Below are 57,671 nucleotides of genomic sequence, written 5' to 3' on the forward strand. Positions count from 1 at the left end.
CCTACGACGTCCTCCGCCAGCACGTCGTCTCGCACCACTTCCGCTTCGACGAGAGCGAACAGGCCAGGCTGTACCGCAGCCCGCACCGCTACATCTGGCCGTCCGAACTCGACCTGATGGCCCAACTGGCGGGCTTCCGACTGGAGTCCAGGCACGCAGACTGGAACGACGCCCCCTTCACCGCCGATTCGCCCTCCCACGTCTCGGTCTACCGCCTGCCCCCGCCCGGTAGGAGCGCGGTCCGCTCCTCGTGAACGCCGCCGGCCCACAGGTTCAGCGTCCGGCGGCACGGGAGTCCGGTCGCGCCGTTCGACGGCGGTGGTCCCGGACAGCGGCGGTACACCGACGGCCGCCCGGCGCGGTGGCCCGTCACGGGCGGGGCGACGGAGGTCAGGAAGGCCCCCGACGTGAAGGCCGCCGAGGCGCCCGGGACCTGGCAGTCGTACGGCATCGAGACGACCCGGCCGTTCGCGACGTGCTCAGTGCTCCCCGGCCAGGTCCGCCTCCAGGGCGCGCGCCGCGGCGTCCAGGGTGGCCACCAGGGGCTGGAGGCGGTGCGGGTCGTACCGTACGCCGGGCATGGACACCGACAGGCCGGCGAGCGCCGTGCCGTCCTGGCCGCGGACCGGCACCCCGACGGCGACGAGGCCGCGCTCCGAACGTTCCTGATTGACGGCGAAGCCGTTGCGGCGCAGCCGCGCCAGCTCGCTCCGCAGCCGCGCCAGGTCGGGCCGGTCGCCCGGTCGGTCCCGGTAGCGTTCGGGGGCGTACACCTCGTCCAGTTCGTCCTCGGACAGCTCGGCGAGCAGCAGCAGCCCCGCCGTCGTGCGGTGGGCCGGGAAGACCATGCCCTCGCGGGAGCCCACCCGCAGGGCCTGGCGGGACTCGACGCTGGCGATGAAACGGGCCGTGTCCCCGGTGCGGACGATCAGGTTCGTGGTCTCGTCCAGCAGGTCGACGACCCGGCGCAGATGCGGCAGGGCCGCCGCGCGCAGCCGCGACACCAGGGACTGCGAGTGCGCGGCGAGCTCCAGCACCGGTCCCGCCCGGTAGACCCGGTCCTCGCCCTGCACCGCGAAATCCCGGTACACGAGCATCGCCAGGAGCCGGTGGGCGGTCGACCGGGCGACCCCGAGCCGCTCGGCCATCTCGGACACGGTCGCGCCGCCCTCCATCTGCAGGATGGTCGCCGCCCGCAGCGCGTGGTCCACGCTGGCGATGGGATAGGGCGGCGGTGTCTTGAGCGGTTTGTCCATGCCGGAAGCCTCCAGATTCTGCCCTCCAGAATCTACATGTTCTTCAGACAGACACGATGCAGGCTGAGCCCTGTGACTCAGTCCTCTTTCGCCCAAAACATCGCAACGGGTTCCCCGGTCCGTCTCCAGGCTGTCGCCGCGGAGGGGCAACCCGAGGTCACCCCGGCGCTCGAAGAGCTCTACCGGGGCTTCGAGCAGGAACTGCTCGTCCCGCTGTGGACCGAGATCGGCGACCTGATGCCGGCCCACCCGCGCTCCCGTGCCGTGCCGCACCTGTGGCGCTGGCAGAAGCTGCGGGAGCTGGCGGACCGGGCCGGCGGCCTGGTCCCGGTCGGCCGGGGCGGCGAGCGCCGCGCCATCGCGCTCGCCAACCCCTCCCTCGGCGGCCGTCCCTTCGCCACCCCGACCCTGTGGGCGGCCATCCAGTACCTCATGCCCGGCGAGGACGCCCCCGAGCACCGCCACACCCAGCACGCCTTCCGCTTCGTCGTCGAGGGCTCGGGCGTCTGGACGGTCGTCGGCGGCGACCCGGTGCCGATGAACCGCGGTGACTTCCTCCCGCAGGCGGGCTGGAACTGGCACGCCCACCACAACGCCACCTCCGAGCCGATGGCCTGGATCGACGGCCTGGACATCCCCTTCCAGTACGTCACCGAGGCGCAGTTCTTCGAGTTCGGCCGCGACGAGATCAGCGACGCCGAGCGGATCACCCCCGAGCGGTCGCGCTCCGAGCGCCTGTGGGGCCACCCGGGCCTGCGCCCGCTGTCGGCCGCGCCCGCCACGCCGGGCAGCCCGCTGCTGTCGTACAAGTGGGAGTACACCAACGCCGCCCTGCGCGACCAGCTGCTGCTGGAGAAGGAGGGCTGCGGCGGCACCGTCGAGCCCGGCCACGCCGCGGTGCGCTACTCCAACCCGCACGACGGCTCCGACGTGCTGCCGACCATCCGCGCCGAGTTCCACCGCGTCGCCCGCGGCGCCGAGACCGCCCCGGTGCGCGAGACCGGCTCGTCCGTCTACCAGGTGTTCGACGGATCCGGCGTCGTGACCGTCGGCGACACGTCCTGGACGGTGACCCGCGGCGACCTGTTCGTCGTCCCGGCCTGGGAGCCGTTCTCCGCCCGGTCCGAGGCCGGCTCCACCGACTCCGACGAGGGCGCCCTCGACCTGTTCCGCTTCTCCGACGCGCCCGTCTTCGAGGCGCTCAAGCTCAACCGCACCCAGAAGGAAGCCTGACATGAAGCTCGCCACCATCCGCACCGCCGACGGCACCCGCGCGGTCCGCCTCGACGGCGAGAGCCTGGTCGACCTCGGACACGCCGACCTGGGCGAGCTGTTCGCCGAGGAGGACTGGCAGGACAAGGCAGCCGCCGCCTCGGGCACCACCTACCCGGTCGACGGCGCGGACTTCGCCCCGGTCGTCCCCAACCCCTCCAAGGTCGTCTGCGTCGGCCACAACTACACCAACCACATCAAGGAGATGGGCCGGGACCTCCCCAGCTACCCGACCCTCTTCCCGAAGTTCGCCGAGACCCTGCTGGGCGCGAACGACGACATCGTCAAGCCGGCCGAGACCGAGGCGTTCGACTGGGAGGTCGAGCTGGCCGTCGTGATCGGCAAGCGGGTGCGCCGCGCCGACGAGCAGCAGGCCGCCGACGCCATCGCCGGCTTCACCGTCATGAACGACATCTCGGTGCGCGACTGGCAGTTCCGCACCATCGAGTGGACCCAGGGCAAGATCTGGGAGGCCACCACCCCCGTCGGCCCCTACGTCGTCACCCCCGACGAGGTCGGCGGCGTCCGCCCCGCGCTCGAGGTCAGGACCGTCGTCGACGGCGAGGTCATGCAGCAGGACGACACCGGCACGCTGCTGTTCGACCCGGTCTTCCTGGTGCGGTACATCTCCACCGTCATCACCCTGAAGCCGGGTGACATCATCGCCACCGGCACCCCGGCCGGCGTGGGCAACGCCCGCGACCCCAAGGTGTTCCTGCTCCCCGGCCAGAGCGTCGTCACCGAGATCTCCGGCCTGGGCGCCTGCACCAACAAGGTGGTCGAGGGATGACCGGCACGCGCACGGTCAGCGACGCGCGCGCGTGGGCCCGCACCGGCACCGAGCTGATGCTCGACGCCGTCGCGGACCTCGACGAGGCGGCCTTCTCCGCCCCGAGCGTGCTGCCGGAGTGGACCCGGAAGCACCTGGTGGCACACGTCGCCGCCAACGCGGACGCCCTGGGCAACCTGGTGCGCTGGGCCGCCACCGGCGAGGAGACGCCGATGTACGCCTCCGCCGAGGAGCGCGCCGCCGGCATCGCCAAGGGCCCCACCCTCTCCGCCGGCGAGCTCCGCTCCTGGCTGGCCGACTCCGCCCACAAGCTCGCGGCGGGACTCGACGGGCTCACCGACGAGCAGTGGCGCCATGAGGTCGTCACCGCCCAGGGCCGCACCGTCCCCGCCACCGAACTCCCCTGGATGCGCGCCCGCGAGGTGTGCGTCCACGCCGCCGACCTCGGTACCGGGGCCGTCACCTTCGCCGACCTTCCCAAGGGTTTCCTGATTGCCCTGATCGCCGAGATCAGCGCCAAGCGGGAGCTGACCGAACTCCCCGGCGGTCCGCTCCCCGAGGTCGCCGCCTGGCTGGCCGGCCGTCCCCACCCGCTCGCCGACGCTCCCGAGCTCGGCCCGTGGCTGTAGAGAAGTGAGTCCCATGTCCAACCCTGATGTGATCGTGGTCGGTGGCGGCATCGGCGGCCTCGGCGTGGCGTTCTCGCTGACCCGCCAGGGCCAGAGCGTCCGCCTGCTGGAGAGCGCCCCCGCCTTCGGCGAGGTCGGCGCCGGCATCCAGCTCGCCCCCAACTGCACCCGCATCCTCGACGACTACGGTCTGCTGGACGAGGCCAAGAGCCTCGGTGTCGTCCCGGACGCGATGGTCATGCGCGACGCCGTCGACGGCGACGAGCTGACCCGGCTCGACCTGCGCGACCTGGAGAAGCGCTACGGCTACCCGTACCTGGTCATCCACCGCAGCGACCTGCACGGCCTGCTGCTGCGCGCCTGCCGGCGCGCCGGCGTCGAGCTGGTCAACGACGCGCACGTCACCTCGTACGAGAACACCGACGGCGGCGCCCGCGTGACCACCGCCGCCGGCGAGACCCACGAGGCCGGCATGGTGATCGCCGCCGACGGCCTGCACTCGCCCGCCCGCAAGCTGTTCGTCGACGACCAGCCGGTCTCCTCCGCCTACGTCGCCTACCGCGGCACCGTCCCCGCCGACCAGCCGCGGGTGCGGTCCGTGGATCTCAGCGAGGTCGTCGTCCACATCGGCCCCGGCTGCCACTTCGTCCACTACGGTCTGCGCGGTGGCGCGATGCTCAACCAGGTCGCCGTCTTCGAGTCGCCCAAGGCACTGGCCGGACAGGACGACTGGGGCACTCCCGACGAGCTCGACGCCGCCTTCGCCCGGACGAGCGAGTTCGTCCGGGACGGCCTGCCCTTCATGTGGCGGGAGAAGTGGTGGCGGATGTTCGACCGCGAGCCGATCACGACATGGGTCCACGGCCGGATCGCGCTGCTCGGTGACTCCGCGCACCCGCCGCTGCAGTACATCGCCCAGGGCGCGATCATGGCCATCGAGGACGGCTGGGTGCTGGGCGAGCACGTCGCCCGCAACCGCGCCGAGGACGGCAGCGTCGACTGGAGCACCGCGCTCGCCGCCTACGAGGCCGTCCGCCCGGAGCACTGCCGCCGCGTGCTGACCACCTCCCGCAAGTGGGGCGAGCTGTGGCACCTCGATGGTGTCGCCCGCGAGCAGCGCAACGTGCTGCTGCGTGCCCGCGACACCTACGACTACTCCTTCACGGACTGGCTGTACGGCCCGACCGCGCTCACTCCCGACCAGGAGCCGGAGATGTTCACGCCGATCCCGCTGGACTCGGTGCCCGTCGGGGAACCCCTGCCCGCGGGTGAGGCGGAATGAGCGAGGCCTACCTCCACGCGGCGGCCCGCACCCCGTTCGGACGGTTCGACGGCGCGCTCGCGGGGTGCGCCCCGACGATCTCGCCGCCGCGCTGACCGGGCTGCCGGCCAAGGCGCCCGCCCTGGACCGCGCCGCGATCGGCGACGTGGTCCGGGCAACGCGAACGGCGCCGGTGAGGACAACCGCAACGTCGGCAGGTGGTGGGCCGCCCCGTCACCCACAAGATCTACCGTGACGCCGCCCACCCGTCCCGGCTCCTGCTGCCGTTCACGAAGAGCGGCGCGGGCGAGGAGCAGCCGTTTCCGCGACGCCCGGAGGGGTGACGCCGGAGGGCGGGTGTCAGTGCCCGGTGGCACGCTGAGGCCAAACGGACCCAGCGAAAGGACCACGCGGTGATCACCACTGACTTCGCCCCCGGCTCGCCCTGCATGCTCGACCTCGGGGTCCCCAACGTCCCGGCCGCGGCCGCCTTCTACGGCGCGGTCCTCGGCTGGGACTACGAGCCGATGGGCGACGGGGAGGACGTCGAGGGCGGGATGTTCAGCACGAACGGCAAGATGGTCGCCGGACTCGGCAAACTCACCGAGGAGGGCGCCCGCCCGGCGTGGATGATCTACTACACCGTCACCGACGCGGACGCGACGACCGCGGCCGTCGAGAGCGCCGGCGGTACCGTGCGGGTCCCCCCGATGGATCTCGAGCAGTGGGGGCGGATGGCGCAGTACAGCGACCCGCTGGGCGGCCAGTTCGCCGTCTGGCAGCCCGGGGAGAGCAAGGGCGTCGACCTCGTGGACGAGCCGGGCTCGCTGTGCTGGACCGAGCTGTACACGAGTGACGCGTCCGCCGCGAAGGAGTTCTACGGCCAGGTCCTCGGCTGGCAGTACAGCGACACCCAGATGCCGGGCGGCGAGGGTACCTACACCATGATCACCCCGTCCGGTCTGCCGGAGGAGCGGATGCACGGCGGCCTGATGGAGGTCGGCGGGGAGGACCTGTCCCTGGCGGGCGGGCGGCCCTACTGGCATCCGGTCTTCGCCGTCGCCGACTGCGACGCCGCGGTCGCCAAGGTGCGGGAACACGGCGGCAGCGTGCAGATGGGGCCGGAGAACGCGCAGGGAGTGGGTCGCATGGCCGTCTGCCTCGACCCCTTCGGTGCGGACTTCGTGGTGCTCGCCGAGCTCTGAGGGGGCCGGACCTCCGGACTCCGACGTCACCCGGCCGGGTGAGGCTGCCGCAGGGCGTCCCTGACGTCCTCGTCGGAGACCGGGCGGAAGTCGTCGTACCACTCGCCCACCGAGCCCAGTCGCTCCGGCCGGTGCAGGGCGATGACGTCGTCGGCCTCGCCCCGCAGTGCGGCGGCGGTCCGCGGCGGACACACCGGGACCGCCAGCGTCAGCCGCAGCGGTCCCCCGCGCCGGACGAACCGGAGTGCGGCACGGGCCGTGACCCCCGTGGTGAGACCGTCGTCCACCACGACGACACTGTGACCGCGCACCTCCGGGGCGGGACGTCCGCCGCGGTAGACCCACTCACGCCGGTACAGCTCGACACGCGCCCGGGTCACCTCGGAACTCAGCTCGTCCTCGGAGAGGCCCAGGGCACGCAGCCCCGTGCGGTCGAACACCGGCGGGTCGTCCCCGGCGATGGCCCCGATGCCCACCTCGGGCGCCCCGGGCACCCCGATCTTGCGCACCACCAGCACGTCCAGCGGGACGGCCATCACGCGGGCGATCTCCGCCCCGACCGGGACACCGCCACGTGGCAGGGCCAGCACGAACACACCGGCGAGATCGCCGCTGCTCGCCCACTCCAGCAGCCTGACGGCCAGCTCCTGGCCGGCTTCCCTGCGGTCTCGGAATCGCATGGCTCGCTCCCTTCCTCGCCCCGGGTGCCGGGTAACCGCCCGCGCCCCCGGCACTCACGCCCGCCGTGCGTCACAGTGGAAGGATGAGCGCACCCGACGAGCGGCTTCTGGCCGGTGCCCGTGTGGCGACGAGGCTCCCCGCGCGCGACCTCGACCGGGCGCGGCGCTTCTACGCCGAGCGGCTCGGCCTGGAGCCCGTCGACGAACGGCCCGGGGGACTGCTGTACCGCTGCTCGGGCGTGGAGTTCGCCCTCTACCGGTCGACCGGAGCCTCCCCGGGCACCTTCACCCAGATGGCCTTCGAGGTCGACGACATCGAGCGCGTCGTGTCGGAGCTGCGGCGGCGCGGCGTGGTGTTCGAGGAGGTCGACGTGCCCGGCCTGCGCACCACCGACGGCATCGCCCGGGTCGACGGCAACTACCCGACCAAGGGCTACCGCGCCGAGCGCGCGGCCTGGTTCCACGACAGCGAGGGGAACCTGCTGGGAGTGGGCGAGCCGGTCACCTGACCACCGCGGGCTGCACCGGCCGGGCGGCGGCGTCCGCGCCACAGCCCGGCCGGAGCCGGCTCGGCGGTCCTGCGACGGACGCAGGAGGCCGACGAAGGTGCCGCGCCGGCGTGGGTCAGGGCCGCGTAGGTGCCCCGCTCGGTGATGCGGCCGTGCTCCATGACGACGATGCGGTCGGCGATCCGGGTGTCCACCGGACGCGGTGTGAGGCGATGACGCCGACCCGCGGTCCTCGGAGACTGTGTGCTCACCCTGACGCCGTTGCGGCAGCGCGACCCAACCGCCCATCTGTCGTTGGCGGTTATCATTCAAGGCAGCGTCGCGTGCCGGTGGCGGTTGGATCGTCAGGCATGGAGGCGTCGTATCGAAAGGTGGCTCCGGCCATTCCCACCCCCATTTCACGAAAGATCACGCTTTACCCCGCCGAGGACCGGTTCCTCGGCCCCCGACCCGCCGTTCTCGTCCTGCCCGGCGGCGGCTTCCGGGAACTTCCACCGCACGAGGGCGAAGGCTACGCGCGCTGGCTGTCCGGCCTCGGCATCCACGCCTTCGTTCTGTCCTACCGGCTGCTGCCGGACCGGTTCCCGGCCCCGCTCGAAGACGCCCGGGCCGGATTGGACCACATCCGCAACGGCGACCACGGCCTCGACGTCGGCCGGGTCGGCGTCATCGGATCAAGCGCGGGCGGCCAACTCGCCGGCCTGCTCATGACGGGCCGGGTCCTGTCCATCGAGGAGGGCGTCGCCGACCCGCCCCGACCGGACTTCGCCATCCTGGCCTACGCGCTGGCCGACCTCGACCTGCTGCCGCCGCCGGTGGTCGAGAACCTGCTCGGCGACCTGCTGCCCATCAAGGACGAGCTGTCCCCGGCCAAGCATGTGGACGCGTCGGTGTGCCCGACCTTCGTATGGGCCACCGCCCAGGATCCGCCGGGCCTCCCCAACGCCCTGGAGTGGACTCGGGCGCTGGCGGCCGCCGCGGTACCGGTGGAGTTGCACGTCTACCCGGGCGGCAGCCACGGCATCGGCCTGGCGGACGGAGTGGAGTACGGCGGCGAGCCGCACAAGTTCATTGCGCGCGAGCCGCACACCGCGTCATGGACGACCGCGTGCGCGGCCTGGCTGCGACGGGAGGGCGTTCTTGCCGACTGACCGCGTCACCGCCTGGGGCGGGGAACTGCAGCGGGTGCACGGCAAGCTGCGCAAGGCGTTGGCACTGGCGCGGGCGGGACTGGACGGCGGCGACCCCGCTGACGCCGCCACCGACCTGCTGTTGTTCTGCCACGGGTTCTGTGCTGCCCTGTCCGGCCACCATCGCGCCGAGGACGGTTCGCTGTTCCCGGAACTGCTACGGGCGCGACCCGACCTGGCGCCGGTGGTCGCGAAGCTGACTCAGGACCACAACATGATCGAGCACCTCATCGGTGGACTGCGGAAGGCGGTGGCCGACTCGTCCGACCCGGAGGTGGCGCACCGTCACCTGGACGGGATCGAGGCGGTCATGGAGACGCACTTCAGGTACGAGGAGAAGCAACTGGGAGCGGTGCTCGACGGCATGGAAGCCGACTTCGACCGCACCGAGATCTTCGGCCCGATCAACTGAGCCGCGTCCCGGTCGCGCCGCCCGCCGACGGCGCGACCGGGAATCCCCGGGCCCGAGCTGAAGGCCACCGCCTCACCCGGGGCCATTCCCGGTGAACCGGCCTCAGTCGAAGCGCTCACACCGTGCCCCGAGGACGCGGGGGCCACGGGTCGAGACCTTTCTCGTCGACGGTCAGGACGCGACCCTGAGGGGACATCTGCCGGGGACGGTACGGGCCACGGGACGCTCCTTCGAGGGCCCGTTCGCCCTGCGCCTGACCGTCGAGGACGGCCGGATCACCCGGCACCACCTTCACGACAACAGCCTCTCCATCGCTGAGGTCTGCGCCGCCCCCTGACGGCCCGGCACGCACCGCGTCCCCGGCTCAGCCGAGCAATTCGCCGACCATGGCGGCGAACTCGTCCGGGGTGGCCAGCCGGACGCCGAGCTGCTCCGCCTTGGCACGCTTCGACCCGGCGCCCTCACCCGCCACCACCAGCGTGGTCCTCTTGGAGACGCTGGAGGAGGAGCGGCCGCCGGCCCGCTCAATCAGTTCGTTCATCTCGTTGCGGGAGAGCTTCTCCAGGATGCCGGTCATCGCGCCCGTGACCACCACCGCCATGCCCTGCAGCGGCCCTCCCGCCGGCGGCGCCGCAGCCGGGTCGTCGCCGTCGGAGGCGGCGTCGGCGGACGGCGGGGGCATCGCTCCCGGCTCGGTCATGTTGACGCCCGCGGCGGTGAGCTTGTCGATGAGCGGGGCCAGTTCGGCCAACTCCGCCACGATCGAGGGAGCCTTCTCCGACCCGATGCCGTCGACCCGCTGCATGGCGTCGGCGTCGGCGGCGCGTATGTGGTCCATGGTGGCGAAGTAGCGGGCGATCCGCCGTGACATGGACCGTCCGGTGCCCCGGACACCCAGTGCGCACAGCACCCGGGACAGCGGCTGCTCCTTGGCCCTGGCGATCGCGGCGAGGAGATTGTCGGTGCTGGTCTCGCCCATCCGCTCCAGGGCGAGCAGTTGCTCGCGCCGGAGCGTGAACAGGTCGGCGAGGTCGGTGACGAGTCCGGCCTCGACGAGCTGGACGACGCGGGTGGCGCCGAGGCCCTCGATGTCGAGCTGGTCACGGCCCGCCGCGTAGGCGAGGGAGGCGACCAGGTGGCAGTTGCGGCCCTGGGCGCACCGCCAGCGTTCCTCGCGGGTGTCGATGTCCGAGCCGCAGCGCGGACACTGCGCCGGGAACACGATCGGCTGTTCCTCGCCCGTCCGCAGATGGGCGACCGGGGCCTCGATCCGGGGGATGACGTCGCCCGCCCGGTGCACCATGACGTGGTCGCCCAGGCGCAGGTCACGCCGGGTGATGTCGGCCGGGTTGTGCAGGGTGGCGTAGGTGATCGTGGAGCCGTCGATGACGACCGGCTCGAGGACACCGCGCGGCGCGATGATGCCCGTACGGCCGACGTTCCACTCCACCTCCAGCAGCCGGGTGATCTTCTCCACCGCCGGCAGCTTGTAGGCGATCGCCCAGCGCGGGGCGCGGGAGCCCGACCCGGCGGCCTCCCGGTCGGCGGCCAGGTCCGCCTTGACGACGATCCCGTCGATGCCGAACGGCAGTTCGGCGCGGAGCGCGGCGATCTCCTCCACCCGGACCAGGACCTCCTCCGGCGTCTCGGCGACGGTGTCGGGGACGCTGGTCCGCGCGCTGGTGTGCACACCGAGGTCCGCGGCCATCGCCATCAGCTCGCTGTGCGCCATCCCCCGCATCCGCTCCGCCAGGGACCCGTCGGTGCCGGGCAGCGGCAGCAGCCCGTAGCCGAAGAACGTCATCGGCACCGTGTAGGCCCGCTCCTTCGCCCGCAGGGTACCCGCGGCCGCGTTGCGCGGATTGGCGAACGGCTGACCGCCGTGCCCCGTGCGCACCTCGTTGGCGTGCTCGAACTGGGCGGACGTCATCAGGACCTCTCCGCGCACCTCCAGGGTGACCGGCTCCTGAAGCCGCTCGGGCAGCCCTTCGACGGTGCCGATCGCGTGCGAGACGTCCTCCCCGGCCGTCCCGTCCCCGCGGGTGATCAAACGGCTCAGCCGGCCCTCGCTGTAGCGGGCGGCGATCGCCAGCCCGTCCAGCTTCGGCCCCACGCTGAAGCGCGTCGCCTCCCGCCCGGTCCGGCGCGCCAGCGACGCCGTCCAGGCGGTGAACTCCTCCGCCGAGAACACGTTGTCCAGGCTCAGCATCGGCACCGTGTGCGGTACGTCGCCCTCGACCGCGCCACCGGCGACCTTCCCGGTGGGGGAGTCGGGGAGTATCCCGTCGGGGTGCTCCGCCTCCCAGTCGGCGATCCCCCGTACCAGCCGGTCGTACGTGTCGTCGTCCAGTGGCGAGGTGCCGCCCTCGTAATAGGCGGCTGCCGCGCGCACGGCGTCCTCGACCGCCTGCGCGTACGCGGCGGCATCGACGATCACTGCTGCAGGAGTTGTCATGCGGTGCATCCTGCCGCCCACCACTGACAATCGATCAAGAGCACTAGTTATTTGCCTAAAGGTATTAGGCAGATGCACAATCGAATCAGCTGACGGGAAGGACGGGGTATGGCACGCGTGCGACTGAGCCCGGAGCGCCTGACCCGGGCGGGAGCGGAGCTGGCCGACGAGGTCGGCTTCGAGCAGGTGACCGTCTCGGAGGTCGCCCGGCGCTTCGACGTCAAGGTGGCGAGCCTCTACTCCCACCTGAAGAGCTCCCACGATCTCAAGACGCGGATCGCGCTCCTCGCCCTGGAAGAACTCGCCGACCGGGCCGCCGAGGCCGTGGCCGGGCGAGCCGGCAAGGACGCCCTGACCGCGCTGGCCAACGTGTACCGCGACTACGCGCGCGAGCACCCCGGCCGCTACGCGGCGGCCCAGTTCCGGCTCGGGCCGGAGGCGGCCGCGGGCAGCGCCGGAGTCCGTCACGCCCGGATGACCCGGGCCCTGCTGCGCGGCTACCACCTGCCGGAGCCGGACAGGACCCACGCCGTCCGGCTGCTCGGCAGCGTCTTCCACGGCTACGTCAGCCTCGAGATGGGCGGCGGCTTCAGCCACAGCGCCCCGGACACGCAGGAGACGTGGACCCGTGTCCTCGACGCGCTGGACGCGCTGCTGCGCAATTGGCCGCCGCCCCCTGAGGCGGCCCCGATCAGCCGTTCATCCACCCACCCCACCGCGGACGGACCACCACGATGACCTCACTTCCCTGGATCTCCACCCCCATCACCACCGCCCTGGTCCGTGGCGCGCTCGACCTGGAACGCACGCCGCGAGGACTCCTGCCGCACCGCCTGCCCGCCTGGGCCCGTGCCCGGAACACCGACGGGCAGCTCGCCATGGCCGAGTGCCAGCCCTCCGGCGTACGACTGGTCTTCCGTACCCGCGCGACCGCCGTCGAACTGGACACCCTGCCCACCAAGCGGGTCTACGCCGACACGCCGCAGCGGCCGGACGGACAGTACGACCTGCTCGTCGACGGACGCCCGGCCGGCCGGGCCGTCGCGCGCGGCGGCAACACCGTGACCATCGACATGGGCACCGGAAAGGCCGAACTCGGCAGCGGCCCCGTCGCCACCCTCCGCTTCACCGGGCTGCCAGGCGGTGACAAGACCGTCGAGATATGGCTGCCGCACAACGAGACGACCGAACTCGTCGCCCTGCGCACCGACGCCCCCGTCGAACCCGCGGCGGCTTCCGGCCGCAGGACCTGGCTGCACTACGGCAGCTCCATCAGCCACGGGTCCGACGCCGCGAGCCCCACCACCACCTGGCCCGCGCTCGCCGCGGCGCGCGGCGGCGTGGAGCTGGTCAACCTCGGGCTGGCCGGCAGCGCCCTGCTCGACCCGTTCGTCGCGCGGGTCATGCGCGATACTCCCGCCGACCTGATCAGCGTCAAGATCGGCATCAACCTGGTCAACACGGACCTGATGCGGCTGCGTGCCTTCGCTCCCGCCGTCCACGGCTTCCTCGACACCCTTCGGGACGGTCACCCCACCGCGCCGCTGCTGGTCGTCTCGCCGATCCTGTGCCCCATGCACGAGGACACACCGGGCCCGACCGCCTTCGACTTCAGCCGACTCGCTGAAGGGCGGCTCCTGTTCGCCGCCGCGGGCGATCCCGCGGAACGGGCCGAGGGCAAGCTGACGCTCGGCGTCATCCGCGAAGAACTCGAGCGCATCGTGTCCCAGCGGGCCGACGGCGACCCGAACCTGTACCACCTCGACGGCCGTGACCTCTACGGCGAGGCGGACCACGCCGAGCTGCCGCTGCCCGACGGGCTGCACCCCGACGCGGCCACCCACCGGCGCATCGGGGAACGCTTCGCCGCCCACGCCTTCGCGTCCGACGACGGACCGTTCGCGGAGGTCAGGGGCTGACCTGCCCGAAGAACCCGAGCCTCCTCATCCTCGCCCACGGACAACGCTCCTGACGGTGTGTCAGCCGTGCGCGAGACCTGGACAGTGGCCGGACGGCATGTTGTCATTCCGCTGCACGGCCGTTTTCCAACGTTGGAAGGAATCCCGGCCGAGCCGGTGGCCGTGCCTGCTTCGTCGTGACCCCATGCCCTCTGCGCGAGGAAAGGTTCGATGACAAGACAACACTCCCGCCCCCGAACCCGGTGCTGGGCTCTGCTGACCGTGACGGCTCTGGCTCTCTCCACCGGTGCCCTCGCCCCGGCGGCGACGGCAGCGGCGCCGGCATCGGCGACCGCCGCCCCCACGGCCGCCGACGCCGATGTGCGGGTGCACGGCCTGAAAGGCGAGTACTTCGCCATGTCGGCACCGGGAGCGCGGGACTTCGCCGAACTCGGCGGCACCCTCCTGGAGCCGCAGATCAACTTCTCCGGACTGACCAGCACCTTCGAGGAACTGACCGGGCGCACGGAGCACACCACCGCCCGCTGGACCGGACGGATCGCGGCGCCCGCGGACGGCGACTACACCTTCCACGCCGTCGGCGACAACGGCTTCCGGCTCTACATCGACGGCGAGCCGGTCATCGACCACTGGGAGCCGGACTGGGACCGGGAGCAGACCAGTGCCCCGGTCACGCTGAAGGCGGGGGAGAAGCACGACTTCCGCCTGGAGATGTTCCAGGACCTCGGCGGAGCGAACATGTTCCTGCGCTGGTCGACGCCGACGACGCCCAAACAGCTCGTCCCGGTCTCCGCGTTCACCCCGCCGCCCGGCTTCGAGGTCTTCCCGGTGGAACTGACCGTCGGCCAGGACGGACGCACGCTGCGGGCCCGGTTCGAGGACCGGGTGAGCGGACTCGCACAGGTGGCGGAGCACCTCAGGATCGAGGCCGACACGACCGCCATGCCGGTCAAGTCGGTCACCGCCGCCCGCGGCGACCGCAACGCTCTCGACATCACGCTCTCGGCACCCGTCCAGAAGAACCAGCAGGTCCGGGTCATCTATGACGGCGAGGGGGGCCTCAAGGCCGGGGACGAGACCGTGCCCCGGATCGTCCGCTACGCCTCCAACACCTCCACCCACCGGATCACCACCCCCTGGGGCGACAAGGTCGACCGGAAGAACCCGCTGCCGGAGTACCCCCGCCCGCAGCAGGTCCGCTCCCGATGGAAGAACCTCAACGGCCCCTGGCAGTTCAGCGGCGCCGAGGCCGGCGAGGAGCCGGTCTTCGGCAAGGACCTGGACGAGAGGATCGTCGTGCCCTTCCCGGTCGAGTCACAGCTCTCGGGGCTCGAACGGCACGAGGACCACATGTTCTACCGCAAGCTCGTGAACGTGCCGAACACCTGGAAGGTCGGCAAGGGCGCCGACGGCAACCGGCTGAAGCTGAACTTCGGCGCCGTGGACTACCAGGCCCGCGTCTGGGTCAACGGCAAGAAGGTCGCCGAACACACCGGCGGCTACGACGCCTTCAGCGCCGACATCACCGACGCCCTCAAGCGCGAGGGCCCGCAGGAGATCGTGGTGGCGGTCACCGACACCGGCGGCGCCAACCAGCCGACGGGAAAACAGTCCACCCACCCCGGCGGCATCTTCTACACCCAGTCCTCCGGCATCTGGCAGACCGTCTGGATGGAGCCGGTCGCCGAGACCTCCATCGACAACGTAGTCACCACCCCCGACATCGACAGCGGCACCCTGGCCGTCACCGTCGAGTCCGACAGCGCCTCGAAGCGCGCCCGGGTCGAGGCCGTGGCCCGCGACGCACGCGGCAAGGTCGTCGGCAGGGTCAGCGGGCCCGCCAACAGCGAACTGCGGCTGCCCGTCGCCGAGCGGCGTTTGTGGAGCCCCGAGGACCCCTACCTCTACGACCTCGACGTGGAGTTGAAGGACGGCAGGTCGACCGACGAGGTCGGCGGTTACTTCGGTATGCGCGAGATAGCCGTCGCGGAGGTCGGCGGCTACCGGAAACTGGTGCTCAACGGCAAGCCCGTCTTCTCCCTCGCCACCCTGGACCAGGGCTTCTGGCCCGACGGCCTGTACACCCCGCCCAGCGACAAGGCCCTCGCCTTCGACCTCGAGGCCCACAAGGAACTCGGCTTCAACGCCGTCCGCAAACACATCAAGGTGGAATCGCCCCGCTGGTTCTACCACGCCGACCGGCTCGGCCTGCTGGTCTGGCAGGACTTCGTCTCCGGCAACCTCACCGACGACACCGGACGGAAGGCCTTCGTCGACCAGGGCCGGGAGATGATGCGCCAGCACCACAACTCCCCCTCCGTCATCGGCTGGATCGTCTTCAACGAGGGCTGGGGCGAGTGGGACCGCGAGGAGAGCGGCCGCATCGCCGAAGCGGTGAAGGCCGCCGACCCCTCCCGCGTCGTCAACGCCCACAGTGGTGTCAACTGCTGCAACTCCAAGGGTGACTCCGGCAAGGGCGACATCATCGACCACCACGACTACAACAACGACGACCCGCCCTTCCCCGACCACCGCGCGGCCATGGACGGCGAACACGGCGGCTTCACCCTGCGCACCCCGGGCCACATGTGGCCGGGCACACCGACCGTCATCTACAGCGGTGTCGCCGACAAGGAGGCCCTGACCCGCAAGTACGTCGAGAACACCGAGAAGTTCTACCTCGACCAAGCCGGCGCCGAGCTCTCCGGATCCGTCTACACCCAGATCAGCGACCTGGAGAACGAACTCAACGGCCTGTACACCTACGACCGCCGGGAGATCAAGGTCGACCCCGTCCGGGTACGCGAGATCAACCGCAGGGTCGTCGCGGCCGGAGCAGCCGCCGGGGACCGGGAACAGCTCACCGGCGGCGGCTCCTGGGCCCTCGACGAGGCCACCGGCACCACCGCCAAGGACGACGGCCCGAACGGCAGACCGCTGAAGCTGACCGAGGGCACCACCTGGACGGACGGAGTCAGCGGCAGCGCGCTGAAGTTCGACGGCCGGGGACAGCACGCCGAGACCGACGGCCCGGTGCTCGACACCACCGGCAGCTACACGGTCTCCGCCTGGGTCACCCTCGACTCCCTGCCCGGCAACTACGCCACCGCCGTCAGCCAGGACGGCCGGCGCCAGGCGAGCCCGTTCTACCTCCAGTACGGCCAGGGCGCCTTCGCCTTCAGCACACCGGACGGGCAGCGCGCACGGCTCGAGACCTCACCCGAGACCGGCCGCTGGTACCACCTCGTCGGCGTCCGTGACGACACGACGGACCGGATCACTCTGTACGTCGACGGCGAGCGGGCGGCCACCGCCACCGCCGGCCCCGCCTACGTCGGTTCCGGACCCCTGTCCGTGGGCCGCGCCCAGTGGAACGGCCTGGACACCGACTTCTGGGACGGGGCGGTGGACGAGGTCCACGCCTACGACCGGGCACTCACCGCGGAGGAGGTGAGCGCCCTGTACACCGCGGAGAAGCCCTGACAGCCACGACGGCGGAGGTGCGGGCGCCGCTGGACGCCCGCACCTCCGCCTCACCGCTCCGTCACGAGGACGGCCGTACCGCCGTCACGGGGCCCGCGGGCCCTCCACGGTCCAGGTGGTGTCCGCAGTGAACCGGTCGGGGTTGTCCCAGGCGCGTGTCCCGCCCGGGACGGCCGGCCACAACCCGGCGTCGTAGTGACGCAGGTACTGCCCGGGGATGTTGTAGGCGGACAGCCGGACACCGCTGTTCGCGCCCCGGACCGGGCAGGAGATGGCGGTCGGTGTGCCCCGGGTGCGCACCGCCCCAGGGCCCCCGCCACCGGAGCCCTTCGGCGGCGGGCACACGCACCGTGGCGCCGGCGCGTGTGCCCCGCTGCGACCCGTATCACGGGTCAGGCGGTTCCCCGGTCGGTGCCGGCCGGGCGGCCGAGCGTGCTCTCCCGTTCCGCGAGCCGGTGGTCCGCCCGGATGCGACGTGGCTCCGGCGCCCGGTCGTTCAGCCGGGCCAGCACCGACTCCACCGCGAGGCGGCCGATGGCGGCCTTGTCCGGGGACACGGACGTCAGCGTGACCGCGCCGAAGCGACCCTCGATCACATCGTCGAAGCCCACGACGGCGATGTCCTCCGGCACCCGCAGGCCCCGCTCGTGCAGCACCCGCATCGCCCCGATCGCCATGGGGTCGTTGTAGGCGAACACCGCGTCGGGCCGCCGCCCGCTGTCCAGGATGTGGTTCATGGCGAGCGCCCCGTCGGCGTGCCCCCAGCCGTCGGTGGCCGCGACGAGCCCCTCGTCGGTCGCGAGTCCCGCGGCCGTCAGTTCCTCCCGCCAGCCCCGGACGCGCAGCTGGGCCGGATCGCTCCGCCCGCGCCGGGCCCCTATGAACGCCACCTCCCGCCGCCCCAGTGCGATCAGGTGCCGCACGGCGGAGCGGGCCGCGGCGACGTTGTCGATGGCGATGTGGTCGTACGGCAGGTCGTACTCCCGCTCCCCGAGCAGCACCAGCGGCACGTCCTCGGAGCGGTCGCGCAGGTCCTCCGTCTCCAGCTCGATGGGGCTGAGGATGAGCCCGTCGATGACCCGGGCCCGGAACCCCTGGCTCACCAGGAGTTCCTGCTTGCGCGACCCTCCGGTGTGGTCGAGCAGCACGATGTAGTCGTGCTGGGAGGCGGCGTCGATGACGGAGGCGGCCAGTTCGGCGAAGTAGGGGTTGCCGAGTTCGGGCAGCGCGAGCGCGATGATGCCCGTACGGCCCTTCCTCAGGTGCCGGGCGGCGAGGTTGGGCCGGTAGCCGAGCGCGTCGATGGACCGCTGGACACGCTCGCGCATGGCGGGGGTGACGTGCTGGTAGTTGTTCACCACGTTGGAGACGGTCTTGATGGAGACCCCCGCGTGCGCGGCGACGTCCTTGAGGCTGACCCGCACGGCGTTCCCTTCGTGAGCGACCCGACCCGGTGGGCGGGTGCGGAGGGGAGGCCGTCACCGTGAGGCGTGCGCCGAGCCGCTGGACTCAAGTTTTACAACGTTATACATGCCGTTCCGCGGCACTGACAAGGGCGGGAGGCCAGCACCCCCGTCACGCTCGCGGCCTGTAGGAGATGCTGTCCGCCGGTATGGGCGCGGTGGCCGTCGAACGACTGCGCCCGGCAGCTTCCGCCGCCCGCCGCCCGGCGCGTCGACGACGTCCCACCACCGTGTCTCACCGACACCTTCCCCGCACGCGTTCGCCCCGGGCCCGCGTGAGCGGATCCGGGGCGAACGGAGACACCCGGGACTCAGCCGCCGACAGCCGCCTTGTCGGTGACCGCGGAGCCGGACTCCTCGGCGAGGCGCTCCATGCCACTGGTCGTCTTCAGGGGCTTCTCCTTGAGGAACACGACCGTGATCAGCGCAAGCAGCGCGCAGGGGGTGGCGATGAGGAACAGGTCGGCGGTGGCGACGCCGTAGGCGTGCTCGACGATTGCCCGCACCGGCTCGGGCAGCGTACCCATGTCCGGGACGCCGGCCTCGCCGTCGCCCGCACCCGGGCCCGCGGGGATGCCCGCCGCGTCCAGGCCCTTGGTCATCTCGGAGGCGACCCGGTTGGCGAGGACCGCACCGAGGACGCTGGTGCCGATGGTGCCGCCCATGCTGCGGAAGAAGGACAGGACGGAGGTGGCGGCGCCCAGTTCACTGGCGGGCACGTCGTTCTGGGCGGCCAGCACCAGGTTCTGCATCAGCATGCCGACACCGACGCCGAGAGTGGCCATGTAGAGGCTGAGCAGGGTGAACGAGGTGTCCGCGCCGATGGTGGAGAGCAGGCCGAGGCCCACGGTCATGATGACCGCCCCGGCCACGAGGTAGCGCTTCCAGACACCGGTCTTGCTGATCAACTGCCCGGCCACGGTGGACGACACCAGCAGACCGAGGATCATGGGCAGGCTCATCAGACCCGCGACGGTCGGCGACTTGCCGAGGGAGATCTGGAAGTACTGCGAGAGGAAGACCGTTCCGCCGAACATGGCGACACCGACCAGCAGGCTGGCGACGGTGGTCAGGGTGACCGTGCGGTTGCGGAAGATGTCCAGCGGGATGACCGGCTCCTCCGTCCGCGCCTCGACGAACACCGCGGCGACCAGCAGCAGGAGCCCGGCGCCCGTGAGCGCGGCGGTCTGCCAGGAGGCCCAGTCGAACTCGTTGCCGGCCAGCGTCACCCAGATGAGCAGGGCGCAGACGCCCGCCACGATGAGGAAGGCGCCCAGGAAGTCGATCTTCGCCTTGCGGCGGACCATGGGCAGGGCCAGGGTGCGCTGGAGCAGCACGATGGCGAGCAGCGCGAACGGTACGCCGATGAAGAAGCACCAGCGCCAGCCCAGCCAGGAGGTGTCCACCAGCACACCGCCGATCAGCGGTCCGGCCACCGTGCCGACGGCGAACACCGCGCCGAAGATTCCGGCGTACTTGCCGAGCCGGCGGGGCGGGATGATCGCCGCCATGACGACCTGGGCGAGCGCGGTCAGTCCGCCCGCGCCGATGCCCTGCAGGACACGGCTGAAGATCAGCAGTTCGACGCCGCTCGAGAATCCCGCGAGCAGCGAGCCGACCACGAACATGCCCAGCGACAGCTGGAGCAGCAGCTTCTTGTCGAACAGGTCGGACAGCTTGCCCCACAGCGGCACGGTCGCCGTCATGGCCAGCAGCTCAGAGGTGACGACCCAGGTGTAGGAGGACTGGCTGGCTCCGAGGTCGGTGATGATCGTGGGCAGCGCGTTGGCCACCACGGTGCCCGCCAGGATCGCCACGAACATGCCGGCCATCAGCCCCGACATGGCCTGAAGTATCTGCCGGTTGGACATGGGAGCGGGCGGCGCGGTATCCAGCGCCTGTGTTGCGGTCACGGTCGTCTCTCTCAGCGGATCGATGGTGAAAGCGGGGCGCGCCCCGTCAGGAACAGGTGGTGGAAGGGCGGTGGCCGCCCCGGTTCGGTGCGCGGCGTCTACCGGGCCGGTGCCGGCAGCCCGGCGGCGAGGAGGGCGAACACCTCGCGGAACACGTCGGCGAAGGGGACGTCTTCGTCCTGCCGGTCGCACCAGTGCTGCACGCTCACCCGCACCGCCGTACCGGCCACCGCCGCGAGCAGGCGCGGATACAGGGCGACCGTACGGCCCTTGCCGCCGGGGGAGTGGGCGACCCCGCTCTCCGGCGTCCCGGGGGCGATCCGCCGCGCGATGACCTCGGCGAGGCCCGCCTCGTCGGCCATCTGCGCGCCGAGGCTGCGGACGAGCAGGCGCGGGGCCGCACGCAGCACCTCGGCGTGCAGAGTCCACAGCTCGTGCTGCCTCTCGGCCTCCGCGAGCTCGGCGGCGAGCGCTTCGCGCAGCGCCTCCAGGGGCGTCAGGTCCGCCGGAGCGTCGAGGAGCGCCCGGCGCACCCGGGCGCCCACGTCCGCGTCGACGACGACGAAGGCGTCGTCACGCGAGTCGAAGTAGTTGAAGAAGGTGCGTACGGAGACGCCGGCGGCCGCGCTGATCGCCTCGACGGTGACGTGGTCCGCCCCGTGCTCGGCGGCGAGGCGAAGCGCGGCCTCCGTGAGGGCAGCCCGCGTGGCCCGCTTCTTGCGCTCCCGCAGCCCGCCGCCCGCGGTGTCCTTCCCCGTCATGCCGTGCATGCTATGCAAAAATGCACGCTCTGCAAAATCCGCCGTCGCCGTGCCCCGGCCGTGGCGTGCCGGAAGGGCGGCCGGGTCCGGGGTTAGCGTCGGGCCATGGCCGGTGATCGCCGCGGGTGGCGGGTGTGTCTGCTCGGCGGCGCCGTGTTCGCGGTGTGCATGACCGGCACCACACTGCCGACCCCGCTCTACCCCCTGTACCAGGACAAGTTCGGTTTCTCCGAGCTGACGGTCACTGTCGTGTACGCCGTGTACGCCTTCGCGGTCATCGGCGTGCTGCTGCTCGCCGGCAACGCCTCGGACGCCGTCGGCAGACGTCCCGTGCTGCTGTGGGGCCTGGGCTGCGCGGCCGCGAGCGGGATCTGCTTCCTGAGTGCCACCGGGATCGGCTGGCTCTGTGCCGGACGGCTGCTGTCGGGGCTGTCCGCGGGCCTGTTCACCGGGGCCGCCACCGCGTACGTCATGGAATCGGCCCCGCCCGGCGGCGGCTCCCGGGCCACGTTCGTCGCCACGGCCGTCAACATGGGCGGGCTCGGCTGCGGTCCGCTGCTCGCCGGAGTGCTCGCGCAGTACGCGCCCTGGCCGCTGTATCTGCCGTTCGCCGTGCACCTGGCCCTGGTGGCCTGCTCGGGCGCGATCCTGCTGGGACTGCCCGAGACGGTGGGTGAACGACGGCCGCTGAGGACCGTACGGCCGCAGCGGCCCGGGGTGCCCGCGCGGGTGCGGCAGGTGTTCGGGCCGGCGGCGGCCGCCTCGTTCGTCGGCTTCTCCCTGTTCGGTGTGTTCACCTCCGTCAGCCCGTCGTTCCTCGCCCAGTCGCTCGGCGTCACCGGCCACGCGGTGAGCGGCGTGGTCGTGGCGCTGGCGTTCTTCGCCTCCACGGGTGGTCAGGTGGCCGTCGGCCGCGTCGGCGTGCGGCGGTCACTGCCGCTGGGCTGCGTCGGACTCCTTACCGGGCTGGCCCTGCTCGCGGCCGCTCTGTACCGGGACCTGCTGATCTTCGTGGTGCTGAGCGCGCTCGTCGGTGGTTTCGGCCAGGGCCTGGCGTTCCGCGGAGCGCTGTCCGCGGTGAGCGGGGCGTCTCCGGCGGACCGGCGCGCCGCGGTGATCTCGTCGCTGTTCGTGGTGGCGTACGCGGGGATCTCGGTGCCGGTCATCGGTGTGGGCCTGCTCTCGGAACCGTTGGGCCTGGAAGGCGCGGGACTGGTGTTCATCGCCTGTATGGCGGTCTTGGTGGTGGCGGCGGCCGGCTATCTGGTACGCCGTCCGGTGGCGGCGGGCGCGTGACCAGGCCTATAGTCGTCGCATAAATATTGAAAGTTGAACTTTCAGCGGAGGGCGGACGGCATGAGCAATACGGAGACACGGCCCCCGGAGCTGAAGTGCGGAGGCGACGCGGAGGCGGCCCGCCCGGCCGACGTCGAGGTGCTCACCGCGCGTGACGTGCCGCTCGGCGGGCCGCGCGCGATGCGAGTGCGGCGCACCCTGCCGCAGCGGGCCCGGACACTCATCGGCGCCTGGTGCTTCGCCGACCACTACGGCCCCGACGACGTCGGCGGCACCGGTGGCATGGACGTCGCTCCCCACCCGCACACCGGTCTGCAGACGGTGAGCTGGCTGTTCAGCGGGGAGATCGAGCACCGTGACAGCCTGGGCAGCCACGCCTACGTCCGTCCCGGGGAACTCAACCTGATGACCGGCGGCCACGGCATCAGCCACTCGGAGGTCTCCACCCCGGACACCACGATCCTGCACGGGGTGCAGCTGTGGGTGGCGCTGCCCGGCGAACACCGGGGCGCGGCCCGCGACTTCCAGCACTACGTACCGGATCCGCTGCCCCTGGAGGGCGGTGAGGCGCGCGTCTTCCTCGGCTCGCTCGCGGGCGCCACGTCCCCCGTACGGACCTTCACCCCCCTGCTGGGCGCCGAACTGGCCCTGGACCCGGGCGCCGAGACGACCCTTCGTGTCGACCGCGCCTTCGAGCACGGCGTCCTCGTCGACACCGGTGACGTCCTCGTCGGGGGAACCGCCGTACAGCCGGCCGAACTGGGATACGTGGCCCCCGGCCGCACGGCACTCACCCTGACCAACCGGGGGCCCGAGACGGCTCGCCTGATACTGCTGGGCGGGCCGCCCTTCGACGAGGAGATCGTCATGTGGTGGAACTTCATCGGCCGGTCACATGACGAGATCGTACGGGCCCGCGAGGACTGGATGAAGGGGGCACGTTTCGGTGAGGTGCAGGGGTACGACGGGGCTCCACTGCCTGCGCCGGAGCTGCCGAACGCACCCTTGAAGCCGCGGGGGAGGATGCGCTGACCTGCGGATACGGCACGCCGTAGGTCGACAGGACGGGATCGTTGCTGCGCCTGTCCGGCAACGCGCGAATCCCGCAGCGCCCGCGTCGGCTCCAGTCGCATACGTGCCTCTGAATCTGCCTGCGACTCCCGATGTATGGGCGTCTGTGGGCAGCTCTGGCCGAACACTTGCTGACCTTTGCTGACTTCACTGACGAGTCCAGGCCGCCTCCCAGCAAGCCAGGTCAGGTGTCACCCAGCCCTGCAGCAGTCCCGAACGATACTCCGAGGTCCTGCCCCGGTGTCCGGGCGGGCCGACCGGGTTTCGCGCCCAGTCGGCCCGCCCATTTACCGTCGCGGTCCCGCGACGGCGTAGGCCGTGGTGCCGGCGACCGTGAGGACCAGGGCCGTCCAGGTGCCCACCGCCGTGTCGGGTGGCAGCAGCATCCAGGACGCCACCTGCATCGGCCCACTCGCCGGAGGTGGGGGCGGGGCGAAGAACGCATACGAGAGCCAGGCGAACGGCAGCGTCCACGCGTACTGCCGCCCGCACATCGCCGCCCCGACGGCGGCGAGCCCCATCAGGCCCGCGCTGTCGCGGATGACGAACGCGGTGGTGGCCAGGTCTTCCCCCATCGTCTGCACCGCCGACAGCACCGCGGCGACGGCCCCGCCGGCGAGCAGTACGTGCACCGCCCTGCGGGGGACCCAACGGATCGCGGCCGTCCGGTCCAGCTCGAGGTCCTGCCCACCGAGTCCGGTGGAGGCCGCCATGACTCCCGCAGCAAGCAGGAGCGCGGGCAGCCGCGGATCACGCGGTTCTCCGCTTCCGCCCGGGGCGAGTGCCCACACCGACACCGCGCTGATCACCATCGCGGCGAGTGACGCGGGCACCTGTCGTGAACGCGCGTACAGCATCGCCCACCTCACCGGGACGCACCGCCGGTCAGCGCGTCGAGCGCGTCTCCCTCGCAGGAGAGCGCGGCGGCGCGCATCGCGTTGATCCGCGAGAGCTGCTCGGCCCGAGGCAGTTCCCTGAGGTCCTTCCAGACCTTGCGGGCCTCGGTGTCGATCTCCTGGCGCAGGCCGGCCGGCCCGTTGTCGGGCAGCGACTTGAGGTCTCCCAGGACCCAGCCCACCGCGACGCTCCGCGCGATGTCCTCTCCTCCGAAGCTGCTCCAGCCGACGGGTGTGCAGTCCGGCACCATGCCGTGGGCGATCAGGGCCCAGCTCAGCTCCTCGCCCTTCGCCGCGTCGATGAGGTCGTCGTCGAAGTCGATGAGTACGGTCGTGCGGGACCACTGCGGCATGGCGCCGTCCGGCAGTACGGCGGTGTTTTCCCGGATCGAGACCGGTGCCCGGCCGCCCAGGGCATCGCGCAGCAGGCGCAGCGCCTCTTTTCCGGGATCCGCGAGGACGGCGAGCCGTGGCTCGTGCGTCCTGGTCACGCACACCGGGCCGTCGCACACCGGTTCCGCGGCGGCCGTGTCGACGACGTACATCCGGCGCGGGTCGGAGGGGAGGACGAGCAGGGCGATCACCGCGCCCGCCAGGAGCGGCGTCAGGGCCAGCAACCGGGCGCGCGCGCTCGCGGCGACCAGCAGCGCGAAGCCGGTCGCGGCCAGGCCGAGCATCCAGATCGTCTGCCCGACATGCACGGAGGCGGAGAGTGTGACGAGCACGTGGCGCACCTCCTCCACCGCCGGTGACAGCAGCGAGATGCGGTTCGGCTCCGTGCTCGGGTACCCCTCCTGCGTGACCGTCTCCGTCCGGCCCGGTGACATCTGCAGGAGCGCTGTGAAAACGAAGGCGCTCACGGCCAGCAGTGGCGGGGTGAGCACGGACGGCAGGGCACGACCGGCCCCCATGCCCAGCACCGCTCCCGCGACGAGGGAGAGCGCCCCCACCAGCGAGATGGGCAGCCATCCGAGGTGTGTGTACGCGGTCCCTGCGAGCACCTGACGCGCGCCCGCGAGGACGAGCAGCGCGAAGGCCGAGGCCAGCGTGATCGCTGTCGTGCCCGCCATCGTGGCCGCGCGGTGCCAGGCGGGCCGCGGCGTGCTCGTCAGCAGCTCGGACGTCTTCGAGCGGTGGTCGCGCAGACCCTGCAGCGCGCCTAGCCCCACGGCCAGCGGCCACAGGTAGAACAGCAAGCCACGGGTCCACAGGGCCATGGATGTCCACTGGGCCGTCCATGCTGTGGTGCCTCTCCACCACGCGGCGTCCACCAGGTACAGGAACGCCAGCGCGCTCGTCAGGACCAGGGCGCCGGCCCAGGGGGCGACGGAGCGCTTCAGCTCAGTGCGCAGGACACGGATGTTCACCAGGTGCCTCTTCCCTGCTGGGGGGCCTGCAGCAGCGCCGAGTAGCCGCGCTCCAGCGGGCTGTCGCCCACGTGCTCGGGTCCGCCCGCCGCAGCCAGCTCGTCCGGGGACCCCTGGAAGACCAGCCGGCCCTCGGCGAGCAGCACGACATCGGTGCAGGCGGCGGCCACGTCCTCCACCAGGTGGGTCGAGACGACCACGCAGGTGTCCTTGCCCAGCTCCTGCAGCAGTTCGCGGAAGCGCAGCCGCTGGGTCGGGTCCAGGCCGACCGTGGGCTCGTCCAGCAGCAGGATCGACGGGTCGTTGACGATGGCCTGGGCGATGCCCACCCTCCGCACCATGCCGCCGGACAGGGTTTTCATCCGCTTGTCGGCACGGTCGGCCAGGCCGACCCGCTCCACGGCGCGCTGCACCGCCCCGGGGATGTCTGCCTTGGGCACCTCCTTCAGCCACGCCATGTACTCGACGAACTCGCGGACCGTGAAGCGCTTGTAGTAGCCGAACTCCTGCGGCAGGTAGCCGATCCGGCGGCGCAGCGCCCGGTGCTCGCCCCTGCCGTCCGCGGACTCGCCGAACAGCTCCAGGGTGCCCCCGGCGGGGCGCAGTACGGTGGCCAGCGCCCGGATGAGGGTGGTCTTGCCCGCCCCGTTGGGGCCGAGCAAGCCGTGCACACCGGTGCCCAGGGACAGATCGAGCCCGTCGACGGCCATCCGTCGTCTGCCGGCTCTGACCTTCAGTCCGCTGGTCCGGATCTCCCAGGCGTAGGGTGTCGGCGCGATGTCGGCCGCGCTCATCGCGGGCGTCATGGGGTGTTCCCTTCCGATGGTCAACGGTGGGCTCCCAGCACGGAGTACGCGCCGCCCCTGCGGGCGATCACGACACCGGTGCTGAGCGCGAGGATCAGCGCCCACACGGGCAGACCGTCCGTCCGCAGGGCGAAGCCCGTACGGCCGGCGGCCAGGGTCGGCGCCACGACCACGGCGGCCCATCCGGCCACCAGCCAGGCAGCGGCGCGGGGCACGCCGACGGCACCGCCGAGCGCCAGCGTCGTCGAGGTGAAGGCCAGAGAGGGCAGCAGCCATTGCGCGGCCGTCACCCCCGTCGCCCATCCGCTCAGCAGCAGCGCGGGGATGACCACGGCGAGCACGGACGCGGTACGCCGCAGCACCAGATGCAGTCCCGCTCTCGGCGCGGAGGCCGTCAGCTCGTACGCCGGGTCCAGACCGCGCGACCACGACGCCGCAACGCCGAGTACGGGCAGGACCGGGGCGAGCAGCAGCACCAGTGACACCTCGCCGGAGCCGAGGCCGATGCCGGTGGTGGCCGCCAGGTCGAGCAGCAACGCGAGCAGCGTCACGCCCACGGCCATGGCCAGCCACGGCACCGTCACGGGCGTCATCCACCGTGACAGCCGCGCCGGCCAGCCCTGCCGACGCGGCATCGGGGCGGTGCCGACGAGCCGGGGTTCGAGGTCGGACCACACGGTGTCGACCAGCGCCACCACGGCCGACGCCCGCGCCGCGACGGCGGCCGACAGCCGGTCCCGGCATACCCGGCACGTCTCCAGATGGGCCTCCAAGGCCCACACCTCGTCGGCAGCGATGTCCGTGTCGCCGCGCGCGTACCCCTCGATGATCCGCATCGACGCGTGTTCCACGCTCATGCCAACGCCTTCCGCATCGCGATCCGGGCCCGGCGGGCACGGGTCTTGACCGTGCCCTCGGGCACCCCGAGCAGGACCGAGGTCTCCCGGACGGACAACCCGTCGAGCACCATGGCCTGCAGTACCTGTCTGAGTTCCGGCGCGAGACGCCGCAGCGCGTCCCCGACCTCGCCGCCGACGGTCGACGCGAGCGCCTCCTCCTCGGCGGCGGGCGCCACGGGCCGCGAGGCGGCCGCGGGCGGCGGCTCCGCGTGGTGCCCCCTGCGCCGGAACGCGTCGACGAGTCGGCGTGCCGCGATCGTCCACAGCCAGCCCACGGCCGTCCCCCCGACCGCCGTCCCGGCGAACGCACCGGCCGCGCGCCACACCGCCAGATACGTCTCCTGCATGACCTCGGCGACAACCTGTTCGTCCGCACAGCGGCGCCGCAGCCGTACCGCCAGCCAGGGCGACGTACGCCGGTACAGCTCCTCGAACGCGGCACGGTCACCCTTGGCCACCAACCGGACGAGATGCTCCTCGTCCAGCTCGCCTGGTGCCTTTCTGACTGATCTCACACCCGCAAGACGCCGAGCACGGACCGCAGGTTTTCCTTCAGGCGTGATCCCCATCACATGTAGGACCCCGGAGCCCCGGCCCGGTGACACAGGGGCGCGCGGGTCATCGCGGTGCCGTCGAGCGCGCGTGAATCGTTCCTGCGCGAGCTCGACACCGACCGGTTCATCGACTGCACCAGTCGTTGTCCGGAGAGGCATTGTCATGTTGTCGGCGCTCGCGGATGTGTGACGACGCGCGAGTGGGTCAATTCCACGGCGCTGCCTCACATTCGGCGGTGACGTGCTGCTTCTCGTCTGCCTCACAACCACCTGCGGGCGCTCAATGGTGATCCGGCGATGTGCGGGTGGGTGTGACGGCAACACGGGGGGAGCCATGGACCGCACAGGAAATGTTGGCGCACCACCGTCCGAGCCGCCGCCCCAGGTTCCTCCGATACCGCTGGCTCCCTCCAAGGGAAGCCCTCTGGTCCTCCGGGTCAGCCGCCGGATGCTGTGGGTGGGGTCGGCGGCCATCCCGCTGCACAACATCGCCTGGGTCGATGCCTTCAGGCTCAAGCCCGACTGGGGCGCGGCCGCCGTCCGCTTGTCGAAGTGGTTGTTCGTCGCCGCCCTGGTCCACGTCGCGATCAACCAAGCCAACGGGGGCGAGGCCCGCGTCGGGGAGAACGGCAACCTGGCGCTCGTCATCGCCGTGATCGGCCTGTTCGCCGCTTTGAAGACGTGTTCGCGTCGACGAAGCCGGTGCTGGCCGTCGAGATGAACAGCGACTCCAGAGTGATCGTGACCCTGCCGAGCATGGACGAGCTGCGGCAGATCGCCGGACGGATCGTGTACGCGATCGACCACCCGGAAGCCGAGTTCACCGCCATCGTGCAGCAGTACAACAGCAAGCACACGAACAGTGAGGCGCTCTCGGCGCTACGGCGCTTCGCTGATGCCGGCTCCGGAGCCGACGGATTGTCCCGTGGCGGCCACCCGGGCGTGGCGATGCGTGCTGCTTGTGGGAAGCCCGCAAGCGGTGCACTCGGCGGGCAGGTACCCGATGGGGACTTTGCGCCAAGTAGCCTGCGCCTCGCCCCCTGGCCGCGGCCCCGTGAGGCTTAGCGGCGTGCGTCCCTGGAAACGACTACCTCCGAACGGCCGTCGCGACGGGAGCCGGCCGAGGCGGGGAGGGGTCTTTCGTGATGGTGCCCTTGTACCTGAGGCCGAGAGTGGATCCACCGCTCGCCTCGCTGCTGGGGGCCGCACCCTTCCTGCACTCGCTCGTCGACGCCCTCGGGTCCCCGCTCAACGTCCTCCTCCCCGAGGTCGTCGCCGAGAACGCCCACCGCTTCCGTTCCGTCTACCGCCGCCACCGTCTCACGGGCCGGGTGTACTTCGCGCACAAGGCGAACCGGTCCAGCGCCCTGGTACGGAGACTGGCGGCGGAGGACCCGGCCGCCGTCGGTGTCGACGTCGCCTCGCTGGAGGAACTGCGGCACGCCCTGAGCTGTGGTTTCACCGGAGACCGGCTCATGGCCACCGGCCCCAAGGATCCGGAGTTCCTGTGGCTGGCGGCCCGGGTGGGGGCCACGGTGAACCTGGACTCGGTCAACGAGCTGGAACACCTGGCCGGCCTGGTGCGCAGGCACGGACTCGGCCGTGTCGAGGCGTTGGTGCGTCTGTCCGGATTCGAGTCGGCCGTCGGCCGCGGGGGAGCGGGCATCCGGACGCTTTCGCGCCGCAGCCGCTTCGGTACTCCGGTACGGGAGGCGGAGGCGCTGATGTCGGCACTGGAGCGGCACGCGGACGCCGTCGAGCCGGCCGGCGTCGCCTACCACCTGGACACCACGGGCCTGGAGGAGAAGGTCCGGGCCCTGGAGCAGTGCGTGCTGTTCGTGGACGAGTGCCGGGCACGGGGTCTGGCACCGCGTGCCGTCGACATCGGCGGTGGCTTCGGGGTCGGCTACGTCGCCGACGCACAGGAGTGGGAGCGCTGGACCACCGCGTTGAGCGAGGCGGTGCTCGGTGGTCATCCGCCCCTGACCTGGCGCGGTCACGGTTACGGGCTGCGCAACGAGGGCGGCACGGTGCGGGGGACGGCCGCACTGTATCCCGGCCACCGTCCCACCGCCGGTCCCGGCTACCTCGAGGAGTTGCTCTCGCTGCCCGCACCGGTCCTGGGCCGGCCGTCGGCCACCCTCCTCCTGGAACACCTCCACGACCTGTACGTCGAACCCGGCCGTTCCCTGGTCGACCAGTGCGGGCTGTCGCTGGCGCGGGTGCTGGACGTGCGGCCCACGGGGGAAGGCCCCGACCAGTACCTGGTCCGTCTCGGAATGAACGCCGGGGACGTGAGCCTGGAGGAGCACGGTGTCCTCGTGGACCCCGTCCTGCTGCCGCGCGGCGGCCCCGAGGCGGACGAGGAGGGACCGGTCGGGGTCTTCCTCGTCGGCAACCTGTGCCTGGAGGCCGATCTGATCACGCGCCGCATGGTCTTCCTGCCCCGGCTGCCGGGCGTCGGCGACCTGCTGGCCTTCGTCAACACCGCCGGGTACGCGATGGACTTCCACGCCCACCACGCGCAACGGCAGCCGGTCGCGCGGACGGTCGCGGCGGAGGAGCGGGGCGGCTCCTGGCGCTGGTGCCTGGACGAGGACTACTGGCCGATCACACCCTCGGGGGGAACACCCGTATGAGGTACGACAGCATCACGGAAGCCATCGGCAACACACCGCTGGTGCGCATCGACCCCGTCGTGCACGGGCTGCGCCACATCGACCTCTACGCCAAACTGGAGATGCTCAACCCGTTCGGGTCCGTCAAGGACCGGCCCGCCTGGCACATGGCCCGCCCCCACCTGGAGGGCGCGGCCGGCGGCGACGGCACGGTCGTGGAGCTCTCCAGCGGCAACACGGCCAAGGCCCTCGCCCTGCTGGCCGGTATGCACGGGCTCGGGTTCAAGAGCGTCACCAACCGGATGCGGGTCCCCGAGATCAAGGAACTGCTCCTGCTCCTCGGCGCCGAGATCGAGGAGCTGCCGGGTCGGAGCGAGTGCCTCGACCCGACCGACACGGACGATCCGCTGACCCATTTCCACCGGGCGCTCTCGGACCCCGGGAGCACGTATCTGCACACCGACCAGTACTTCAACCCGCGCAACGTCGAGGCGCACGCGGCGGGCACCGGTCCCGAGATAGTGAAGGACCTGGACGGGCGCGCACCGGATTGGTTCATCGCCTGTGTGGGCACGGCCGGTTCGTCGACCGGAGTGGCCAGGGTCCTGCGCGAGCACGACCCGCAGGTGCGGGTCCTCGGCCTGGTCGCCCACAAGGCGGACTTCATCCCCGGCATCCGCACCATGGACGAGGTCCATCAGGTCGGCCTGTTCGATCCGGCGACGTACGACACCATCGAGTCGGTGACCTCCGGCGAGGCCATCGACGGGATGCTCACCCTGATCCGCCGCTGCGGACTGCTGTCGGGGCCGACCGGAGGCGCCGCCTACCAGGGAGCGGTGCGGCACCTGCGCACCGTCGACGCGGAGTTGGAGGGGTCGCGGCGTCGTGAGACCGCTGTCTTCATCGTGTGCGACCGGGCGGAGAGCTACCTGAGTTACGTGCGCCGGCGCCGTCCCGACCTTCTGGGCATGGCGAGCAGGGGGCACTCCGCCTCGGCCCTCACCGATGCCGAGGCGCGGGCAGAGGCCCGGTCCGTCGGCGTGGGTGACGCCCGGCACTGGATCGCGGAGGGTGATCCCCGTCCGCTCGTCGTCGACCTGCGCAGCCCGCACGCCTACGCCGCCCTGCACATCGAGGGGTCACTCAACATCGTCGACGAGTTGTTCGACGAACTGATCGGGGGAGGGCTCCCCTTCAGTAAGCGGACACCGGTGCTGCTGGCCTGCCCGGTCGGCGAGAAGTCGCTCCGCTACGCCGCGCTGCTCACCCGTATGGGGCACCCCGACGTCCGGAGCCTGGACGGCGGTATCGTCGGCTGGCGGGACGCCGGTGCGCCGCTGGTGCGCGAATGAGCGCGGCACATCCGCCTGCCGGCACCGAGCACGACGGGGAAGCGGTCTGGCAGCGGGAGCTGAGGGAACAGTTCCCCATCGTCACCGCCCATCCGGACCTGGCGTACCTCGACAGCGCGGCGACGTCGCAGAAGCCGCGGGCCGTACTGGAGGCCGTCCAGACCTACCTCACGACGTCGAACGCCAACGCGGGCCGCGGCACCTACCCCTGGGCCAACCGGACCACGGAACTGGTGGAGTCGACGCGGGAGCGGGTCAAGGAGTTCCTGAGCGATCCCGAACCGGACCGTTCCGCCGTCCACTTCACCAGCGGCACCACCGAAGGGCTGCGCGCCGTCGCCCGCGACTGGCTCGTCCCGTACCTCACCGACGGCGACGAGATCCTCGTGCCGCACGCCGACCACCGGGCCAATCTGGACCCCTGGCTCGAAGCCCGGCGGCTGCTGTCCGAGCGCGGCGTCGACGTACACCTACGGGCACTGCCGTACCAGGCGGTCTCGGGGGACTACGACCATCGCGCCCTCGCCGAGGTCGTCGGCCCGCGGACCCGCTTCGTGGCCGCTACGCACGTCCACCACGTCTACGGCGGTGATATGAACGTGCACCGCATCCGTGCGGCGGTGGGCCCGAAGGTGCCGATCTGCCTGGACGCGGCGCAGAGCGTCGGCCACCTGCCCGTCCGCCTCGACGATCCGGCGCTCGACGTCGACTTCGTGGTCTTCTCCGGACACAAGGCGATGGCACTGCCGGGAACGGGAGTGCTCTGGGCGCGCAACGTGCGGGGCCCGGTCTTCCGGCCGGCCGGCTGGCAGGGCACTCCCAACACGGTGGGCATCGTGTCGCTCCGGGCCGCCCTCGACTGGCTCGACGCGGCCGGACCGGAGCGGATCGCGCGCTGGACGGCCGCCCTCACCGTCCGGCTGACCGACCGGCTGCGGCACCTCGGTCCGTACGAGATCCTCGGCTGCCCCTCCAGTCTGGCCGCCGACTCGGCGCTCCCGGCTGCCCAGCGCAGGCGCGGCATCGTCACCTTCCGGCACCGCGACATCCCCTCCGACGACCTCGGGTTCATCCTCTTCAGCCACGGCTTCATGGTGCGGGCCGACAGCCTCTGCCAGGCAGGCTCCGACGGGCGGGAGGGGTCGGTACGGGTGAGCCTGCACGTGTACAACACGGCGGAGGAGATCGACCGTCTGCTGACCGTCCTCGCGTCCTTGACGTGAAAGGCAACTGATAACCGTTTCCACCTGTAGATTCGTCCGTGCCCACGGATGAACGAGAGATGGATGAGGTGGCGCGGGCGATGGGCGTGAGCATGGCGACGGCCAGGGCATGGGTGGAGCGCTGGGAGCGGCAGCAGGAGCGGTACGCGGTGGACCGCGAGGAGCGCTTCACCGTGATCGCGGACGTCGTCGAGCACACCACCGCCGGCCGCGCCCGGCCGCTCCTGCTCGACCTGGGGTGCGGCCCCGGCTCACTGGCCGCCAGGCTCGCCGCCCGTTTTCCGGACGCCGAGATCGTCGCCGCGGACATGGATCCCCTGCTGCTGGAGCTGGGGCGGACGCACTACGCCGACGCCGCCCGCTACGTCGACGCCGTCATCGGCGAGGAGGGCTGGACCGAGGCCCTCGCGCTGGAGCGCCCCCTGGACGCCGCCGTCTCGACGACCGCGCTGCACTACCTGCCGGAACGGACACTGCTGCGCACCTACCGCAGCCTCGCGTCCCTGCTCCGCCCCGGCGGCGTCCTCGTCAACGGAGACCACTTCCCGCCGGACGCGGCACCGTGCTCGGGCCTCACCGCCCATGTGGGACGTCGCCGGTCGGAGCGCACGGGCGGCCGTCCCTCGGAGGACTGGCGGTCCTGGTGGGACGCCGCGGCCCGGGACCCCGAACTGGCCGACCTGCTCGACGAACGCGGACGGCGCCAGGCCGTCCACGCCGGGAGCGGCGGCGACGAGCGGGTGACGGTGCGCCGCCACGCCGAACTGCTGCGCCGGGCGGGCTTCGTCCATGTGACGCCGGTCTGGCAGTTCGGCGACAGCGCCGTACTGGTGGCGGTCATGGACGACGCACCCGCGGCCCGTGACCGCGTCGGGGCGTGAGTCCGCGCCGGGGAGAGCGGTCTCGGAACATTGATGCGCCGCCCGCAGGAAGCCGCCGAAGCGGCGACCGCGCCGTGCCGGACCAGGACCCCTTGCCGAGGCGGCTTCCGCTGCCGGTCCCCAGGGCCTCGGGGGACCCGACGGCCCGGCTGACGACGCATCAACACCTCCGACCTTTCTAGTAATGAAATTCATTTCTGATTACTGTACTGGGCGAACCGTGAGGCATCGAGTCTTTGGAGCAGCGATGAGCGACCCCTACGAGCGGTCCGCCGAGTACCTCGACATCCTGATCGCCGAGTCGTGGGAGTCCCTGGCTCCGGCGCTGGCGGACGTCCTGTCGCACGTCCGGGCCGGAACCGGGGCCGTGGTGGACCTCGGGGCCGGTTCCGGCCGGGGTGTGCGCGTCATCTGTGAGGCGCTGCCACGGGTTCCGGTGCTCGCCGTCGAACCGTCCGCCGCGATGCGTGCCGTCCTGCTCGCCCGGGTCCACGAGAACGGTGAACTGCGCAAGCGCGTCACGGTGGTTCCCGGTGACTGTGCGAGCGCCGACTGGCCCGACGGTGTGCGGGCCGTGGTGGCCCTGAACATGATCGGCCACCTGCCGCCCGGGCAGAGGCGCGCGCTGTGGAGCCGCGCCGCCCGGCAGCTCGCCCCGGGCGGGGCGCTGGTGTTCAACATCGCCCCGCCGTTCAGCCCGGTGGAGGTGGAGCGGGTGCGGATGGCCCGGGTCGTCGTCGGCGAGCTGGAGTACGAGGGCTGGGCGAGCGCGCGTCCCACGGGGGCGGACGAGATCACCTGGCGCATGGACTACGGCGTCCTGCGTCAGGGCCGGCCACTGGCCGGGACGTCGGTCGAGTACCGCTGGTGGGTCGCGACGGAGGAGGCGCTGGCGGCCGAAGTCGCCGAGGCGGGGCTGGTGTTGCGCCGGACCGGTGACTCCGGCCCGGGGTTGTGCCTTCTCGAGCGAGCGAGTGATCTGGCATCGCCGATTGGTTGATCTGATAATCATTTTCAACTAGGTTCATCGGTGTTCCGCTTCCCCCGGGATCTCTCCGCGGGGGAGGCGTTGCCCTGCCCGCCTTTGACGGAGACCGGATGGACCAGCCTGTGCCGAGCGACGACCTCCTTGCCCGCGTCATCGACTGCATCGCCGAAGTGCTCGGCACGCCACCCCACGAGGTCGCACGGACGACTCCGCTCGCGGCCCTGGGGCTCGAATCGTTCACCGCGGTGCGGCTGAGGCGGAGGATCCGCGAACGCACCGGCCAGGAGCTGCCGTTGACCGCCCTTCTGGGCGACGGTGCGACGGCCCGTGCGGTGGCGGACCGTCTGCTGGCCGGTCACGTCCCGGAGAAGGCCACTGGTCCCGAGTCCCTCGGTGCCGAGGGCCGGGCGGGTGCGGCGGAACCCGGCGTCGTGCGGAACGGCGAGGAAGCGGAGGAGGAACACTTCCCTCTGACGCCCATCCAGGCCTCGTATCTGGCCGGGCGGGCCGAGGGCATGCCGCTGGGCGGGGTGGCCACCTTCTACTACTACGAGTACGACCGCACACCCGCCGACACGGACCCGCTCGTGGACGTGGCCCGGCTGGAAGCCGCCTGGAACCGACTGGTCGATCACCACCCGATGCTGCGCATGACGGTGGACGGCCGGGGCCGCCAGCGCATCGCAGCCGCTCCCGGCCCCTACCGGATCGGCGTCACCGATCTGCGGGGCGAAACCGCCGAACAGGTGAGGGAAACGTTGCCCGCCCAGCGGCGCAAGCGCTCCCACCAGAACCGGCCCACGGAGTCGTGGCCGTTGTTCGACATCCACGCCACACTGCTGCCCGACGGCCGGACCCGGCTGCACGTCGGCGTGGACGTGCTCCTGACCGACCTCACCGGCTGGATGTTGCTGATGCGTCAGTGGGGCCGCCTCGTCGCGGACCCCGACCACCGGCTTCCCGAGCCCGCGGCCCGGTTCGCCGACCTCCAGCGCGCGCGCCCGAGAGACCCGGAGTGGGCGGCCCGGCGCGCCCGCGACCACGCCTACTGGGCCGAACGAGCCCCCGAGCTGCCGCCGTCGCCGCGGCTGCCCCTGCTCCGCGACCCCGCCGACACCACCCCGCCCCGCTTCGTCCGCTCCGCCGCCGAACTCGACGCCGAAACCTGGACCCGGCTGCGATCCCGGTGCACCGAGTACGCGGTCACGCCGACCGCGGCCCTGCTCGCGGCCTTCGCCGTCGTCCTCGGCCGGTGGGGAGCCGGGGAACGGATCTGCCTCAACACCACCCTGTTCGACCGCCCGGAGGACGAGAGCGGAGCCGAGGGGGTGGTCGGCGACTTCACCACCACCGCCCTGGTCGGCACGCCACGCTTCGACCCCGCCGACTGGAAGGGCTTCGCCCACTACGCCACCGCCGTCAACCGCCGCTTCTGGGAGGACCTGGACCACCGGTCCGTGTCCGGTGTCGAGGTGCTCAGGCAGCTGCGGGGGCAGGAAACGCCGCCGGTGGGAGCGCTCAGCCACCCGGTGGTGTTCACCAGCGGGGTGGGCCTCGCGGGTGCCGGGGAGCCTCCGGCGTCCTGGATCGGACAGGAGGTGTACGGCATCTCCCAGACCCCGCAGGTCCTGCTCGACCACATCGTGTGGGACGAGGGCGGACGCCTCCGCCTGGCCTGGGACGCCGTCGAGGGAGCGTTCCCCGACGGCTGGGTACCGGCCCTGCTCGACGCCTTCGTACGCCTGCTCCACACCCTCACGAACCCCGACGCCTGGCACGACACCGCTCTGGGCTGGGACCCGTCCTTCCACCCCGAAGAGCCCCTGGACGCCGTGCCCTTCCCGGCCGCGGGCCCGCTGCTGCACGATCCGGTCACCGACGCGGCCCGGCGGCATCCACGACGGCCCGCCCTGCGCACCTCCTCCACCACCGTCACCCACGCCCGCCTCGCGGACAACGCCGCCGCCACCGCGGCAGTGCTGGCCGCGCACGGGGCGGGGCCCGGCGACATGGTCGCCGTCGCCTGCGAGAAGGGCACCGCGCAGATCACCGCCGTACTCGGCGTCAGTCTGAGCGGAGCGGGTTACCTGCCGGTCGAACCCTCCTGGCCGGCCGCGCGGATCGCCGCCGTCTGCGAGCGGGCCGGGGTCCGGCACGCGCTGACCGGCCGCGGTGTGAGGACCGACTGGCCCGACGGCGTCACCGTTCACCGTCTGACCGCCGCGGGGCGCCCCGCCCGCACCGCCGCGGGCTCCCATGACCCCGCGGCACCACTCACGGCCCCACGTCCCGAGGACATCGCCTACACCATCTTCACCTCGGGTTCCACCGGCAGCCCCAAGGGCGTGGAGATCGAGCACCGGGCCGCGCGCACGACCGTCGACGACATCGTCGACCGGTTCGCCATCGGACCCGACGACCGGGTGCTGGCGCTGTCGGCGCTCAGCTTCGACCTGTCCGTGTTCGACATCTACGGCGTCCTCGGCGCCGGCGGCTGTCTGGTGCTGCCCGACCCCGCCCGGCAGCGCGACCCGCAGCACTGGCTCGAACAGGCCGGCCGGCATGGCGTCACCGTGTGGAACACCGCGCCCGCCCTGCTCGAAATGCTCGTCGAGTACGCGGAGATGGAACCGGAGGAGGCCACCGGGGCGCTGCGCACCCTGCGCCTGGTGATGCTCTCCGGTGACTGGATCCCCCTGACCCTGCCCGACCGGCTGCGACGACTGGCACCCCAGGCGGAGGTGATGAGCCTGGGCGGAGCCACCGAGGCGTCCATCTGGTCCATCACGCACCCGGTGGGACACGTCGATCCGGGGTGGCGCAGCATCCCCTACGGCCGGGCGCTGCGCGGCCAGAGCTTCTTCGTCCTCGACGAGGACGGCGCGCCCTGCCCGGTGGGCGAGGCGGGGGAGTTGTTCATCGGCGGCGACGGGCTGGCCCGCGGCTACACCGCCGATCCGGTCCAGACCGCCGAGAGGTTCGCCGTCCACCCCGTGCTGGGCCGCCGGCTGTACCGCACCGGGGACCTCGGCCGGTGGACCGCCGGGGGCGCCATCGAGTTCCTCGGGCGCGTCGACCGGCAGGTGAAGATCCGCGGGCACCGCATCGAGCTGGGCGAGGTGGAGGCGGTGCTGGCCCGCCATCCGGCGGTCCGCCAGTGCGTGGTGTCGTCGGTACGCGGCCCCGACGGACGGCCACGGCTGGTGGCGCACCTGTCGCCCCGGGGCGCGAGTGAACCGCCGACCGCCCAGGAGCTGGCGGATGCCCTGCGCGAACGGCTGCCCGACTACATGGTGCCCAGCCGGTTCGTGATCCTGGACCAGCTGCCAGTGACGGCCAACGGCAAGATCGACCACGCGGCGCTGACCGCCCCACCCACCGGTGACCGGACCGCCGGCGCCGACGGCCCGGCCCCGGTCGCCCAGGCGGCGGCCGAGCCCACCCCGGCACCGCGCACGGCCCCGGCCGGAGCCGCCGCCGCATCGGTCCCGGGTGGGGACTGGGTCGCCGCCGCGCTGGCCGAGGCGACCGCCCTGGGCCTGGAGGCCGCCGTCGTGGTCCGGCCCGGACGGCTCCGGCCGGACCAGGCACTGGAGGCGTCGGCCCGATGGCTCCGGCACGTGGCACGGACCGCCCACGGCGAGGCCGCAGTGCCGCTCCTGGGCCCCGGAGGACTGGCGGAGGTGGTCTGCCGCCCCCGGGCGGGGGACCACCCGACGCCCGCCCCGTCCACCGGTCCGGCATCCGGAGCCTCGGCCCCGGAACGGTACGGCACCGGACCGGACCACGCGCCCCGGCACCGCGGTCCTGGCCCGGCCGCGCCCGTGGCACCGGCCGTACTGGAGGTCCTGACCGGCATCCTGGCCGACTTCACGGACGTGCCGGTGACGCCCGACAGCACCTTCAAGGAGCTGGGGGCCACCTCCCTCACCCTGGTCCTCACCCACCGCAGGCTCCGGGAGGGCATCGCGCCCCGGCTCGCACTGGCGGACATGTTCGAGCACCCCACCGTCGCGGCCCTGGCCGCCCGCATCACCGCCCAGAGCGCCCCGGGCACCGACCGGGCCGCCACGGTCGGCGCCACCGACGCCGTCAGGCCCCCCGCCTCCCAGCGGTCCGAACGGCCCACGCGCAGAACGTCCCGCGTCACCGCACGCGCCCTGGCCGAGGAGACCACCCGATGACCGAACCGACCCCCTCCCGGGCGGACATGCCGGACACGCCCCGGCCCGAGCACGAGGCCGGCGACGACCTGATCGCGGTCACCGCCCTGGACTGCCGGTTCCCCGGAGCGCCCGACACGGCGGCCTACTGGGACCTGCTCGTCGGCGGCCGCAGCGGACTGACCCGGCACGACGAGCGGGAACTGGCCGAACGCGGCGTCCCTGCGGGGCTGCTGGCCAACCCCGCCCACATACCCGTCAGCGGGGTCATCGACGGACAGGACCGGTTCGATCCCGAGCCGTTCGGCCTGACCGACGCCGAAGCGGCCGTGATGGACCCCCAGCAGAGGCTCTTCCTCGAAGCGTGCCTGCGCGCCCTGGAGAGCGCCGGACACGGCGGCGGTGCCGGCGCGGGCGCCGTGGGCCTCTTCGCCGGCGCCGCCCACAGCGACTACCTCACCCGCAACCTCGCCGACCGGTACACGGCCTCCGCCACCGATCCCGTCGGCAGCCTCCAGGCGGCCCTGGCGGGCGTGGCCGACTACCTCCCCCTGCACGTCGCGCACCGCCTCGCGCTCACCGGACCCGCCGTCGCGGTCGGCACCGCGTGCTCGACCTCGCTGGTGGCGGTGCACCTGGCGGCCCAGTCCCTGCTGGCGGGGGAGTGCGACACCGCCCTCGCCGGCGGCGCCTCCCTGATCGTCCCGCAGGGCCGGGGCTATCTCCACGTCCCCGACGGGATCTTCTCCGCCGACGGGCACGTACGGACCTTCTCCGCCGACGGCACCGGCATCGTGCACACCCAGGGCGTCGGAGTGGCCGTACTGCGGCGACTGCGCGACGCCCTCGCCGACGGCGACCCGGTGCTGGCCGTCCTGCACGGCTCCGCCGTCAACAACGACGGCGGCGACCGCACCGGCTTCACCGCCCCCTCGCCGCGCGGACAGGCCCGTGCGGTCTCCGAGGCGCTCGCCGTGGCCGGTCTCACGCCCAGGGACATCACCTACGTCGAGGCCCACGGCACCGCCACCCGCCTCGGCGACGTGGTGGAGGTCGCCGCGCTGTACCGCGTCTTCGGCGACACCGGCCCGGCCTGGTGCGCCCTGGGCTCGGTCAAGAGCAACATCGGGCATGCCAACTCGGCCGCGGGCATCGCCGGTTTCGCCAAGACCGTCCTCGCCCTGCACCACGGCGTACTGCCGCCCACCCTGGACGCCCTGCCCCTCAATCCCGATCTCAGGCTGGACGACTCGCCCTTCACCGTCGTCCACGAGGCCACCGACTGGACCGGGCCCCGGTACGCGGGCGTCAGCTCCTTCGGTATCGGCGGCACCAACTGCCACGTCGTCCTGGGCAGCGCCCCCGTCCGTCCGGAACCGCCCGCCGATCCGCGCCCGCAACTCGCCCTGCTCAGCGCGCACCGCGACGACGCCCTCGCCCGCCTCGCCGAGGCCACCGCGACCGCCCTGCACACCCCGGAGGTCGCGCCCGCCGACGCGGCCCACACCCTGCACACCGGCCGCGCGACGCTGCCGTACCGCGCCGCCGCGGTGGTCACCGGGGCGGCGGAGACCGACGGCCGCGCCCTGCGCGCCGCCCCGCGGCGCCGTCCCGGCCCCACTCCGCCCAGGATCGTGCTGGCCTTCCCCGGCGGGGGAGCGCAGTACGCGGGCATGGGCCGCGAACTGTGTGCGGAGGAAGAGGAGTTCGACCGAACTGTGCGCGAGTGCGCCGGTCTCTTCGACGACGGGACCGGTACCGGCCTCACTGCGCTGATCACCGCCGACCCGTCAGACGAGCACGCGCGCCGGCTGTTGCGCGACCCCGCCCACGGACTGCCCGCCCTGTTCACCGTCTCCCTCGCCGCCGCGCGCACGCTGCGCTGCTGGGGCGTCGAACCGGACGCGCTGGTCGGTCACAGCCTCGGCGAGTACGTGGCCGCCGTGCTGTCCGGTGCCCTGTCCCTGCCCGACGCCGCGACACTGGTGGCGGTCCGCTCGCGCGGCATGTCCCGGACGGCCGGCGGCGGGGTGATGCTGACGGTCCCGCTGACCGAGCGGCAGACTCTCGCCCTGCTCGCCGAACACCCCGGACTGGACCTGGCCGCCGTCAACGGCCCGCGGTCCTGTGTGGTGTCCGGACCCTCGCCGGCCGTGGCCGAAGCGGAGCGGGCCCTGACCGCACGCGGTGAGCGCACCGTGCGGCTCTCCCTCGACGCGGCCGCACACTCGCGCCTGGTCGACCCGGTCCTGCCCGACCTGCGCGCGGCCGCCAGGACCGTCCGGGCGCGTGTTCCCGGCATCCCGCTCGCCACCACCCTCACCGGGAAACTGCTGGACACCGCTCCGGGCGCCGACCACTGGGTGGCGCACCTGCGCTCCACCGTGCGCTTCTCCGACGCCCTGGCCACCGCCCTGGGCGAAGGGCCGGCCGTCCTCGTCCAGGCGGGACCCGGCGGCGCACTGCTCCAGCTGGCCCGTCAGCAGGGACACCGGCAGCTCCTGGCGACCCTGGCCGCCTTCCCCGACCGTGAGCAGCCCGGCGGAGGACGCGCCGCGCTGCTGGCGGCCGCCGGAGAGCTGTGGACGCACGGGATCCCCCTGGACGCCGCGGCCCTGCACCGCCCGGGGCGACGCCGTGTCGTCCTGCCGGGCCTGCCCATGGAGCGCCGCAGACTGTGGATCGATCCCCCGGCCACCGCACCGGCCGGTACGGCGGCCGACCCCGGCCACGGCACCGGGCAGGCCGCCCCGGACGAGTCCGAGCCCTTCCAACTGCCCGTCTGGCAGCGCACGCCTCCCGTCGGGGCGGACCGGTCGGCGCTGCGGGGCCGCTGGCTCGTGGCCGGCCCTCCCGGCTCGCCCTCGGCCGAGCGGGTGCGCGCCGCACTCGCCGCCGCCGGGGCCGGCACCGTCACCCTCGACGAGGCGGTCCGGGACCCCGACACCCCGTGCGAGGGCATCGTCGTGATCGGCCCGTCCGGTGACACCGGCGACGACCCGGCGGAAACCGTCAGCGCGTCGGTCCTGCACTACGCGGAGGTGGCGCGGGCCGCCGCCTCCTGGGCGCACCGCACCTGCCTGCTGCACCTCAGCCACAACGCCCAGCAGGTGGAGAGCACCGACCGGTCCGCCGCCCACGCCGCCGCCGGCCTCGCCGTGCCCCGCGTCCTCGCCCAGGAGTTCCCGGGCCTGCGCTGGCGCTCGGTGGACCTGCCGGCCGGCCCGCCGCACGCCGACGACGTCGAGGCCGTGCCGGCGGAGGCCGCCGACCTGCTGGCGGGAGGCCCGAACGGCATCGAGTGCGCCCTGCGCGGCGGACACCGCTGGACGCGCGGCATCACCCCCTGGCGGCCGTCCGCACCCGCGCCGGACACGGACGGCCCGGCCGGCACCGACGGCGGGACGGGCACGGCGGTGATCCTGGGCGGACTCGGGGACGTGGGCCTGGCCCTGGCCGGGCACCTGGCCCGCTCCGGACGGCGGGTCGTGGTCACCGGCCGCACCGGGCTCCCCCCGGATCCCGCCCCCGGCAGCACCGCAGCCGAACGGGCGGAGACGATCCGTGCCCTGCGGGACTCCGGCGCCGACATCGAGGTCCGTGCCGCGGACGCCGCGGACACCGCCGCCACGACAGCACTGCTGCGGGAGCTGACCGACCGCGACGGCCCGCTGGACCTGGTCGTGCACGCCGCCGGCGTGGTCGCCTCCGCCGCCGTCGCGCCGTTGCGGGCCACCGGGGAGCAGGCCGTGCGCGCGCACGCGCACGCCAAGGTCACCGCGGCCCTCGCGGTGCGCGGCGCCGTGCACGGCCTCCCGCCCGGCCGCCGGCCGGCCACCGTCCTGCTGATGTCCTCCGCCACGGCGTTCGTCGGAGGCCTCGGCCTCGCCCCCTACGCCGCCGTCAACCGCTACCTGGACGCCCTCGCCGAGCACGAGCACCACGCGGACCCGGACGCACCCCGCTGGATCAGCGTGGCCTGGGACGGCTGGCGCGTCGGGCCCGGCCGGAGCGAACGCACCGTCGCCTCCCGGCACTCGATCGGCCTGGCGGACGGCATGCGCACCGTGGACCGGCTGCTGGCGCTCGCGGCCGGCGGCCGTGCCCCGGCCTCCGTCGCCGTCTCGCCGGCCGACCTCGCGCCCCGCACCGCGGGCACGCCCACCGCCGTACCCGCCTCCGCCGCACCGGCTCCCGGCGCGCCCGCGGGGGAGCCGCAGGCCGGTGCGGGATTCACCACCGGTGCGGAGACACTCCTGGCAGCGGTCTGGTCGGACCTGCTGGGCTTCCCCGTCACCGACCGCGACGCCGACTTCTTCGCCCTCGGCGGGCACTCCCTGCTGGCCACCCGCATGCTCGCCCGGCTGCGCGACGACCACGGCGCCGACCTGCGGCTGCAGGACCTGCTCGCCCGGCCCAGCATCGCGGCCCTGGCCCCGATGCTGCCCGGCGGGGAATCCCGGCGGGATGCCGCCGCGCCCCGGACCGCGGACGGTCCCTCCTCCCCACCCGGGGACGGCCCCCGGGAGTTCCCCCTCACCCGGGTACAGCACGCCTACTGGGTCGGCGGATCGGGCGGTTACCGCCTCGGCGACGTCCCGTGCTCCTTCCACCTGGAGTACGACTGTCCCGGCCTGGACACCGACCGCTACGAGGCGGTGTGGAACGCGGTCGTCGCCCGCCACCCGATGCTGCGCGCGGTCGTCTCACCGGAAGGCCGCAACCGGGTGCTCGACAAGGTGCCCCCCTACCGGATCCGGGTGCAGGACCTGACGAAGGACGACGACGCCGAGCGCGCCCGGAAGCTGGAGCGCGTACGCACCCGCATGGTGCGCCGCGAACCCCGCCCGGGCCGCTGGCCCCTGGTCGACATCCGGGCCGCCCGACTGCCCGGCGACGTCATCCGGCTGTTCGTCAACGTGGACGTGCTGGTGTGCGACACCGCCAGCTACCTGATCTGGGACCGCGAACTGCGCACCCTCTACCGCGACCCCGACGCTCAACTGCCGCCGCTGGAGACCACCTTCGCGGACTGCGTGGCCGCGCTCGAACGCCGCGCCGAGGGCCCCGAGCACGCGCGGGCCGCCGCCTACTGGCGGGCCAGGCTGGACGACCTGCCCGGCGCACCCGCGCTGCCCGTCCGGGCCGCACGTCCCGGGGACCGGCCCCGCTTCGCACGGCGCACCGCCCGTCTGGAACCGGACCGCTGGAACGCCCTCAAGGCCGAGGCCGCCCGGCGCGGGCTGACCCCCACGGCCGTCCTGCTGGCGGCCTACGGCGAGGCCCTCGCCGGTTGGTCGGGGCAGAACCGCTTCGCCGTCACCCTCACCCTCTTCGACCGGCCCGCGCACCTTCCCGGGGCGGACGCCGTGGTCGGTGACTTCACCTCGCTGATGCTGCACGAGGTGGACCGCTCGGACACCCGCTGCTTCGCCGACGCCGCCGTACGGGCCCAGCGCACCCTCTTCGAGGACCTGGACCACCGGGAGTTCTCCGCGCTCGACCTGCTGGCCGAGAAGTCCTCGCGCACCGGCCGCACCGAGTCCGTTCCCGTGGTCTTCACCAGTGCCCTGGGCCTGTCCGGGCCGCTCGGCGGCGGACACGACCTGGACTGGGCGGGCACACCGGTGTACGGCGTGAGCAGCACCCCGCAGACCTGGCTGGACCACCAGGTGATCGAGCAGCACGGCGCGCTCCTGCTCCAGTGGGACGTCCTGGAGAGCGCCCTGCCCGCCGACGAGGCGGACGCGGCGTTCGCCGCCTACACCGAGCGGGTGCGCCGGCTGGCCGACGCACCGCGGGCGTGGGACACCGAGGAGCCCCGCACCGCGCCCGCCGCCCCGGCCCGTGAAGCGCGGCGGCCGGCACCCAGCGCGAGGAAGCGGACCGTTCCCGGCCCGAACCCCGACACCGACGCGGCCCTGCTGCTGCGTGACGGCAACGGCGACCGCCCCCTGTTCCTGATGCACCCCTCCGGCGGGGACGTCCTGTGCTACGGCGAACTCGCCCGTCTCCTCACCGACGGCAGGCCCGTCGTGGCGCTCACCGACCCCGCCCTGACCGGCGGCACGGGACCGCGGACCATCGCCGAGACGACCGACCGCTACCTCGCGGCGCTCCGCGCCCACCAGCCGCGGGGCCCCTACCTGCTGGGCGGCTGGTCGATGGGCGGCACCGTCGCCCACCAGATGGCCGTGGAACTCCGGCGACGCGGCGAGCGGACCGACCTGCTGGTCCTGATCGACTCCAACACCCCCGACCGCATCCGGGCGCTGGGCGGCACCGACCGCGCCCAGGACACCGCCTTCGCGGCCGTCCGCTACCTGCGCTCGCTGGAGGCGTTCCTCGACCTCGACCTGGACCTCGGCCCGGACGCGGAGACGATCCGCACCGCCCCGGACGCGGCGGCGGTACGCCGGGCGGTCACCGAACGGCTCCGAGCGGCCGGCCTGCTCGGCCCCCGGGACACCGCCGACACCCGCCTCGAGGTCTTCGAACGCCACCTGCGGGCGCTGGCCGACCACCGGGCCGGACACCTCAGCGACCCGGCCACCCGGCTGCTGCTCATCGCCGCGTCCCGTCCCGCGCCGCACAACGCCGGTGTCGGCATGGGCGTCGACGACGCCGCGGACCTGCCCGCCCTCGGCTGGCTGCCGCACGTCAGCGGCCCCGTCGACGCCCACACCGTCGAAGGCCACCACTACTCCCTGCTGCACGACCCCGCGGTACGGCGGACCGCCGCCCTGATCGACCGGGCCCTGGCCGCCGTGCACACCGGCCGGTGAGTCCGGCAGTCGCTCCTGACACCCGAAACCTCTCGCGGAAAGCAACCATGCACCAGCACCCGTCACCCCGCAGCCCCCTGTCCCGCAGATCCGCCCTCACCGCCCTCGCGGCGGTCGGCGCCCTGCTGCTGAGCGCCTGCTCCGGCACACCCGCCGCCGACACCCCGGCCTCCCGCACCGGCGCGCCCGTCGACGGCGGCACCCTGCGGTACGCCGTCGCGGGGTCCCCCGCCACCGCCAGTGACGACCCGCACGGCGGCCTCGGCAACGAGTCCGACGTCCTGCGCTTCGCCCTGACCTACGACGTCCTGACCGTTCCCGGCGAGGACGGGAAGACCCGGCCGCGGCTCGCCACGTCGTGGAAGCCCAACGACGCCCTGGACCGCTGGACGCTCACCCTGCGCGAGGACGCCCGCTTCACCGACGGCACACCGGTGCGCGCCGCCGACGTGCTGTACTCCCTGCGGCGCATCGGCGGCAAGGCCGCCGAGAACTACGGCCGGCTCGCCGACTTCGACATGAAGAGGTCCACCGCCCCCGACGAGCACACCGTCGTCCTGGCCACCCGCGCCCCGATGGCCGACGCGCCCCGGGCCCTGGAATCCGTCACCTTCGTCGTCCCGGAGGGCACCGAGGACTTCTCCCGCCCCGTCACCGGCTCGGGCCCCTACCGGGTGGAGCGGACCAGCGCCCAGACCACCGTCCTGACCCGCAACGACACGTGGTGGGGAGAGCGCCCGCACCTGGACAGGATCGAGATCCAGGCCGTCGCCGACCCACAGGCGCGGGCCGGTGCCGTCGCCTCCGGGCAGGCCGACGTCGCCGGCAGCGTCAGCCCCGCCGCGGTCAAGAGCGCCGGATCATCGGCGAGGACCCAGGTCGTCCGGCGCGTCGGAGTCACCGAGTACCCGTTCGTCATGCGCCTGGACACCGAACCGTTCGACGACCCCCGGGTCCGTGAGGCGTTCCGCCTCGCCGCCGACCGCAAGGCCCTGGTCGACACCGTGTTCCTCGGCTACGGCGAGGTCGCCAACGACCTCCCCACCCCCTACGACCCCTCGGCTCCCGAGGACCTGCCGCAGCGCACCCGCGACGTGAAGAAGGCCAGGAAGCTGCTGGCCGAGGCGGGCCACGCCGACGGACTGTCCGTCACCCTGCACACCACCACGTCGTACCCCGGCATGGACACCGCGGCCACCCTCTACGCCCAGCAGCTCGCCGACGTCGGCGTCGACGCCGAGGTGAAGGTCGAGCCGGCGGACACCTACTGGACCGCCGTCTACGCCAAGAAGGCGTTCTACACCGGCTACTACGGCGGCATCTCCTTCCCCGACCTCGTCCGTGTCGGACTGCTGTCCGACTCCCCGACCAATGAGACCGCCTGGCGCAGCAAGAGCTTCGACGACGGCTTCGCCAGCGCCATGTCGACCGCCGACGAGGCGCGGCGCGAGGAGCTGCTCTCCGGCATCCAGCGCGAACTGTGGGAGGACGGCGGCTACGTCGTCTGGGGCACCGGGGACGGCCTGGACCTCGCCGCGCCGGGCGTGCGCGGACTGCCCGACGGGCCCGGGTTCCAGCGCATGTTCGTCGACCAGGTGTGGATGGCCAAGTGACCCCGCGCACTGCCGGCCGCGCCCTGCGCCCGGCCGGCCGGGCCGCCGCCCTGGCCGTCGCCGCCACGGCGGTGGTCTTCACGGCAACCGAACTGCTCCCCGGTGACGCCGGGGAGCTGAGGACGGCGGGACGGGTCTCCGACGAGGACGTCGCGGCGGAGCGGGAACGTCTCGGGCTGGACCGGCCGGCCGCGGTGCGCTACCTCGACTGGCTGCACGGCCTGATCCGGGGGGACCTGGGCCACTCGCTGGCGGGCGGCAAGCCAGTGGCGACGCTGTTCGCCGAACGGCTGCCCGCCACCATGGTCCTGGTCGCGGTGGCGCTGGCGGTCACCGCGCTGCTCACCGCGACGGCCCTGACCACGGCGTACCTGCGCGGCGGCCGGGGCGGCTCGGCCGCCACCGGGCTGGCCGCCGTGCCGCAGCCGGTCCACGCGGCGGTGCTCGGCGCGGTCCTGGCCGGGCTGCTGGGCTGGCTGCCCCCCGTGTCCCTGCTGCCGCCCGGCGGCTCGCCCCTGGCGGACCCCAGGCTCCTGGTGCTGCCCGCGCTCACCCTGGCGCTGCCCTCGGCCGCGTTCGCCACCGTCCTGCTGCGCGGGGCGCTGGCCGACACCCTGCGCCGCCCGCACGTGGCCGACGCACGGCTGCGCGGCCTGCCCGCCCCGCTCGTGCTGCACCGGCACGTCCTGCCCTTCCTGTACGCGCCGGCGCTCCAGGTGACGGCCCTGCTGGCCGGCGGTCTCGTGGCGGGAACCGCCCTGGCGGAGACCCTCTTCGGCTATCCGGGCACCGGGCAGCTGCTGGTGTCCGCCGTCGCGGTGCGGGACGTCCCCGTCATCCAGGCCGCGGCCCTCCTCCCGGCGGCCGTCCTGCTGCTGGGCATGCTCCTGGCCGACCTGGCCTCCCGCCGTATCACGGCGCCGGGGGACCGCGGCCCGTCGGTGGCGACGGCGGGGAGGACCGTATGACCGGAGCACCTCTGCCGTTCCTCCCCGGAGCCGTCCGGCCCCCGGTGTCCGTGACCGCGGCCCTCACCCTGCTGGTGTGCGTGCCGCTCGGACGGTACGCCGCCCCGCACCCACCGGAGCGCACCGTCGCCGCCCCCTGGGCGCCGCCCGGCGGACGGCATCCGCTGGGCACCGACGTGCTGGGGCGCGACGTGCTGTCCCGGGTCCTGGCCGGGGGCACCCAGCTCCTGACCGTGTCCCTGCTCGCAGCGACCGCCGCCGTCGTCTGCGGCGCGGGCCTCGGCCTGGCCGCGGGGTGGTCGGGCGACCGCACCGCCCGCACCGTACGGGCCCTGTGCGACCTGCTGCTGGCCGTCCCCGCCCTGGTCCTGGCGCTGGTGCTGGCCACCGCACTGCCGGGGGCGACGGCGGTCGTCGTGGCGTCGGTACTCGCGGGAGCCCCGCTGACCGCGCGGGTCGTCGCCACGCAGTGCGCACAGCTGCGCGACAGCGGGCACGTGCACGCCGCCGTCGAGCGCGGCGAGCGCACGCCCGCCGTGCTGTTCCACGAGGTGCTGCCCGCCCTGCGCAGTCTGGTCGCCGCCGACGCCGGGCTCCGGCTCGTCACGGCACTGCAGATCGCCGCGGCCCTCGCCGTACTCGGTCTCGGGCCCCAGCCCCCGGACCCCGACTGGGCGCTGATGCTCAGCGAGAACCTGCCCGGCGCCGCCCTCAACCCCTGGGCGCTGCTGGCACCGGCGATCCCCCTGGCGGGCTGCGCCTGGGTGTTCGCCGCGGCGGCCCGGACGGCCGCCCGTGCCCAGGGGGAGGCGGCATGACGGTCCGCGCCCACGAGGGGCTCGTTCCCACCGAAGCCCCACTGCTGGCGGCCGAAGGTCTGACCGTCCGCCGTGCCCTCGACGGAGCCCCCGTCCTGCCGCCGGTGGACGTCCGCGTCGGCCCGGGGCAGGTGCTGGCCGTCACCGGCGCGTCCGGTGCCGGCAAATCCACGCTGCTGCGCGCCCTGCTCGACGTCCTCCCGGACGGACTGCACCGCGCGGCGGGCACCGTGCGCTGGCGCGGTACGACGGTGCCGCGGGGCCGGGCGGCCAGGCGGTGGCGGCGAGCCCGGTGCGGCTGGCTGGCGCAGGACCCCGGCGCGGCCCTCAATCCGCTGTGGCGCGTGGACCGGCTGATCGGCGAGGAGTTCACCGGTGTCGCCACCGCCCGCGCCCTGCGGGTCGAGGCCCTGATGCACCGACTGGATCTTCCGCCCGGGCTCGCCTCCCGGCGGGCGGGAGAACTCTCCGGCGGACAGGCCCAACGGGTCGCCCTGGCCCGGGCCCTGTGCGCCGACCCGGAGCTGCTCGTCCTGGACGAGCCGACCTCGGCACTGGACCGCGCGACGGCCGACCTGGTGGCCGAAGAGGTGCGGTCCCGCCGTGGGATCCCCGGCCGGTGCGTCGTCCTGGTCACGCACGATGCCCGGCTGGCCGCGGAGCTGGCCGACCGGACACTGGTGCTCGCCGGTGACGCCCACCCGGCCGCCGGTGCTGACGCCACCGCGCGGTACAGGTCACGTGTGACCGCCGTGCGCGGACCGATGACGCGCACCCCGTGGAAGGAAGCGCTCCGCCCGATCGCCGATCCCGCGTCACCACAGGCCGGGCGTCCGCCCCGCACGAAGGCGAACCCCGCCCCGTCTCCGGTGCCCGTGCTGTCGGCGCGGGGCCTGACCCTGCGGACCCCGGACGGCACACCGCTGCTCGACGCCGGAGACCTGGACCTGCCTCTGGGCGGCTGGCTGGCCGTCACGGGAGGGTCGGGCAGCGGGAAGACGACCCTGCTGCACGCCCTCGCGGGCCGTCGTCCGCCGGCCGCGGGACAACTCCTGCTGCACGGGCGCCCGCTGCCCACCGGGATCCGCTCGCGCGACCGGCGGACGCTGCGCGCCGTCCAACTGGCCGGACAGGACACCGTGGCGGAACTCAACCCGGCGCACACCGTCGGCCGGGCGGTGGCCCGGCCGCTGAAGGTGTTCCACGGCACGACCGCGGCGGCCGGGCGGGAACGCGTACGGGAACTCCTCGATGCCGTGGGACTCCCCGCCGAGCTGGCAGGCCGCAGACCGGCGGCGCTCTCCGGCGGCCAGCGCCGCCGGGTGCTTCTCGCCCGGGCGCTCGCCGCCGAGCCCGACGTGCTGCTGCTGGACGAGCCCACCGCGGGTCTGGACCGGGACTCGGCGCGACTCGTCCTCGACCTGCTGGACCGGCTGCGGGAGAACGGCCCCGCCGTCCTGACCGTCACCCACGACGCCGGCACGGCCGCCCGCGCCGACCGCGTCCTCCACCTGACCGGGCGCCGCCTGGTCCCGCGGCACACGCCCCCCGACCACCCCCTCGACGAGAGAACGGAGCACTCCGGTGTCCGACCACACGACGGCTGAACACACTGGCCGGATCGCGGACCTGCTGGCCGCCCACCCTTGGGTGGCCCGGGCCCGTCCCGCACCCGACGGCGGCGTCCGGGTCGTCCCGCACCCGGACGCCGTGACCGCCGCACCCGAGCCGGGCCCCCTGATGCACGAGCACCTCGAGCAGTGGGCCGAGGTCTACGAGTGGACGTACGAGACGGCCGAGGGGCGGCACGCCGACGACCTCGACCTGTCCGGGTGGCGGGCCTCCGACACCGGAGCACCGCTGCCCGAAGCCCACATGCGGGACTGGGCGGACCGCACCGTGGACCTCGTCCTGGCACAGCGTCCGAGGCGGGTCCTGGAACTCGGCTGCGGCACCGGTCTGCTCGCCCACCGCCTGCACCCGCACCTGGACGGATACGCCGGCGCCGACGTCGCCCAGGTCGCGGTGGACCGCCTCGCCGCGGCCGGCCTGTCCCGCACCGCGTTCGTCCGGGCCGCCGCCCACGAGACGGCCGCGCCCCGGGTACGGGACGCCATGGACGCCGCCTTCGGCCCCGGGCAGCTCCCCGACTGCGTGCTCCTCAACTCCGTCACCCAGTGCTTCCCCGACCTGGCCTACCTGACCACCGTCCTGCACGGGGCGCTGTCGGCGGTCCAGGACGGCGGCACCGTGATCGTGGGGGACATCCGGCACTCCGGCCTGCTGCTCGACCACTTCGCACGGCTGGAGCGGGCCCGCGACCCCCAGGCGGACGACACGACGATCGCCGCGAGGGCCGCGGCCGCCGCCGAGGCGGACGAGGAACTGTCCTTCACCCCGGCGGCCGTCGCCGCGGCGGTCGCGGACCGGCCCCGTCCGGTCCGCATGAGCGTGCACGCCCGCACCATGGCCGAGGACACCGAACTCACCCGCTACCGCTACGACATCGTCCTGCGCGTCGGCCCGCACCCCCACGGACCGGGGACCCGGCAGGTGCGCCGGACGCCCTGGGGCGGACACCGGGGGAGCGATGTCCCGGGAGCGCTGCGCGACGCGCTCGTAGACGGTCCCGTCGTCGTCCACGGCATCCCCAACGCCCTGCTCCGCGACGCCCCCGGGGCGGTGCCCCCGTACGCCCTGCGCGAGGCACTGAGGGGAGCGGACGCCGCCGTACTGCTCGACGCCGCCGACCCGCGCACGCTGGCCGTGGCGGCTCCCGCGGACTGCGCGCCCGCCGCGGCCGAGGACCTCCCGGCGCCCTCCGGCCCGGTAGCCCACGAACCGTTCCCTCTGTTCGTCCGGCGCCGTCTGCCCGAGGTGCTGCGCGACCACCTGCGCCGGGCCGAGCCGGACACCGCACCACCGGCGATCACCGTGGTGGACGTCATCGAGGACGGCCACGCGTGAACCGCGCACTCACCGACGAGACCCTCACCGGGCTGCCCGGCGTGACGGACTGGCAACTGGTGCGCGGTGGTGGACAGGACACCCTGCTGGTGACGGGCCCGCCCCCGCCGGCGCGGCCGTCACGCGGTCCCGGCCGGGACGACGCCCGCGCCGCCGGCCGGGCCGCGGACACCGGTGACGCCGCCGTCCGCGGTACCGATCCGGCCGTTCTCCCGGCACTGATGCGGCAGCTCGACGAGACGGCGCTGCTGACGATGGCCCGGGTACTGGACCGGACCCGTCTGTTCCGCGACGGTGGACGGCCCCGCACCGACGAGATCCTCGCGACCCTGGCGGTCGCACCCCGGCACGCGTGGATCGTACGGCGCTGGCTGCGCACCCTGACCGCGGAGGGCTGGCTCCATCGGGACGCGGCGACGGACCGTCACCATTCCCTCGCGGTGCCGGACCGCCGCGACCACGCCCGGGCACTGCGCGAGCTGGACGGCGCCTGCGCGGGCCTGGGCTACCCGGCGTCCATGACCCGCTTCTTCCGGGCCGCGGCCGAACGGCTCCCGCTGCTGCTCCAGGACCGCACGTCCCTGCAGGAGGTCCTCTTCCCCGACGGGGAGACAGGCACCGCGCAGGGCAACTACCGAGACAGCGTCCCCAGCCGCTGGGCCAACCACGCCGCCGCGTCCCTGATCGCCGGCGAGGCCCGCCACCGGACGACGCCGGCACCCCTGCGCGTCCTCGAAGCGGGCGCCGGCGTGGGCGGCACCACCGGCACCGTCCTGGAGGCGCTCGGCGACACGCCCGTCGACTACCTGTTCACGGACGTCTCCCCGTTCTTCCTGCGAGCGGCCAGGGACGTCTTCGGCGACCACCCAGGCCTGCGGCACGCCCTGCTCGACATCCAGGCCGACCCGCTCGAACAGGGCCTGGAACCGGGCTCCCAGGACGTCGTCCTGGCGGCGAACGTCCTGCACAACGCACGGCACACCGGACGCTGTCTGGCGGCCCTGCGGGAACTGCTGGCGCCCGGCGGACTGCTGGTCCTGGTCGAGTCGTGCCAGGAGCACTACCAGGCGCTCACCTCCATGTACCTGCTGATGTCGCCCGCGCCCGGCGAACAGCAGTGGTTCACGGACCTGCGGGCCGGCCAGGACCGGGTCTTCCTCACCGCCGGGGAATGGGCACGGCAACTGGACGCGGCGGGCTTCGACCCGCTGCCCGTCCTGCCGCACGAGGAACATCCCCTCGCCGCGGCGGGCCAGCGCGTCATCGCCGGCCGTGCCAGGTCGCACGGCGCCCGCCCGGACCCCGGCCGCGTCCGTGCCGCGCTCGCCGGCCGCCTCCCCCCTGCCCTGCCCCTCCCACGGATCCACGCCGTGGACGGCATCATCCGCCTCGCCAACCCGACTGGAGCCCCCTGTTGACCCCCGCATCCGCACCCGAACACACCGCCGGGCAGACCTCGGCCGACCTGGTCGACGCCGTCCGCGCCGTGTGGGCCGACGCCCTGGAGACCGACCTGGCCGCCGTACCGGCGGACGCCAGTTTCCTGAGCCTGGGCGGCGACTCCGTCCTGGCCGTCCGGATGGCCGCGATGCTGCGCAAACGACTGGGCACGCCGCTGGCGCTGGCGGACGTCCGCGTAGAACAGAACGCCGCGCAGCTCGCCGCCCTCGTCCACGAACGCAGTACCGGATCGGGGACGGGTGCCCTGCGCCCGCTGCCCCTGGACCTGCGCCGGCGCGAGGACCCGGACGCGCCGTTCCCGCTCCTGCCGCTCCAGCAGGGCTACTTCGTGGGCCAGCAGGACGCCTGGGAGCTGTCCTACCGCTCCGCACACCACTACGTGGACATCGGGCTGGAGGACATCGACGCCGACGAAGCCCCCGAGGCGCTGCAGGACGCCCTGGAGCGCCTGGCCGAGCACCAGGCCGTCCTGCGGGCACGCATCCTGCCCGACGGCCGGCAGCGCATCCTGCCCCTGGACGACCCGGAGGCAGTGCCGCGGCTCCAGGTCACCGACCTGCGCGACGCCGACGAGGAGACGGCCGCGGCCCGGCTCGCGGAGATACGCCACGAGATGAGCACCGAGGGCCCCGACCCGTCCCGGGGCTGCGGTCTGGACATGCGCCTGACGCTGATGCCCGGCGACCGCGCCCGGCTGCACTCCTCGACCAGCCTGCTGATCATCGACGGATGGTCCTCCGGCGTCTTCTACCGCGATCTGTTCGCCCTGGTCTCCGACTACAACGCCGTCCTCGCGCCCCTGGACATCGACTACGGCGACTACGTGACGACCCTGCGGGACCTGCCCGGCACCGAGGCGTGGCAGCAGGACCGCGACTGGTGGTGGGACCGCCTCGACGCCTTCCCGCTGCCGCCGGCCCTCCCCCTGGTGGCCGACCCCGCCGAGGTGCGCCCCACCCTGATGGGCACCCGGCAGGCGGTGCTCGACCCGGAGCGCTGGTCACAGCTGCGCCGGCTGTGCACCGAGCACGGGGTGACCCCGTCCGCGGCGATGTTCGCCGCCTTCGCCGCCGCCGTCGCCCGGGCCTGCGGCCACCGCCGCTTCCTGCTCAACACCCTTCAGCTGAACCGCCTCCCGCTCCACCCCGACGTGTCCCGCCTGGTGGGGGCCTTCTCCTCGACCATGCTCCTGCCGGTCGAGCTGCCGGCGGCCCCCGTCTTCGCCGACCTCGCCGGCCGCGCCCAGCAGGACATCGGTGACGCGCTCGCCCACAACCTGATCACCGGCGTGGAGGTCTCCCGCGAACTGGGCCGCCGCCGGGGCACGCACCGCCCGGTGGCACCCGTCGTCTTCCAGTCCACCCTGGGCGTGGACGCGGCGCTGGGCAGCGAGGTGCCCCAGGAGGCCGGGCCGCTGGGGGCGATCGACCTGCTCAGCCACCACCAGCAGCTGCGGACGCCCCAGGTGGCCCTGGAGGTGCGGCTGTTCGAGCTGCGCGGGGAGCTGGTGGTCGTCTTCTCGCTGGTGGAGGAGCTGTTCGCGGGAGCGGATGTCGACCGGATGTTCGCCGATCTCATGGCGACCGTGGAATCGCTGGTCGAACCGGACGGCTGGACCGCCGTGGTCGAACTGCCCGACGCGGTCGACGCCGAGCGGGCCGGGCCTGCGGGGCCGGCCCCGCAGGCGTCCGGCCGGCGCCTGTCCGTACCCGCGGTGGCGGCCGGCGGAGCGGAGCCGGGACCGCCCCGGGACGACACGGAACGAGCCGTCGCGGAGCACTGGCGGAAGCTGCTGGACCGTCCGGTGGAGGAACGCACCGCCGACTTCTTCGCGCTCGGTGGTGACTCGCTGCTCGCGGTGCGGATGCTCGCCTCGCTCGCGCGGGAGGGACGGGGGCGGGTAACGCCCCGCCGCTTCCTCCGGCAGCCCACGGTGGCCGGACTCGCCGCCGCTCTCCGCGAGCCGGACGACCGGTGAGAAGGGTGCGGCGGAGGCGGCTCCGCCCCCGCCGCACCCCGGTCTCAGCCGCCCAGGCCGGCGTCCTCGCGGAAGAGCTCCTGGTCGAGCCAGACCGCGGCACGGGCGCCGTCGGCGGCACCGGTGATCACGAAGGTGAGGGCGTCGGGCAGGGCCTCCAGCCGGGCGGTGTCACCGGCCGCGTAGACACCGGGCACGGAGGTGCGCTGGAACTCGTCCACCCGCACGCAGCCGTCCGGGAGGACCGCGCATCCCAACCGCTCGGCCAGCGGGGAGTGCTGACGGGTGGGCGCCCGGTGGTAGACGCCCTGCCGCTCGAGCACCCGCCCGTCGGCGAGGACGAGGCGGACGGCGCCCTCCTCGCCCTCGAGGCGGGTCACGGCCGTCTCCTCCACGGCGATCCCGGCCTCGGCGAGACGGCCCGCGGCCTGCTCGGGCACCGGGTGCCCGTTGGTGCACACGATCACGTCCTCGCTGAACCGGTCGGCCACGTAGAGGGCCTGCATGACCTGCGGCAGTTCGTGCCCCAGGACGGCCAGGCTCATCCCGCTGGTCTCCCAGCCGTGGCAGAACGGGCAGTGGTACACCCCTCGGCCGAACAGCGCGGACAGGCCCTCGACCTGCTCGTCGAGCACGTCGACCTGTCCCGTGGCGAGGACCAGCTTCCGGGTTCGCTCCACGGTGCCGTCGGCCAGCGTCAGGGCGAACCCCTGCGGCTCGGGCGCGGCGGCGGTGACGGTCGCCTCGCGTACGGCCACGTTCGGGTAGGCGGTGAGCTGCTCCCGGCCTATGCGGCGCAGCTCGGCGGGCGGAAAGCCGTCCCGGCTGAGGAACATGTGCATCCGCGCCGCTGGTGCGTTGCGGGGTTGGTCCGAGTCCAGCAGGAGGACCTGCCTGCGCTGACGCCCGGAGACCAGCGCCGCGTTGAGGCCGGCGGGCCCTCCGCCCACCACGATCACGTCGTACATCGTCGTCACTTCTTCCTCAGTCCGTCGAATAATGACTACGATAATAATTATCATTTTCATCAACTGGATCAGCGGGAAACAGGAGGAACACCAGTGCGACACCCGGCGGCCATTGGCGTCATAGGCGGTTACGGAGCAGTCGGCAGCGCGGTCGTACGGCGGCTCCACCGGGCGGGTGTCCACCCGCTGTTGGTGGCCGGTCGCGATCGGGGCCGGGCGGAAGCGCTCGTCGCCGGCCTCCCGGAGGGAGGCCCGGACGTGGGCGCCCTGACGGTGGACCTGAACGATCCCGACTCGCTGGATCGCTTCACGGAGGGTTGCCGACTCGTCGTCAACTGCGCGGGACCTTCGTACCGCGTCCTCGACGCGGTCGCCCGGGCCGCGCTGCGAGGCGGCGCGGACTACGTCGACGCGGCCGGTGACGACCCGGTCCACCACCTGCTGTCCGCCGACGGAGGCGCCGAGCGGTGGGCGGCGGCCGGACGCGCGGCCGTGCTGTCCGCCGGCGCGCTGCCGGGCCTGTCCTCGCTGCTGCCCCGCGCACTGGCCGCCCGCGCCGCCGGTCCCGTCGCACTGGACGCCTACGTCGGCGGCGTCGCGCCGCTCACCCCTGCCGCCGCCGGCGACGTGCTGCTCGGCCGCGGGCCGGAGCACGGCACGCCGGCGGCCGCCTGGTACGAGGGCCGGGTGCGGGAGCGTGCGCTGGCCCCCCACCGGGGGGTGCGACTCGACGCTTTCCCCGCCCCCGTCGACGCCTTCCCCTTCCTGTCCACCGAGGCCGTCCGGCTGGCCCGTGCC

At 73.3% G+C, this 57,671-nt stretch carries 44 protein-coding genes and 2 pseudogenes (1 of these 46 running past the window's edge); 33 read left to right on the forward strand and 13 right to left on the reverse strand.

All coding sequences use genetic code 11. The features are described from left to right. Positions 1 to 254, forward strand: a pseudogene (locus ACZ6A9_RS31790) (SAM-dependent methyltransferase); the annotation flags it as partial. Between the two features lie 225 nt (positions 255 to 479). On the opposite strand, the gene ACZ6A9_RS31795 reads toward ACZ6A9_RS31790, so the two are convergent. Next, entirely contained in the window at positions 480 to 1,256 is a 777-nt protein-coding gene (locus tag ACZ6A9_RS31795) for an IclR family transcriptional regulator (RefSeq protein ID WP_468992900.1), read from the reverse strand. Between the two features lie 72 nt (positions 1,257 to 1,328). Here ACZ6A9_RS31795 and ACZ6A9_RS31800 point away from each other — a divergent pair, with 72 nt between their 5' ends. The 6 genes from ACZ6A9_RS31800 (at position 1,329) to ACZ6A9_RS31825 (ending at position 6,413) form a co-directional block, all read left to right on the forward strand. Further along, on the forward strand, positions 1,329 to 2,489 hold the full coding sequence (locus tag ACZ6A9_RS31800; protein WP_468992904.1) for a cupin domain-containing protein: 1,161 nt from the start codon (positions 1,329 to 1,331) through the stop codon (positions 2,487 to 2,489). Position 2,490: 1 nt separating this feature from the next. Beyond that, complete coding sequence (locus ACZ6A9_RS31805; protein WP_468992908.1) at positions 2,491 to 3,318, forward strand: fumarylacetoacetate hydrolase family protein; 828 nt, start codon at positions 2,491 to 2,493, stop codon at positions 3,316 to 3,318. Then, complete coding sequence (locus ACZ6A9_RS31810; RefSeq protein ID WP_468992912.1) at positions 3,315 to 3,947, forward strand: maleylpyruvate isomerase N-terminal domain-containing protein; 633 nt, start codon at positions 3,315 to 3,317, stop codon at positions 3,945 to 3,947. The genes ACZ6A9_RS31805 and ACZ6A9_RS31810 overlap by 4 nt, the downstream gene beginning before the upstream one ends. A gap of 28 nt (positions 3,948 to 3,975) precedes the next feature. Then, positions 3,976 to 5,229, forward strand: coding sequence for an FAD-dependent oxidoreductase (locus tag ACZ6A9_RS31815; RefSeq protein ID WP_468993084.1), 1,254 nt, complete (start codon positions 3,976 to 3,978; stop codon positions 5,227 to 5,229). 197 nt (positions 5,230 to 5,426) lie between these two features. Continuing rightward, positions 5,427 to 5,552, forward strand: coding sequence for a hypothetical protein (locus tag ACZ6A9_RS31820; protein WP_468992914.1), 126 nt, complete (start codon positions 5,427 to 5,429; stop codon positions 5,550 to 5,552). A gap of 69 nt (positions 5,553 to 5,621) precedes the next feature. Continuing rightward, entirely contained in the window at positions 5,622 to 6,413 is a 792-nt protein-coding gene (locus ACZ6A9_RS31825; protein ID WP_468992916.1) for a VOC family protein, read from the forward strand. A 26-nt stretch (positions 6,414 to 6,439) separates the two neighbouring features. Here ACZ6A9_RS31825 and ACZ6A9_RS31830 read toward each other — a convergent pair whose 3' ends face one another. Then, the gene (locus ACZ6A9_RS31830) at positions 6,440 to 7,093 is read right to left on the reverse strand and encodes a phosphoribosyltransferase (RefSeq protein ID WP_468992921.1); all 654 of its coding nucleotides are present in this window, start codon (positions 7,091 to 7,093) and stop codon (positions 6,440 to 6,442) included. Between the two features lie 83 nt (positions 7,094 to 7,176). Here ACZ6A9_RS31830 and ACZ6A9_RS31835 point away from each other — a divergent pair, with 83 nt between their 5' ends. The 4 genes and pseudogenes from ACZ6A9_RS31835 to ACZ6A9_RS31850 all read left to right on the forward strand — a co-directional run. Beyond that, positions 7,177 to 7,602, forward strand: a complete 426-nt coding sequence (locus ACZ6A9_RS31835) for a VOC family protein (protein WP_468992926.1) — start codon at positions 7,177 to 7,179, stop codon at positions 7,600 to 7,602. A 371-nt stretch (positions 7,603 to 7,973) separates the two neighbouring features. Next, entirely contained in the window at positions 7,974 to 8,753 is a 780-nt protein-coding gene (locus ACZ6A9_RS31840; protein WP_468992931.1) for an alpha/beta hydrolase, read from the forward strand. Next, complete coding sequence (locus ACZ6A9_RS31845; protein WP_468992936.1) at positions 8,743 to 9,204, forward strand: hemerythrin domain-containing protein; 462 nt, start codon at positions 8,743 to 8,745, stop codon at positions 9,202 to 9,204. Before ACZ6A9_RS31840 ends, ACZ6A9_RS31845 begins: the two co-directional genes overlap by 11 nt. Positions 9,205 to 9,352: 148 nt before the next feature. Further along, positions 9,353 to 9,541 (forward strand): annotated as a pseudogene (locus ACZ6A9_RS31850) (nuclear transport factor 2 family protein); the annotation flags it as partial. A 27-nt stretch (positions 9,542 to 9,568) separates the two neighbouring features. Here ACZ6A9_RS31850 and ligA read toward each other — a convergent pair. After that, positions 9,569 to 11,659: an NAD-dependent DNA ligase LigA gene (gene ligA, locus ACZ6A9_RS31855; RefSeq protein WP_468992940.1), complete on the reverse strand. Its 2,091-nt coding sequence runs from the start codon at positions 11,657 to 11,659 to the stop codon at positions 9,569 to 9,571. Positions 11,660 to 11,767: 108 nt separating this feature from the next. Between ligA and ACZ6A9_RS31860 the strand changes: the two genes are divergently transcribed. The 3 genes from ACZ6A9_RS31860 to ACZ6A9_RS31870 all read left to right on the forward strand — a co-directional run bounded on the left by ACZ6A9_RS31860 (position 11,768) and on the right by ACZ6A9_RS31870 (position 17,061). Continuing rightward, complete coding sequence (locus ACZ6A9_RS31860; protein WP_468992944.1) at positions 11,768 to 12,397, forward strand: TetR/AcrR family transcriptional regulator; 630 nt, start codon at positions 11,768 to 11,770, stop codon at positions 12,395 to 12,397. Then, positions 12,394 to 13,578, forward strand: a complete 1,185-nt coding sequence (locus ACZ6A9_RS31865; RefSeq protein WP_468992947.1) for an SGNH/GDSL hydrolase family protein — start codon at positions 12,394 to 12,396, stop codon at positions 13,576 to 13,578. The genes ACZ6A9_RS31860 and ACZ6A9_RS31865 overlap by 4 nt, the downstream gene beginning before the upstream one ends. Before the next feature lie 210 nt (positions 13,579 to 13,788). Next, entirely contained in the window at positions 13,789 to 17,061 is a 3,273-nt protein-coding gene (locus ACZ6A9_RS31870; protein ID WP_468992950.1) for a LamG-like jellyroll fold domain-containing protein, read from the forward strand. 84 nt (positions 17,062 to 17,145) lie between these two features. On the opposite strand, the gene ACZ6A9_RS31875 is transcribed toward ACZ6A9_RS31870, so the two are convergent. The 4 genes from ACZ6A9_RS31875 to ACZ6A9_RS31890 all read right to left on the reverse strand — a co-directional run bounded on the left by ACZ6A9_RS31875 (position 17,146) and on the right by ACZ6A9_RS31890 (position 21,207). Beyond that, positions 17,146 to 17,361 carry an AbfB domain-containing protein gene (locus ACZ6A9_RS31875; protein ID WP_468992952.1) on the reverse strand — a complete coding sequence of 72 codons (216 nt, stop codon included), beginning with the start codon at positions 17,359 to 17,361 and terminating at the stop codon, positions 17,146 to 17,148. 92 nt (positions 17,362 to 17,453) lie between these two features. Further along, positions 17,454 to 18,485 (reverse strand): LacI family DNA-binding transcriptional regulator, encoded by a 1,032-nt coding sequence (locus ACZ6A9_RS31880; protein ID WP_468992955.1) that lies wholly within the window; start codon positions 18,483 to 18,485, stop codon positions 17,454 to 17,456. Between the two features lie 350 nt (positions 18,486 to 18,835). Continuing rightward, positions 18,836 to 20,395 (reverse strand): MDR family MFS transporter, encoded by a 1,560-nt coding sequence (locus tag ACZ6A9_RS31885; protein ID WP_468993087.1) that lies wholly within the window; start codon positions 20,393 to 20,395, stop codon positions 18,836 to 18,838. A 140-nt stretch (positions 20,396 to 20,535) separates the two neighbouring features. Further along, positions 20,536 to 21,207, reverse strand: a complete 672-nt coding sequence (locus ACZ6A9_RS31890) for a TetR/AcrR family transcriptional regulator (protein ID WP_468992957.1) — start codon at positions 21,205 to 21,207, stop codon at positions 20,536 to 20,538. A 96-nt stretch (positions 21,208 to 21,303) separates the two neighbouring features. Here ACZ6A9_RS31890 and ACZ6A9_RS31895 point away from each other — a divergent pair, with 96 nt between their 5' ends. Beyond that, the gene (locus tag ACZ6A9_RS31895) at positions 21,304 to 22,494 is read left to right on the forward strand and encodes an MFS transporter (RefSeq protein WP_468992959.1); all 1,191 of its coding nucleotides are present in this window, start codon (positions 21,304 to 21,306) and stop codon (positions 22,492 to 22,494) included. A gap of 60 nt (positions 22,495 to 22,554) precedes the next feature. Then, positions 22,555 to 23,526 carry a pirin family protein gene (locus tag ACZ6A9_RS31900; protein WP_468992962.1) on the forward strand — a complete coding sequence of 324 codons (972 nt, stop codon included), beginning with the start codon at positions 22,555 to 22,557 and terminating at the stop codon, positions 23,524 to 23,526. Between the two features lie 326 nt (positions 23,527 to 23,852). Here the strand turns inward: ACZ6A9_RS31900 and ACZ6A9_RS31905 are convergent, their stop codons facing one another. Genes ACZ6A9_RS31905 through ACZ6A9_RS31925 form a run of 5 tightly spaced genes read right to left on the reverse strand, consistent with a single transcriptional unit; the run spans position 23,853 to position 28,048 of the window. Next, positions 23,853 to 24,434, reverse strand: a complete 582-nt coding sequence (locus ACZ6A9_RS31905) for a hypothetical protein (protein ID WP_468992966.1) — start codon at positions 24,432 to 24,434, stop codon at positions 23,853 to 23,855. Beyond that, the gene (locus tag ACZ6A9_RS31910) at positions 24,431 to 25,828 is read right to left on the reverse strand and encodes a hypothetical protein (RefSeq protein ID WP_468992969.1); all 1,398 of its coding nucleotides are present in this window, start codon (positions 25,826 to 25,828) and stop codon (positions 24,431 to 24,433) included. The genes ACZ6A9_RS31905 and ACZ6A9_RS31910 overlap by 4 nt, the downstream gene beginning before the upstream one ends. After that, the gene (locus ACZ6A9_RS31915; protein WP_468992971.1) at positions 25,825 to 26,634 is read right to left on the reverse strand and encodes an ABC transporter ATP-binding protein; all 810 of its coding nucleotides are present in this window, start codon (positions 26,632 to 26,634) and stop codon (positions 25,825 to 25,827) included. Before ACZ6A9_RS31915 ends, ACZ6A9_RS31910 begins: the two co-directional genes overlap by 4 nt. A gap of 20 nt (positions 26,635 to 26,654) precedes the next feature. Continuing rightward, positions 26,655 to 27,491: a zf-HC2 domain-containing protein gene (locus ACZ6A9_RS31920; RefSeq protein ID WP_468992974.1), complete on the reverse strand. Its 837-nt coding sequence runs from the start codon at positions 27,489 to 27,491 to the stop codon at positions 26,655 to 26,657. Continuing rightward, positions 27,488 to 28,048, reverse strand: coding sequence for an RNA polymerase sigma factor (locus tag ACZ6A9_RS31925; RefSeq protein ID WP_468992978.1), 561 nt, complete (start codon positions 28,046 to 28,048; stop codon positions 27,488 to 27,490). Before ACZ6A9_RS31925 ends, ACZ6A9_RS31920 begins: the two co-directional genes overlap by 4 nt. 487 nt (positions 28,049 to 28,535) lie before the next feature. Between ACZ6A9_RS31925 and ACZ6A9_RS31930 the strand changes: the two genes are divergently transcribed. The 16 genes from ACZ6A9_RS31930 (at position 28,536) to ACZ6A9_RS32005 (ending at position 55,905) form a co-directional block, all read left to right on the forward strand. Beyond that, the gene (locus ACZ6A9_RS31930) at positions 28,536 to 28,808 is read left to right on the forward strand and encodes a DUF6232 family protein (protein ID WP_468992982.1); all 273 of its coding nucleotides are present in this window, start codon (positions 28,536 to 28,538) and stop codon (positions 28,806 to 28,808) included. Further along, complete coding sequence (locus ACZ6A9_RS31935; RefSeq protein ID WP_468992986.1) at positions 28,769 to 29,152, forward strand: hypothetical protein; 384 nt, start codon at positions 28,769 to 28,771, stop codon at positions 29,150 to 29,152. The genes ACZ6A9_RS31930 and ACZ6A9_RS31935 overlap by 40 nt, the downstream gene beginning before the upstream one ends. Before the next feature lie 80 nt (positions 29,153 to 29,232). Then, positions 29,233 to 30,726 carry a Y4yA family PLP-dependent enzyme gene (locus tag ACZ6A9_RS31940; RefSeq protein ID WP_468993090.1) on the forward strand — a complete coding sequence of 498 codons (1,494 nt, stop codon included), beginning with the start codon at positions 29,233 to 29,235 and terminating at the stop codon, positions 30,724 to 30,726. Continuing rightward, positions 30,723 to 32,060 (forward strand): pyridoxal-phosphate dependent enzyme, encoded by a 1,338-nt coding sequence (locus ACZ6A9_RS31945; protein WP_468992988.1) that lies wholly within the window; start codon positions 30,723 to 30,725, stop codon positions 32,058 to 32,060. Before ACZ6A9_RS31940 ends, ACZ6A9_RS31945 begins: the two co-directional genes overlap by 4 nt. Further along, entirely contained in the window at positions 32,057 to 33,283 is a 1,227-nt protein-coding gene (locus ACZ6A9_RS31950) for an aminotransferase class V-fold PLP-dependent enzyme (protein WP_468992994.1), read from the forward strand. Before ACZ6A9_RS31945 ends, ACZ6A9_RS31950 begins: the two co-directional genes overlap by 4 nt. A gap of 80 nt (positions 33,284 to 33,363) precedes the next feature. Further along, positions 33,364 to 34,164, forward strand: coding sequence for a class I SAM-dependent methyltransferase (locus tag ACZ6A9_RS31955; protein ID WP_468993092.1), 801 nt, complete (start codon positions 33,364 to 33,366; stop codon positions 34,162 to 34,164). Between the two features lie 247 nt (positions 34,165 to 34,411). Continuing rightward, entirely contained in the window at positions 34,412 to 35,164 is a 753-nt protein-coding gene (locus ACZ6A9_RS31960; protein ID WP_468992997.1) for a class I SAM-dependent methyltransferase, read from the forward strand. 98 nt (positions 35,165 to 35,262) lie between these two features. Next, complete coding sequence (locus ACZ6A9_RS31965) at positions 35,263 to 39,336, forward strand: non-ribosomal peptide synthetase (RefSeq protein WP_468993000.1); 4,074 nt, start codon at positions 35,263 to 35,265, stop codon at positions 39,334 to 39,336. Further along, positions 39,333 to 46,100 carry an SDR family NAD(P)-dependent oxidoreductase gene (locus ACZ6A9_RS31970; RefSeq protein WP_468993003.1) on the forward strand — a complete coding sequence of 2,256 codons (6,768 nt, stop codon included), beginning with the start codon at positions 39,333 to 39,335 and terminating at the stop codon, positions 46,098 to 46,100. The genes ACZ6A9_RS31965 and ACZ6A9_RS31970 overlap by 4 nt, the downstream gene beginning before the upstream one ends. A 47-nt stretch (positions 46,101 to 46,147) precedes the next feature. Then, entirely contained in the window at positions 46,148 to 47,713 is a 1,566-nt protein-coding gene (locus ACZ6A9_RS31975) for an ABC transporter substrate-binding protein (RefSeq protein ID WP_468993008.1), read from the forward strand. Next, a complete protein-coding gene (locus ACZ6A9_RS31980; RefSeq protein WP_468993014.1) occupies positions 47,710 to 48,681 on the forward strand; it encodes an ABC transporter permease in 972 nt (323 codons plus the stop codon). Before ACZ6A9_RS31975 ends, ACZ6A9_RS31980 begins: the two co-directional genes overlap by 4 nt. Beyond that, positions 48,678 to 49,499 (forward strand): ABC transporter permease, encoded by an 822-nt coding sequence (locus ACZ6A9_RS31985; protein ID WP_468993018.1) that lies wholly within the window; start codon positions 48,678 to 48,680, stop codon positions 49,497 to 49,499. The genes ACZ6A9_RS31980 and ACZ6A9_RS31985 overlap by 4 nt, the downstream gene beginning before the upstream one ends. After that, on the forward strand, positions 49,496 to 51,106 hold the full coding sequence (locus tag ACZ6A9_RS31990) for an ABC transporter ATP-binding protein (RefSeq protein ID WP_468993023.1): 1,611 nt from the start codon (positions 49,496 to 49,498) through the stop codon (positions 51,104 to 51,106). The genes ACZ6A9_RS31985 and ACZ6A9_RS31990 overlap by 4 nt, the downstream gene beginning before the upstream one ends. Continuing rightward, the gene (locus ACZ6A9_RS31995) at positions 51,084 to 52,466 is read left to right on the forward strand and encodes a class I SAM-dependent methyltransferase (RefSeq protein WP_468993027.1); all 1,383 of its coding nucleotides are present in this window, start codon (positions 51,084 to 51,086) and stop codon (positions 52,464 to 52,466) included. The genes ACZ6A9_RS31990 and ACZ6A9_RS31995 overlap by 23 nt, the downstream gene beginning before the upstream one ends. Next, complete coding sequence (locus tag ACZ6A9_RS32000; RefSeq protein ID WP_468993031.1) at positions 52,463 to 53,884, forward strand: class I SAM-dependent methyltransferase; 1,422 nt, start codon at positions 52,463 to 52,465, stop codon at positions 53,882 to 53,884. The genes ACZ6A9_RS31995 and ACZ6A9_RS32000 overlap by 4 nt, the downstream gene beginning before the upstream one ends. Beyond that, positions 53,881 to 55,905, forward strand: coding sequence for a condensation domain-containing protein (locus ACZ6A9_RS32005; protein WP_468993034.1), 2,025 nt, complete (start codon positions 53,881 to 53,883; stop codon positions 55,903 to 55,905). The genes ACZ6A9_RS32000 and ACZ6A9_RS32005 overlap by 4 nt, the downstream gene beginning before the upstream one ends. Positions 55,906 to 55,949: 44 nt before the next feature. On the opposite strand, the gene ACZ6A9_RS32010 is transcribed toward ACZ6A9_RS32005, so the two are convergent. Further along, on the reverse strand, positions 55,950 to 56,873 hold the full coding sequence (locus ACZ6A9_RS32010; protein WP_468993036.1) for an NAD(P)/FAD-dependent oxidoreductase: 924 nt from the start codon (positions 56,871 to 56,873) through the stop codon (positions 55,950 to 55,952). A gap of 93 nt (positions 56,874 to 56,966) precedes the next feature. Here ACZ6A9_RS32010 and ACZ6A9_RS32015 point away from each other — a divergent pair, with 93 nt between their 5' ends. Next, positions 56,967 to 57,671, forward strand: partial view of a saccharopine dehydrogenase NADP-binding domain-containing protein gene (locus tag ACZ6A9_RS32015; protein WP_468993038.1) — the 5' portion only. Its footprint extends 384 nt past the window's final position; only the first 705 of its 1,089 coding nucleotides appear in the window; the start codon lies at positions 56,967 to 56,969; its stop codon lies beyond the right edge, outside the window.

The organism is Streptomyces sp. NPDC041124, assembly GCF_055592385.1.

Bases quoted from the DNA above. Each gene is read 5' to 3' on its own strand.
- ACZ6A9_RS31795 (WP_468992900.1), bottom strand. From the start codon at position 1,256: ATGGACAAACCGCTCAAGACACCGCCGCCCTATCCCATCGCCAGCGTG.
- ACZ6A9_RS31805 (WP_468992908.1), top strand. From the start codon at position 2,491: ATGAAGCTCGCCACCATCCGCACCGCCGACGGCACCCGCGCGGTCCGC.
- ACZ6A9_RS31810 (WP_468992912.1), top strand. From the start codon at position 3,315: ATGACCGGCACGCGCACGGTCAGCGACGCGCGCGCGTGGGCCCGCACC.
- ACZ6A9_RS31830 (WP_468992921.1), bottom strand. From the start codon at position 7,093: ATGCGATTCCGAGACCGCAGGGAAGCCGGCCAGGAGCTGGCCGTCAGG.
- ACZ6A9_RS31835 (WP_468992926.1), top strand. From the start codon at position 7,177: ATGAGCGCACCCGACGAGCGGCTTCTGGCCGGTGCCCGTGTGGCGACG.
- ligA (WP_468992940.1), bottom strand. From the start codon at position 11,659: ATGACAACTCCTGCAGCAGTGATCGTCGATGCCGCCGCGTACGCGCAG.
- ACZ6A9_RS31860 (WP_468992944.1), top strand. From the start codon at position 11,768: ATGGCACGCGTGCGACTGAGCCCGGAGCGCCTGACCCGGGCGGGAGCG.
- ACZ6A9_RS31865 (WP_468992947.1), top strand. From the start codon at position 12,394: ATGACCTCACTTCCCTGGATCTCCACCCCCATCACCACCGCCCTGGTC.
- ACZ6A9_RS31870 (WP_468992950.1), top strand. From the start codon at position 13,789: ATGACAAGACAACACTCCCGCCCCCGAACCCGGTGCTGGGCTCTGCTG.
- ACZ6A9_RS31885 (WP_468993087.1), bottom strand. From the start codon at position 20,395: ATGTCCAACCGGCAGATACTTCAGGCCATGTCGGGGCTGATGGCCGGC.
- ACZ6A9_RS31890 (WP_468992957.1), bottom strand. From the start codon at position 21,207: ATGCACGGCATGACGGGGAAGGACACCGCGGGCGGCGGGCTGCGGGAG.
- ACZ6A9_RS31895 (WP_468992959.1), top strand. From the start codon at position 21,304: ATGGCCGGTGATCGCCGCGGGTGGCGGGTGTGTCTGCTCGGCGGCGCC.
- ACZ6A9_RS31900 (WP_468992962.1), top strand. From the start codon at position 22,555: ATGAGCAATACGGAGACACGGCCCCCGGAGCTGAAGTGCGGAGGCGAC.
- ACZ6A9_RS31915 (WP_468992971.1), bottom strand. From the start codon at position 26,634: ATGACGCCCGCGATGAGCGCGGCCGACATCGCGCCGACACCCTACGCC.
- ACZ6A9_RS31920 (WP_468992974.1), bottom strand. From the start codon at position 27,491: ATGAGCGTGGAACACGCGTCGATGCGGATCATCGAGGGGTACGCGCGC.
- ACZ6A9_RS31930 (WP_468992982.1), top strand. From the start codon at position 28,536: ATGCTGTGGGTGGGGTCGGCGGCCATCCCGCTGCACAACATCGCCTGG.
- ACZ6A9_RS31940 (WP_468993090.1), top strand. From the start codon at position 29,233: ATGGTGCCCTTGTACCTGAGGCCGAGAGTGGATCCACCGCTCGCCTCG.
- ACZ6A9_RS31945 (WP_468992988.1), top strand. From the start codon at position 30,723: ATGAGGTACGACAGCATCACGGAAGCCATCGGCAACACACCGCTGGTG.
- ACZ6A9_RS31950 (WP_468992994.1), top strand. From the start codon at position 32,057: ATGAGCGCGGCACATCCGCCTGCCGGCACCGAGCACGACGGGGAAGCG.
- ACZ6A9_RS31955 (WP_468993092.1), top strand. From the start codon at position 33,364: ATGGGCGTGAGCATGGCGACGGCCAGGGCATGGGTGGAGCGCTGGGAG.
- ACZ6A9_RS31960 (WP_468992997.1), top strand. From the start codon at position 34,412: ATGAGCGACCCCTACGAGCGGTCCGCCGAGTACCTCGACATCCTGATC.
- ACZ6A9_RS31965 (WP_468993000.1), top strand. From the start codon at position 35,263: ATGGACCAGCCTGTGCCGAGCGACGACCTCCTTGCCCGCGTCATCGAC.
- ACZ6A9_RS31970 (WP_468993003.1), top strand. From the start codon at position 39,333: ATGACCGAACCGACCCCCTCCCGGGCGGACATGCCGGACACGCCCCGG.
- ACZ6A9_RS31975 (WP_468993008.1), top strand. From the start codon at position 46,148: ATGCACCAGCACCCGTCACCCCGCAGCCCCCTGTCCCGCAGATCCGCC.
- ACZ6A9_RS31985 (WP_468993018.1), top strand. From the start codon at position 48,678: ATGACCGGAGCACCTCTGCCGTTCCTCCCCGGAGCCGTCCGGCCCCCG.
- ACZ6A9_RS31990 (WP_468993023.1), top strand. From the start codon at position 49,496: ATGACGGTCCGCGCCCACGAGGGGCTCGTTCCCACCGAAGCCCCACTG.
- ACZ6A9_RS32010 (WP_468993036.1), bottom strand. From the start codon at position 56,873: ATGTACGACGTGATCGTGGTGGGCGGAGGGCCCGCCGGCCTCAACGCG.